The sequence below is a fragment of the Hymenobacter sp. AT01-02 genome, from assembly GCF_000961955.2.
In the GTDB taxonomy this organism is placed as follows: Bacteria; Bacteroidota; Bacteroidia; order Cytophagales; family Hymenobacteraceae; genus Hymenobacter; species Hymenobacter mucosus.
Map to the genome: position 1 here is coordinate 1 of NZ_JZIR02000014.1, position 57234 is coordinate 57234.

Sequence of the window (57234 nt, forward strand, 5' to 3'; positions counted from 1 at the left end):
ATGCTGCTACTCGGGCTGCACTACTTCACCCTCAACCTCACCAACTACCTCTATCCCGATAATGTGCAGCTGTTTTTTGCAATGGCTAGCGCCACTGCCCTCTTACTGGGGCGGCGGAGCAAACCAGCCAAGGCCGCGGCCTGGGGCGGGGGCTTTGCTTTAGCAAACTTTGCAGGCCTGCTCAGCAAGGAAACCATTGTGTACTACTTGCCTTTTTACCTGGTGGTTTTAGCCCGTGACGTAAGGTGTCGCCACCACGGCCGTTTTTGGGGGGCAGCCGTGGCAACGGGGGCCGTAGTACTGGTTGCCTACCTAGGATATTATTCCTGGGTTGCCGATGATGCCCTGTATCCCTTTCACGTAGTAGAGCACACCAACGAAGCCCGCAAGTACCACAGCTACGCTCTGGGCCGCACCGATTTGCTGGCTCGCATTACCTGGCAGCCACTGGCATTGCTAGTAAGCACAGGCCTAGGCACGGTGATGTTGCTAGCTGGGCGGGCCGTAGTACAGTGGCGGCGCCCCACGGACCCAGAAATGCGCTTCTGGTTAGCCCTGGCGGGTAGCTCTCTGGCATTCTACTGGCTGGGCAGCACTTCCCTCACCTATTACAACCCCAATTCCTTGCTACCTCGTATGCTAACGCCATTGCTGCCGCCTTTGTGCTTGGCGGCAGGCTTCGGGTTGGAGCAGTATTGGCGCACGGGCCGCGGCGGCCAGTGGCTAGCAGTGGGGTTCCTGGCGGCAGCAGCGTGGCTTCACAACAGTCTATCTATTGCGTATGCGGTGCCGGGGCTGTTTCTAGCCTTAGCGGCCGGGCTTACCCCAAGAACTGAGCGTCAGGGCAACTGGTGTCAGCCCGGCTCCCAAGTCTTCGCTCGTAGCATGTTGCTGGTGCTAGGACTGAGCTTAGCCTTACGCCCTGCATACTTCATGACCAAGCCCAGCCGCTCAGAGTATACAGCTCAGCACCGGCTCCTACAGCGGGAACTGCGCGGTGCGGCGGGCGGTATAGTATTCGTCGATGGTTTCTTAGTGCGCAACTTCGATTTTTCTTACGGCTTTGCTGTACCCCACGGCCTGCAGTTCCTCCCCTACAACTCCCACGATACAGTGAAGGCAACTCCTGCCCGCCCTGCGTGGCTTTTGCTTAATCGTGCCACTCTACGCAACGATGATTTAGTTCCAAGCATCATCTCTTACTCCGCCGAGCAGGTACTGGCTCCGTTTCCGCAGCGCCAACTCGTTGCCCACGACGGGGCCGTGGAACTATACCGAGTAAAGTAAAAGGTCAGTAGCGAAGAACTGATAGTCTTTTCAACTGCACCGCCAACGGCTCCAACGTGCCAGTAGCTGATCAAGAGCAGAAAGATGGCGGGTTTGAGATAACAGATCCGCCAACTGTACGGCGTGCTGATGGTTACCGTGGCGTACGCACTGGCGCATCTCCCAGCGCAGGCGCACGGCCAGGGCCTCGCACTCAGCAGCAGTTCGACACAATGCCAAGGCTTTACGGCAGGTAGCTAAGGTAGAGTCCAGGTGCGGGTCGCCGGGACGATAGGCGGTGCGCGACATGGCCTGCGGGTGCTTACGCTTCTGCGTGGTTACGGCGTCGAGAAACTGGAAATGCCAGTCGCGCGCGGCCCGCACCCAGAAATCAAAGTCCTCGTAGTACAGCGTTTCATCGTAGCCGCCCAAGGCATCGAGGGTAGCGCGGCGCATGAGCATGGTAGGCGTGCTGATAAAATAGCGCCGCAACACTTCAGCAAACACCTCTCCCGATGCTGGCTGTGGGTGCAACCTGTTCCCTTCGCGCCGAATGTGAAAGCGCAAGTGGCTTCCCTGCTCGTCAATTAGTTCGGCATCGGAGTACAGTACTCCATAGTGCGCAGGCAACTGTTGAAATAGTGCCACCTGCTGGGTCAGGCGTGAGGGTAGCAGCACATCATCAGTGGCGAAATCCACCAAATACTCGCCCGCAGACTGCCGGTAGCCTAAGTTGAAGGCACGACATAAGCCAATATTCTCGGGTAGTAGATGAAGCTGCCAGTGAGGCTGCTGCGCCGCATACTCTTGTAAGATATTGGGGCTACCATCGGTACTACCGTTGTCGATAAGAATGACTTCTACCTGCGGATAGGTTTGAGCCAAGATGGAGTTGAGGGCGTGGCGTAGAAAGGGTGCATGGTTGTGGCAGGTGGCTACAATACTTACTAAAGGCAGGCCAGCGGCCGGAGAAGAGCAGGAACTAGCGGAAGCATTAGCCATGGATTAGCGGCGTAGATAGGTCCGAAAATAGACTACACTCCCTAGTAGCAGCAGCCCAAAGCGGGCAGCATGCGCCAATGAAGCTCCCAGCAGTCCGTAACGCGGCAGCAACCCAGCCAACAACGCTGCATAAAGTACCGCCGAGCCGGCCTGCACAGCTACGTAATGTCCTACCCGGGCCTGCACCATCAGTAGAAACAGTAGCATCCAGGTAAGAAACTTAGCCCAGTCGCCAATCAGTTGGGGGGCCAGAAGGAAGCCAGCCGTGGCAAAATGCTGGTCGAAGAGCAAGGGCAACAGCCAGCCGCGTAGCAACCACAGCAGCCCAAACCCGAGTGCCAGCAAGCCGGCCAATCCTAGTAGCACTGTGCGCACCAGCAGACGCTGTCGCACGGGGTCGGCACTCAGGGCAGCCAGGCGCGGATAGTACACGCTGCTCATCACGGCCGAAAACACCATGGTATAGTTGTCGGAGAGTTTGGCTACGGCCTGCCAAAGGTCGGTTTGCCCGAGTCCAACCTGTCGGATCAGTATTTCGCGCAAACTGAAATCCACACTTTTCCCAAACAGCAGCACGCTCAAGGCCATCAGTAGAAAGCGCCCCAGCGTACGCACAGCTTGGCGGCTAATACGCCCACGCAGCTGAGGCAGCAGCCCTACCCGGCGCGCTACCACCACGGTGGGTGCCAGCGTCAGGCCTTGAGCCAATAGGTAGGCCAGCAGCGCTGTCGGCACCGAACCGTCGAGCAGGAGTACGGCCCCTACTGCGGTTGGCCCTAGCAGGCTGAGCAGTACGGTAAGCCCCACGTAGGCCTGAAGCTGCCCGGCCGCCAGTAGCATCGAAATTAGGAAGGCATGCCCCGTTAATAGCCCTAGCCCCAACCCAAACAGCGCCATCCAGCCAATGCCTACCTGGAACACGCCCACTAACGGAGCCGGCGCAACCAATAAAACTAGCATGCCCAGCACAAGAGCAGCCCCATTTAGTACCACCCCGGCCCCGAGCCACCCCCGGTAACGACTCGATCCGGGCCGCAACGGGGCCAAGTACTTCACCAGGCCCACGTGCACTCCATCATTGGGCAGGGTGGTAAACAGAGACATCAGATTTTGGAAGTGGGCCAGCAACGTAAGCCCTCCTGGCCCGCCGTACACGGCCAGCAGTTTGTTGAGTACCAGCGCGCCACCGGCGCGGGCCAGCACGGCCACTCCCGAGCCCACCGACCCGCGCAGGAAACGCCCGAGCACGGCAGCACGGGTTTCGGGCTGGGTGGCAGGCGTATCGGGGTTAGCAGGCAGCATTAGGAGAACTGTAGCCGGGAAAAGCTGTTGGGAATGAATGGGTAGCACCCAGTGCTAGTTTACTACTTCTCAAACGTCAGCTTCAGGCTCAGCACACCACCCAAGTGGCGCTTAAACTGCAGCAAGGAGTAGTTGGGGCCCTCCGGCAGCATAGAGGTGCCCAAATCGAGCAGGCGCATGCCGCTAGCTTGGCCAAAGGCGTGCAGACCGGCGTTGAGCAGTACTACCGGGCTGAAGCTATTATATGCCAGCGGACTAGCGGGGTAAAAGTTATATAGCACTCCATCATTTACTTGGAGGGCTACCGTCAGAGCGGCCCACTCGCCGTCGGCATCCCGCACCGAGAAAAGAAAGTAGTGCTGTGGAAATAATCGAAACAGCTCCTGCAGGCGCTCTAGCGACAACGACAAGGTCTGGCCTTTCTCCCGGCGGCAACGAGCCAGGAACTCGTAGGCCAAGGGCAGCAGCAGCGGCGTTTCCTGCTCAAAACGGAAGCCGTGCTGCTCGCACTTCCGTAGGCGCCGCCGCTCCGAAGGGTGCAAGTGGGCCCGAAAATCCTGGTGCAGGGGCAGGTGGTTATTAAGTTCGGCGGTTGCAATATGGTAGCCCCGCTGCGTGAAAGCCTGCGTAAGCAGGGCGCTGCCCGCCTCATCGTAGCAACAGGGGTAGTTGCGTACTTGCACCTGCTGCACCCCACGCCGGCTCATCTGCTCGTCTACTAGTGCAATGAAACCATCTACCACGGTAGCAGACAAACCCGGCGCTAGTTGTGCGCTACCAAAGGGTGCTTGCCAAGGACTACGTGCCTGGTGCCCGGCAGCATCCAAAAACACGTGTAGCTGGGCTACAGTGCGCCCTAGGCGTTGGTCCTCCAGGTAAAACGTGAGCCGCTCGCCGGGAGCTGGCTGTAGGGCTAGGTGGGCGGGCGTGAGGTAGAGAAAAGAGCTAAAGGCTGTCGGCAACACGGGTTCTACTGGGCTACCCACGCAGCACCGCACCGCGTAATGACCCTCTTCTAAGGGCAAGGGCAGCAAGGCGGGAGTAGAAGCGGCAGTATCCAATGGAAAATGGAGTAGGTGCAACGGGCAGAGGACGAAAGTACGAGGAAAAGCGCCATTCGGCTTACGCTTTAGCATAAACTAGCGCGCTTCTCACCCCCACAACGAGATGCTATATATTGCACTGGTACGCTCGTTACGCCACTGACTGCTTACGTTTGCAACTCTTCTGGCAAGCACCGATGTGGAGGGGTAGCTAACAACTCGCCGGCATAGCTCCACAACGTTTTGGAAGCCAACACTCGTACATTATACGTATTACCTCTGCTCGCCCTTGCATGCACTCCCCTACTTCTGAGCCGACTTCTCCCCCTGCGCTTCCGTACCTGGCCGAAGACGAATTGACGCAGACACATCCGAACCTGGCTGACCGCGCCGCTACCCGCCAAGCGCACGAACAGGCCGTGGGCTCCCGGCCGGGCACGCTCATTGTGCGCGAGAATGCGCTGAAACCGCGCCTATTTCTGATTTCTTACAACGACCAAATCATTGCGGATCGGGAGTATCACGACTATGGTGCCCTGTTTGCTTTTGTGCAGGAGCACCCCGACCACAAGCACTGGATTGATGTGCGGGGGTACGGCGACCTGGGCTTGATGCAGCGCATTCAGGATGACTTTAAGATTCATCCGCTGATGATGGAGGACGTGCTCAACGACTACCAGCGCGCGAAGGTGGAAGAAACCGACCACGGCTTGTTTTTGGTATCCCGCATGACGGAGTTCACGAACATGCTGGACATTGACGACGATCAGTTGTCCATCTTCACTGGCCCGAACTACGTCCTCTCTTTTCAGGATGACTACGAGGACTGCCTGAATGCCGTGCGCATGCGCCTGCTTTCCACCCGCAGCACCATCCGGCGGCGTACCCCGCTGTACTTAGCCTACGCCCTCACCGACGTAGTGCTGGACCACTACTACCCGACTATGGCGGCCATCGGCGACTATATTGAGACGCTGGAAGACCGCATCCTCACCGGCCGCTCCGACCGACGACTTCTTAACCGCATCCTGCACATTAAGAAGGACATCATCCGCTTTCGACGCCTAGTGTACCCTGAGCGGGAGAAGATTTCCGAAATTCTGCGCATGCCAGAAGAAGTAGTACCAGAGGACATTAAGGCCTACTTCAAGGACTGCTACGACCACGCAATTCAAGCCCTCGACCTAGCCGAAACCTACCGCGAAACGGTGAGCAGCCTCGTGGACCTGTACATGTCGAACCAAAGCAACCGCATGAATGAAGTAATGAAAGTGCTGACCATTATTAGTAGCATTTTCATTCCCCTGAGCTTTGTGGTAGGCTTGTACGGCATGAACTTCCAGCGTGAGGGGCCCGATGGGCGCATCAACTACCTTAACATGCCGGAGCTATACAGTCCGTGGGGTTACCCGGTATTGCTGCTCATCTTATTCCTTATTGTTGTTTTCCAGCTCGTGTACTTCTACCGTAAAGGCTGGCTTACTAATCGGTAAGGCCCAAGCACTCTACCCATCGTCGTACCCCCACAAAAGGCTTTGTCATTCTCCGGAATGGCGGTCTTTTATGGGGATGTAGTGGAAAAACAGATGATAAAACGGTAGGACGCCCTTGCTGTCTTTGGCTTACACCTTGCTTACGCTAGAAGTAATCAGTTCAGCTTAAGATCAGTACGGCGCAAATCGGGCCCTACCACTCGGAATAAGTAGTACGTAGCGGCCGAGGCATCGTACCCGAGGCCAACAGAAGGCGCCGTGTTATCAAAGGGCTGCCCTCCTACCAGGCGGAAACTGGCATCGTAGAGGTAGGATTTGCCGGGGCCTGTTTCAGTGAGTACGTACACCTGCCGCCCCGGCCCAAAATCGAAAAACTGCACCGGCTTGGGGGCCGACGTCACGAAGGTTTGGGCTAGCAACTGTTTGCCCGCTGGGCTAAACAGAGTGAGGCGCCCACCATCTTCCCGGGCTACTACGTATGAGCGGTTTTGCTGGTCGGGAACGAGGCGGAAAGTGCTGGTCCGGCTCCACGTTCCTACCCGGTTGCGGGCTACTACGTCGCCACTCAAGTTGAAGGTCACCCGCTCGCCATGCTGGGTTACTACCGTAACCCGACTCCGGCGTAGCGTGGGGCCCGTTTCTGCGAGGCCCCCGCCTTGTAGGCGCGCGCCCATGCTGATGGGGAAGCCCGGGTATACGCCGCCGGCTTGGTCATACGCATACACGTAGCCATTTTCCAGCAGCACCACAATTACATCGCGCCCGCCCACGCTGAGGTAATGCGGCGGTGCGGCTAGCCGAAACTCTAGCTGCCGGGGCTGCCAGCCGGGGTAGCTGCGGCCCTGAGTATCGTAAAGAAACAAGTTGCCGCTGCCCCCGGCTATTAGCAAGCGCGTCGCCTGCCGGCCCTCCACCGGCGACACCGTGAAAGAGGTTGCCAGCACCGTATCCGGCAGGTTGAGTGGGAAGTTAGGACGGCGCTGGCCTTGCCCGGTGTAGCCAAACACCTGATTGTTGGTGGCCACTAGGTAGCCAGTGCCGCCGGGCAGCCGGTAGGGCGCGCCAACCACTGGCCCCGGTAATGTATCAGACCAGGCCACAGCATTGTCGGGTGTCACGTAGTGCAGTACGAAGGCGGTATCCTGCACTAATACGCCCGGGAGGCGCGTGCCACTCACAGGTACTAAGGTGGGAGCTCCTAGCAGTGGAGTTTTGAAAGCAAGCACCCCACCTGTGCTATTGGGAGTTTGGGGGCTAGCAATGGCAGGGCCCACGGCCGGATGGCGCAGCACCAAATGAGTGAAATACTGCGCGCCTGCTTCACTCTCGTTGGTAGCGGGCACCCATTGCAGGGCAACCTGCGGAAAGCGTTTAAATAGGGTTTCGTTACGCAGCAAACCCGCACGGCGCTCTTCCTGCAAGCCCCGCAGTAGGAGGTTCCAGGCATTGCGAGTATCCAGAAGTACGCTGAGCCGGGCCAAGGGCTGGGTATCTTGCAGGAAGGCTACCTGCGTAGGCGACCGGCTCCATACCTCCCCAGCGGCTACATCCAAAAGGTACTGCCGAAGAGCATTCACATCGGCCCCGAACACCACGTAGTTGCCCACTTGGGCTACCACCGGCTGCGGGAAGCCCCCAAACAACGACCCGAGCAGGCGCTGAGGCAGTTCGGGCGTGCCGGTCTGGTGTAGCTGGTAGGGCCCCACTTTCTCGAAGGACGGGCTGGCGCCGGTGGCACGGCGCAGCTTCCCCAGCAGTATTCCTACGCGCGTAGGGTCGGCGCACCATGCTACGGCTAGCTTGCCGGGCCGCACCCGCGCGGTGGGAGTAGCTAGATAACATAAGGCCACTTCCTGGCGCAGTTGCACGGCGATGCTGTCGATGAGGCCTCCCGTAAGGGCCCCTATTGAGTCGGTAGGGGCCACTGCAGGACGGTTTGCGCGCAAGGCAGTGGCCTGCCCTAGGCCTAAGTGCACCAACAGGGCTGTGCGCAAGGGCAATACCTCAGCCATGTGTAAGCGCTGGCTTGGTTGCCCGCGCAGGCGCTGATGCAGGCTACCCCGGGCTGGCTCGGGGTTGGCAAAGCCATTCAGCACGATTTTGTTGCCGGCCAGCTTCATCTGCACCATCTCCTTACTAGCCAAGCCAGCGGCTTCCGTAAGATCGGCACCCAGCTCAGCCCGGAAGAAGACCCCCAGGAACTGAGGTAGTCGCTGCTGGTTCAGCAGTACGGTGGCATCTACGTCCTTAAGGCGAAAGAAATCAGTGCTTTGGAACTGCGCAATTACTGTCGGCTGCTCAGGATGCTCTAGGCGGCGGGCTACATCTTCTACCAGCTTGGGGCTGGCGCTCAGCAGCAAATGGTTGCGGTAGTTCATCACCGTCAGGCCCTCCCCCGTCTGGCGCACCCGCACCCGCGTAAGCTGCTGGTCGTGGTAGTCGCGGGTGGTTACCAAGTAGCGGGGGTCACGCTCGAAAGCTTCCAGCAAGCCGCGTATTTGCCGGTACTGTCGCACACTGCTGATGGGTACCTGAAACAACACGTCGAAGCGGCCGGGCCCGGTTACGTGCAGGGAGGTAAGCACTTGTTTGCGACCTAAAAACCGAAGTACCACGTTCCGGCCGCCCGCCAAGCTATCTGCCAAAGCCAAGTTGTCTTCTACCTGCTGGAAGTATCGTACCGCCGTGAGGTTATCCCAGAGCTGGGTTTCCTTTAGGTGCCGTACCAGGGTAGGGTGGTCGCGCGTGACGGCTACCAGCACAGCATCGTCGGGCACCAGGGCCCAGGGATCTACGGGCACTCGCGCTACGGTGCGGCGGTAGTACACGTAGGATCCTAGCGCTGTAAAAACCAGTAGAGCCGTGAAAAATACGAGTACGCGTTGCGACATGCAGAACTGCAAAAGGGCGGGCAACAAAGGTAAGCGGCTGTAGGGAATGCGCACAGTCTGGGGCCCACCCCTCCTATAACGCAACCGGCACCTACTTGGCTACATTTCTCGCGTCACTCCCTGATGGTGGTACCAGCCCGTTGCCCAACGCGGGCAAGCCAAGGGTTCCTCAGCTAGCGCCTCACCAGCGTCCTTTCAGGCGGCTTTAGTAGGCGGGAGAGAGTAGCATGCAGGCTCGGTGCTGTGTTTTGCCAGCGTATTCGCTTGACTACAGGCCTGCCTGGGTGCTTTTCTTTTCTATCTTCCGGCCCTGTAACTCCTCTACTTCCCTTTATGTCCGAAAAACAAGGCCATTTTCAACGGGCCATCACGCTGTTCGACGCCGTCATGATTGTGACGGGCAGTATGATTGGCTCCGGTATCTTTATTGTGTCGGCCGACATTGCGCGCCGGGTAGGCTCGGCCGGGTGGCTGCTCGTCGTGTGGCTGGTCACGGGCTTTATTACCTTGGCCGGGGCCATTAGCTACGGTGAGCTATCCTCCATGTTCCCAAAAGTAGGCGGGCAATACGTGTACCTGCGCGAGGCCTACAACCGCCTAGTAGCCTTTCTCTATGGCTGGACGCTGTTCTTAGTTATTCAGACCGGCGTAATTGCAGCCGTGGCCGTGGCCTTTGCCCGCTTCACGGGCGTGCTCTTCCCGAGTTTATCGGAAACCAACGTATTGCTGGAGGTGCGCAACATTCCGGGGCTGGGTACCTTCAAGTTCACCACCGTACAGCTACTAGCCATTCTGCTGCTGGTGGGCCTCACCTACATCAACTCGCGGGGGGTGCGCTCGGGCAAGCTCATTGCCAACATTTTCGGTAGCACCAAGCTGGTAGCCCTAGGCTTGTTGATTCTGCTGGGCCTGGCCCTAGGTATCAATGAGCAGGCCGTCAGCCTCAACTTCCACGATATGTGGCGGGCCGTGAGCTACGATGCCCAGGGCAACGCTTCGCCCCTAACCACGTCGGCCCTGATTACGGCCATCGGCCTGGGTATGACGGGCTCCCTCTTCAGCTCCGATGCCTGGAATAACATTGGCTTCTCGGGCGACGAAATTGTGAAGCCGGAGCGCACCATTGTCATGAGCATGGCCCTGGGAACAGGTATTGTAACCGCCCTTTATATTCTGATCAACGTGGTGTACCTGCTGGTGCTTCCACTTCACGGCGACCCTACCGCTACCGATGTGGCAGGCCGGGGTATTATGTACGCCGCCAACGACCGGGTAGCTACTGCCGTGGTCGAGAGTATTTTGGGTAAAGTAGGCGCCTACTTCATGGCGCTGCTGATTATGATTAGCACGTTCAGCGCCGACAACAGCATTCTGCTTTCGGGCGCCGCGCTTACTACGCCATGGCTGCCGATGGCCTGTTCTTCCCGGGTATGGCGAAGCTCAACAAAGCTGGCGTACCTGGGGTAGCGCTCTGGGCCCAATGTGGCTGGGCCTGCCTGCTCTGCCTCACGGGGTCTTACGGTCAGTTGCTCGACTACGTGATGTTCTCAGTAATTCTGTTTTACGTCATTACGATCATCGGCATTTTCGTGCTGCGCCGCACCCGCCCGGAGGCTCGGCGCCCCTACCGTGCCTGGGGCTACCCCGTGTTGCCCTTGCTCTACGTGGTGCTGGCCCTGGCTTTCTGCGCAATTCTGCTGTTCGACCCAGAAAAAGGACCACAAGCCCAACGCGGTTTGCTGCTGGTAGCCCTTGGTATCCCAGTGTTCTTCCTGTTTGGCAAGCGCTTCGCCCGGGTTGAGCCCCCACAGGAAGATACCCTCTAGCTAGGTTCAACTAGTAATATTGGTAGCAACAGAAAGCCCCGCTGGAATACTCCAGTGGGGCTTTCTGTTGGTGGCGACGGCGCTATACGTAGCGTTTACTTCCGACGGCGCCGACCCATATTCTCGCTCGGCAGCAGCGTTACGGTTAGCGGCTGGGTGCCATGCGGCCGCACCTCGTGGTCTTGATACCCGCCGTAGCCATATACCAGGGTATTATCACCGGCTGGGGCTTCTAGGGTGTAGTTACCGTTGGCATCGGTGCCCGTTGCCTTACGCGAGCCTTTCACCATCACGGTGGCACCAGCCAGGGGGCGGCCATCTTCATCCAGAATACGACCCGAGTACGTCACATTCTCGGGGGTAGCCTCCGCGGCTGGGGCCGCGGCTGGCACGGGCTCTATTTCAATTTCTGAGGTAGCAACCGATGCGGTAACGGGTGCAGCAGGAGTTGCTGCCGTTGCTGGGTGGACAGCCAGCCTGGGCGTTTCCTCCGGCTCATCGGCATCCTCTGCTTCATCCGTTGGCGTTTCGGCCGCGGAGGCGCTTTCGGCAGGGAGGCGGCTGGCCGTTACGGTAGCGTCGCCTAGCTCAATACCGGGCATGGCATTCACAATCTGCCGACTAGCTTGGGCAGGCAACATAATGTAGCCCGCAATTACCAGGGCTAACAACGCGCCTACTATCATTGCTAGGCGGCTGTTGCCCGAGGATAAGTCTTCCTCTTCTGGCAATAGGTTGCCGTTGGCTTCCTTTGACTCTACTGGAGTAGTTTTATTAGCATTCATACTGGGTAAAAAGGATGACAAAGAGGGGAACTTGCAGGTAAGTGTCTGAAGAGAATAATAAAAGCGTAGTATTTCTCTGACTTCGTTATGGATGTGATAGTAATTGCTAAAGATAGTTGAGGTTCCAAGCAAAATCCTAACTCGCTTCTATTTATCATATTAGCAATTAGGCACCTGTCTATGCTGATAAGCGCAAAAAAGCCTCGCTCCTACCGGAGCGAGGCTTTCACAAAGTATTAGGAAGTAACCAGATTGGTTAGTCTTCCACGGGCTTGGCAGGTCCTTTGGTAGTAGACTCACCAAACTCTTGGTCGCGGGTACGCAACTGGTGGTCCAGCTCTACGCTACCTTCTACGCCAAAGCCAGGGCCGCTGCCCTGTTGGGTGTCGTTATGGTCGTTGCCGCCCTGGGGTACGCCTTCGGCGCCACCAATGTGGAGATTTTCTAGCTGGTCCATTTGGCCAGAACGCTGGGTGGTTCCGCCTGGGCCCTGACTACGATGAGCGGAGCGTCGTCTTCCGACTTGCCATTGCTTACCAGTTCCTTAAACTCTTTCTCTTCACGCTGTTGCTCGTCCTGGGAAAAGCCTTCGTTATTGCTAGCCATATGGGCGGGGATTTAGTAGTGGGTATGGTTTGATTTACGCGCTACTGGGCGGGAAGTTGAGTGTCGAGCGTAAAAAAGCTACTTTCTCAGTCCCCGGAAGCGCCACGCTAGCTCATCCAAGCTTGGGTAGTGTACGTATGAAACGCCGGGCCGCTTCCTCGTGGCTTCGAAGGCCGGTCGCAACCTTTTTTCCTTCACCTTTGCAGGGCGGCCGGCCCGGCGGCGGTTCTCACTCGCTTATGCAACTTGTTATCATCGGCAATGGCATCACTGGCGTCAGCTGCGCCATTACAGCTCGCCGCCTGCGCCCAGATGCCCACATTACCTTGGTATCAGACGAAAGTCCCTACCATATTTCGCGACCAGCCCTGATGTATGCGTACCTGGGGCACCTGCGCGCTCAGGACCTAAAACCGTATGCCGACTGGTTTTGGGCCGAGAATGCCCTTGAACTGGTGCACGCCACGGCTATGCGCATTGCGCCGGCCCAGCGGCAGGTAGAACTTAGTACCGGCGCAGTTCTCTCCTACGATAAGCTGGTGGTGGCCGCTGGTTCGGTAAGCCGATTTGCTGCCTGGCCCGGGCAAGACCTGGAAGGCGTGCAAGGCCTTTACAGCTTGCCCGATTTGGAGCGTATGCACCGCAACACGCATGGAGTGCAACAAGCCGTAGTAGTGGGTGGAGGCCTCATCGGTATCGAGCTGGCTGAAATGCTTCACTCCCGTGGTGTTAGCGTTACCATGCTGGTGCGTGATGAGCACTACTGGGGCTCGGTGCTGCCTCCGCAGGAAGCAGCTTTGGTGCAGGGCCAGCTTGATGCTCACCACATTCGCGTGCAGTACAGCACAGAGCTTACCGAGATTCTGGGTGATACCCAGGGCCGCGTGCGGGCCGTAGTCGCCTCCGATGAACAGGAAATTCCCTGTCAGTGGGTAGGCTTGGCTACGGGCGTAACGCCCAACCTTGTACTAGCGCAAGCTTCCGGCTTAGAAACCGACCGGGGCATTTTAGTTGACCGCTACCTGCAAACTAGTCAGCCCCACATTTATGCCGCCGGCGACTGTGCCCAGCACCGGGAGCCAGTGGCCAATGAGGTAGCTATTGAGCAGTTATGGTACACGGGCCGCAACCAGGGCGAAACCATTGCGCATACCGTGTGCGGAGAGCCGAAACCTTACCAGCGGGGACCGTGGTTTAACTCGGCCAAGTTCTTTCAGCTTGAGTACCAAACCTACGGCAGAGTGCCCGCCCGCGCCTTACCCGCCCAGGAGCACTCCTTTTGCTGGCAGCATCCGGCGGGCACGGCCTTGCTCCGCATCAACTTCCGCGCCGATAGCACACTGGCAGTAACGGGAATGAATGCCCTGGGCCTGCGCCAGCGTCACGACACCTGGGACCAGTGGCTACGTGCCGCTACGCCTGTAACCGAGGTGTTGGCTGCGCTGGGGGCCGCTAACTTTGACCCGGAGTTTTTCCGCCAGCACGAGCCGGCCATCGTACAGGAGTTTAATCGGCAATTTCCGCAGTACCCTGTTGCCTTGCGGCGCCGTAAAGGCTTGTTCTCGTTTATGTAATCTCCCGCGGCTCCAATAAGCGCGGGCTGGGGCAGTCCAACTCCATGTTTCGGCTGCTACTTGCTGCCTCGCCTTCTTTCTTGCTCTTTCGCTTACCTACCTACTATGGATCTTTCCAAACTCTACCGCCTCAATGCCCTCAATAGCTTCCAGTACATTGCGCTAGTGGGGGTAGTAATGAGCGCAGGCGCCCAGTTGGTTATTCGGCTGCTGGGCCAGCCCCAACCCAACGGCTACAATTACCTCTACCTCTGCTGGCTTGTGCTGTATATTCTGGGTTCTCTGCTTAACCTGTTTGGTAAGCCCGACGACCATCACCACCACCATCATCACTAACAGAGGCCTCCTCTCACAACTTAAGCAAGCCGGTATATACTGGCTGCTTGCGGTTCCTTTGCTTTCCCACCTATGTCTTCTCCTACCCTATCGGCGGCCCCCACTACCCCGGTTTCTCCTGCCGAAAAGCTCACCCTCACCGTTATTGGGCTAGGGTTGCTGGCCCTACTGCCCGCTACCTTCGATGCCGACCCCTGGCGGGCGCAGCTGTTCTTTTACGTAGCGCTGGGGCTCGTTAGCGCAGGCACGCTGGTGTGGGCAGCGCGCACCTTTGGCCGTCGGCCCGCCGGAGTGCAGCAAGACAACTTGTGGCAGCGGAGTAGTACGGGCCGGGGCGCAGTGGCTTGGCTGACGGCTCTGGTGCTCACCGGCTTTTATGTGATTCTCTACTGGTTTAGCAGCCCCGATGAACACGGTAACTTTGGCGTACTCAACAACTTGGTGCACGCCCTCGACCCGCTCAGCCAGGTCTTGCGCAACCGCCCCGCCGACCAGTGGTTTCTCTACGGCACGTTCTACACCCTAGCCGTACTGGTAATGGGAGGCCGGGCCCTGTGGAAATACCGCCACTCGCCCTACCAGCGTATTCGCACCGTATCAGTGATGTTCTTTCAGTTGGGGTTTGCCTGGCTGCTACCGGGGCTGCTACTGGCCCTGCAAAAACCAGAATACTACTTTAGCTACTTCTGGCCCCTGAAATACGACTACCTGTTTCCGGGCACCGTGAGCTACTTACTCCAGGATGGCGGCCCCGGCTTGGGTGTGTTTCTTATCTTCTGGGGCGTGGTGATGTCATTTGTGGGAACCCCGATCCTCACTTACTTCTTCGGAAAACGCTGGTACTGCTCCTGGGTGTGTGGTTGCGGGGGCCTCGCCGAAACGGCCGGCGACCCTTACCGCCACCTTTCCGACAAAAGCCGCGGCGCCTGGCGCTGGGAGGTTCGCCTCATCTATCCTATTCTAGTTCTAATTGTACTGGTTACGGCCCTGCTGTGGCTGGGGGCAGCGGGCGTGCTCCCAGCGTGGTTTACCACGGCGCGCCCTTCCCAGTTTTCCCTTGTCACCAACCTTAGCCCTGTTGATGGCCTCGGAAAAATCTACGGGTTCTTTATTGGCTCCATATTCTCCGGGGTGATTGGCGTCGGCTTTTACCCCTTGCTGGGCAACCGGGTGTGGTGCCGTTTTGGGTGCCCCATGGCGGCTTACCTGGGCTTGCTCCAGAAACACTTTTCCCGCTTCCGCATTAGCACCAATGGCGCCCAGTGCATTTCCTGCGGCAACTGCTCCAACGTGTGCGAAATGGGCATCGATGTAAAGCAGTACGCTCAGTGTGGCGAGCCCATCATTCGGGCTTCTTGCGTAGGCTGCGGAATGTGTTCTACTGCCTGTCCTCGCGGCGTACTCAACTTGGAAAACGGCCCGCGTGAAGGCCGCTACCAGGCCAGCCCCCTCATTCACGCCGATAGCCTGCGCATCTTGTCTTAATCTGGCTGCTTTGGTATAATAGCCACGAAACAGAGCGGGGCCGCCTAGCTGATGCTAAGCGGCCCCGCTCTGTTTGTGTTTTTAGGAAGCTACTTGATAAATGCCATCAAGGCTGCTAGAAATTTGGGGGTAGCTTCTAGGTGAGGAATGTGACCTACTCCTGCTATGGGTACGAGTTTGGCTCCTTTTATCTGAGTTGCCGTACGCCGCCCAAGCTCCGGGTATTGGCCCATAGTAGCCAGCACGTTGGGGTCCTTAACAAGACCTTTCCCTACCACGGTGCGGTCCTCCTGACCTATGATAAGCAGCGTAGGCACTTGCACGCGACTGAACTCGTAGCTCACGGGTTGCTGGTAGATCATGTCGAAGGTGAGGGCATTGGAACGGGCTACCTGCGGAAAATCGGGGTGGCGGGTTTGGGCCGCCAGCGGCAGAAGCCACTGGTCGTGCGCTTTGGGGTAGCCGTGGGGGTAGTAGGTAGCGTGGTACTTGCGTATGCTTTCTTCCGTGCTCTTCCGCTCGGTAGCCTCGGCCTGGTCCACGGTTTGGAATGGCACTCCCACGCGGTAGTCTTCCAGCCCAATGGGGTTTTCCAGTACTAGCTTCTCCGTGGCGGCCGGGTACATTAGGGCAAAGCGCGTTGCCAGCATCCCGCCCATGCTATGCCCCACCACCACGGCTTTCTGTACCCCAAGAGTATCGAGGATGTGCTTGGTGTTGCGGGCCAACTGGTGGAAGGAGTAATGAATATCGGGCTTGTCAGACTTGCCAAATCCAATTTGGTCGGGCACTATCACCCGGAAGCCTGCCGCCGCCAACGCCTTGATGGTTTCGCGCCAGTAGGCCCCGAAGAAGTTCTTGCCGTGCAGCAACACTACCGTACGTCCATTGGCGCGGGCCGTGGGCGCTACGTTCATGTACGCCATGCGCAGCTTTTGCCCTTCCAAGGTGAGGGGCAGATACGCTACAGGGTACGGATACTCATACCCATCAAGGGTGGCATTAAGAGAATTAGGAACCACCGCCTGAGCAGCGGCTGACCACGTACAGGCCACCGAAATTAGGAGCAAAAACAAACAGCGCAGCATCTAGAAGCTAGAGTAAGTGAGCCGTTTCGTACGCAAATGCCCGCAGAAAGGCTGCAACCGTGCGCGTACCAGCCAATGTAGCACCCAGGTTGCGGGGCATGGGCACGCAGGCTATACTGCTGGCTTAGTCAGGCGTTTCGGGGGTACGCTGGCGAATCAGCAGTTCAATGGTGCGGGTGTCCTCGTCGCTCCAAATTACACTGCGCACGTTTTCAAGGTCAACCACCGTGTGCCCGTCCGGCTCCCCGTACTGGGTGTAGATGGCCAGCAGCAATTCGTCTTCCGTGAGGCGTTCCACGTAGCCGTAGAGGTCGTTGTCGGTCAACATATCCAGGAAGATTAACTGCCGCACTTCCTGGGCCCGCTGCAACAAGGCCGCGATACTGAGGTACTGGTTTTCCAAGCCGTCGGGGGCGGCGGGCAGGCCGTACACAACCTCCGGGTTATGCTCCTTAAACTCAATCAGGCGAACGTATCGGTCGTCGAAGTGTCCTTGCGAAACGGTGTGCAGGCTGATGGTGCGTACTCCCGTCAGCAACCCCTGCCGCGTGATGGTGCGCAGTACCACCAAATCGGGGTTGTGGCTCAGCACATAGCCCAAAAACATGCCGCCGCTGGTTTGCAGGGCTACTACGCGCCGGTTGCGTTGGGCGCGCTGTAGCATATCCAATAATAAAGCTCCCATATAGTACTGATGATGTAAAAATGCCCGGCCGCTACAAACGGCCGGGCATCAAAACTACTCAGAGATTCTTCGAAATAGACGAGCTAGGCGGATTTTGTGGGGGCTGTTTCTGCTGCTACGCTGGCTGCCACCGCTATACTACTACTTACGGAAGCGGCGCAAACACCTTGCGGCAGGTAGCCGGCACCAAAGTCAGTATTACGCCCGCAGGCCTTGCAGTACCTCCTTGGCTTGGGCCACGTGGTCGGTAGCGCGGCTCATAGAGTTGAAGATGTATTGGATACGCCCCTCTGGGTCAATCACAAAGGTTACGCGCCCGGGCAACAGCCCAAGTAGAGCACGGGGTACCTCGTACAGCTTACGCACGCTGCCGCCCGTATCGGCTAACAAGGGAAAGGGCAGCCGGTGCTTCTGAGTAAACTTCTGGTGAGAGGCTTCGCTGTCGGAGCTGATGCCTACTACCTCGGCTCCCAGGTCCTGAAAATCCTGGTACTGGTCGCGGAACGAGCAGGCCTCGGCCGTGCAGCCTGGCGTGTCATCTTTGGGGTAGAAATAGAGCACTAGGCTGCGCCCGCGTTGCTCGCTGAGCCGGAAGGTAGCGCCGGTAGTGGTGGTGAGGGTAAAGTCGGGGGCTTGGTCGCCGATTTGGAGCATGGGAAGAAGCTGGTTAAGGCAGGAATGTAGGGCAGAAAACGCCATCGGGCCCGGAATGTTCAGCTTTGAGCGAGGCGATGCCGGCCCATCACCGCCGACCGTGCATCTTTGTTGCTCCATACACCTCCGGAGTACCCGCCGCTCCCCTCCCACTTCGCCTCCCTGCCGCTACCCATGCCTGCTACCCAGCCCCCGCTTATTGATGTTATCATTCCGGCCTACAACGAGGAGAAGTCCATTGCCAACGTGCTGGCTGAAATTCCGGCTGGCTTGGTGCGGGAGGTGATGGTGGTGGACAACAACTCAACCGACCGCACCGGTGAAGTGGCTGAGGCAGTTGGTGCCACCGTGCTTCGGGAGAACCGCCCTGGGTATGGCTACGCCTGTTTGGCTGGTATGGCGCGCTGCTTTGGGCGCCCTGCCCCCGAGCAACCCGATATTATTGTGTTTCTGGATGGTGACTACTCTGACTACCCCGAGGAAATGACGGCATTGGTGGCGCCCATTCTGCGCGGCGAGGCCGACATGGTGATTGGCTCGCGGGCCCTTGGGCAGCGGGAAGCCGGCTCCATGCTACCCCAGCAGATTTTTGGCAACTGGCTGGCTACTAACCTACTGCGTCGTCTTTACGGTGCCCAGTTCACCGACTTGGGGCCTTTCCGGGCCATCCGCCGCGAGGCCTTACAGCGCATTAATATGCAGGATACTACCTACGGCTGGACGGTAGAAATGCAGCTGAAAGCCGCTCGACTGAAGCTGCGCAGCGTAGAAGTGCCCGTACGCTACCGCCGACGCATTGGCATTTCCAAGGTTTCGGGCACCGTGAAGGGCACGCTGGGCGCAGGCTACAAGATTCTCTGGACCATTTTCCGGTATTTGTAAGTTTGAGTTGCCGCGCTGTCTGCTTCACTGTTTACCTGTTCTTCATGTGCTTTTCTTACCCTGATGCTGATAGTTGAACTTCTGCTCGTGGCGCTTTACGGGCTATGTCTGCTGTTCATCCTCAGCTTCAGCCTCACGCAATTTCACCTCACCCGCTTGGCGCGGCAGGCGTATCAGCAGCCTGCGGCGCCGGCACCGCCCGCGCCGGCCGCGTGGCCCCGCGTGACGGTGCAGCTCCCCATCTATAATGAGTTGTACGTGGTCGAACGCATCATCGACGCCTGCGCCGCCCTCCGCTATCCTACCGACCGCCTGCACCTGCAAGTCCTCGACGATTCTACCGACGAAACGGTAGCCCTGGCAGCCGCGCGCGTGGCACACTACCGAGCCCAGGGCCTGCGCATCGACCATGTGCGGCGCCTACCCGGGAAGGATTTAAGGCGGGTGCGCTACGCCACGGCCTAGAGCAGACCGATGGTGAGTTCATTGCTATTTTCGACGCCGACTTTGTGCCCGAGCCGGACTTCCTGCGTCGCACTATTCCGTATTTTCAGGACGCCCATACGGGTGTGGTACAAACCCGGTGGGGGCATCTCAATGAAGAATATTCTCTACTGACAGAGCTACAAGCCTTTGGCCTGAACGCTCACTTCTACGTGGAGCAAGTAGGGCGCACCGCCGGTGGCCACTTTATCAACTTCAACGGTACCGGCGGCGTGTGGCGACGTACCTGCATTGAAGATGCCGGAGGGTGGCACGCCGACACGCTGACCGAGGATCTGGACCTGAGCTACCGGGCCCAGCTGCGCGGCTGGCGCTTTCGCTACCTCCCCCGCGTGGTGGCCCCCGCCGAGCTGCCCGCCGCCATGGACGCTATCAAGTCGCAGCAGTTCCGCTGGACCAAGGGAGCCGCCGAAACGGCCCGCAAGCACCTAGGGCAAATGTGGCGCTCGGGGCAGCCTCTTAGTACCAAAGTGCACGCCACTTTTCACTTGCTCAACAGCTCCGTGTTCGGGGCCATTTTGCTGATGGCGGTGCTAAGTGTACCCCTCGTATTCGTGCGGGCCGATTTGCCAGCGCTACGCCCCGTGTTCCAACTGGCCTCGGTGTTTCTACTGGGCTTTGTGCCTCTCACGTACTATTACTACACCTCCTGGCAGCTCGCCGCCCACGACCGGAAGCCTACTGGTTGGTTCCTGATGCGGTTTATCCTGTTTTTATCGGTCATGATGGGGTTGTCGTTGCACAATGCCCAGGCCGTGTGGCTGGGCCTGCGCCGGCAGCCCTCGGCCTTCGTCCGCACGCCCAAGCTGGGACTAGTGCGGCGGCAGGGTCCGTGGCAGGGACGGCGCTACCACACCAGCCGTCTCAGCGGCCTTACCTTGCTGGAGGGTGGGCTTACGCTGTATTTCCTGTCTGGACTGGTGGCCGGGCTCTACTACCAAGACTTTGGCCTGTTCCCGTTTCATTTGATGCTTACTGGGGGCTTTGGTATCGTTTTTTACTACTCGGTTCGTCATCGTCGCTAAGCTGCTTGCCTAGCTATTGTATTCGCTTAGCCGAGCACCCCATGGGCCCCACGCCACACTACACCACTCCTGCTAATCAGCCGCGGCCCCACTCAAGCATGCTTTGCTGGCTGCTCGTGCTCCTTGCTGTGGCAGCCTACGGGGGCCTTGCTTACTACACCCCACGCCACCACTTTGGGCAGCTTCTTGGGTTAATGATACTAGCGTTTGGAGCGTATGCTGGGTTGTGGCGGGCTCGGCTTTCCCTGCGGGTAGGTCTAGCAGTAGCGCTAGGTGTGCGCCTACTGTGGCTACCAGCCCTGCCCGCCTTCTCCGATGATTACTACCGTTTCCGTTGGGACGGCCTATTGGTAGCCCACGGCCTAAACCCGTTCCAGTACCGGCCCGACGAGCTTCTTCGCCCGCTTTCTCTCCCAATTTCCCCTTCCGACACCGCGGCCCAACAGTCTGAACTCTCCCCAACGGACCTACGCCCAGTGCTAAGCGTACGGGAGGAATTGGGAGAACTGTACAGCAAGCTCAACTCACCGCATTACTATTCCGTGTATCCGCCAGTGTGCCAGGCTGTTTTTGGGGTGGCGGCCTGGCTTTTTCCCAGCAGTGCCCTGGGGTTTGTGGTGGTACTACGGCTGGTGGTACTAGCCGCCGAAATAGCTACGGCGGTTCTCCTTTTGGCCTTACTGCGCACCTTACGATTGCCTACCCGCCTGGCCCTCCTGTATTTACTCAACCCCTTGGTAGTGGTAGAGCTTACTGGCAATCTGCACTTTGAAGCCGTAGTCATTACTTTCCTGCTCTTGATGTTTTGGCTGCTGGGCAGGAACCGCGTGGGGCTGGCGGGTGGCGCACTGGGCTTGGCCGCCGCCGCCAAGCTCTTGCCCCTACTGGTGGTACCTCTATTGGTACGGCGCCTTGGTTGGAAGCAATTTATAGTATTTGGCAGCGTGGCAGGCGGAGTGTTGCTTCTGCTGTTTGTGCCATTCCTATCCGCCCAACTGCTATCCAACATTGGCCGTAGCCTCAACCTGTATTTCCGCAACTTCGAGTTCAATGCCAGCGTGTACTATCTGCTGCGGCCCATTGGAGAGTGGCTAACTGGTTGGAATCAGATTGCCCGTATTGGGCCTGCGCTGGCTCTTACTACGGCAATAGGTAGTTTAGCATTGGCCGGTTTAGAACGGGTTCCTTCCTGGCGCACACTATTTACAAGCGCGCTGGGCCTGCTCACGCTCTACTTCCTACTGGCCACCACTGTGCACCCGTGGTATCTCACCCCATTAGTGGCGCTGAGTATTTTCACCCGATTTCGCTACCCGCTGGTATGGTCGGGCCTGGCGGTGCTATCGTACGCTACCTACCAAACAGCGGCCTATACCGAAAATCTCTGGCTCGTAGCTTTGGAGTATGCCGGAGTGGGTGCCATGCTACTTTGGGAACTGCGGCGAGGCTCCCTAACTCCTACTGTACGGGCAGTGTAGCAGCGGCATTTTCCCCTACCGAATCAGTGGGCCGAGTGGCAGACGGAGTTTGGGGCCAGTAGCGTAGCGCCGTACTTGCTTCAAGGACAAGGTGCGGCCGTCCCAAGTAGTTTGCCGCAACAGCAGGTTAGGATATTCCTTGGCAAACCAGTATACGTTCTGCTTCTGCGGGGCCAGGGCAACAATTACCCGCCAGGCGGGCTGGGGCGCATCGGTGGTGAGGGCTTCTTCTACCCGTATGCGAGCTTGGTACAGCACGGGCACGTTGGCTTGGCTGGTTTGCTGTAGCTCGTAGATAGGCGATGTGAAGCTAAGGTTGGGAGCAAAACGCAGGCTGCGCAACGTGTAGGGCAGCGCATCTTCAAATAGCACTTCGCGGCGTAGCTGGCGCCGCCCGGCCCCCTGCCCATCCCAATAGGAGTTATAGGCTTGGGTATACTGGAGCCCATCATCGGTAATAGCCTTAAAGGTATTGCCACACCACTCCTGCGACGAGGTGGTGAGTTTGTGCAGCATGGCCGGCTGGTCGCGCCGGAAGAATAAGGAGGTTAGAAAATGGTAGGGGTAGCTGTCGGTTGGGATGGCGCAGAACTGGTTTACTTTCATCACCGGAAAGTTGTCCTTACGCTGGTAGTCGTCGGTCTTGACGTTGTAGTGCTGGTTGAATTCCTCCTTAACCGTAATTTGCGTGTGCTCGAACTGGCGGGGCTCACCATCTACTACCCGAGTGGCGGCATAGGTTGCTACTTCGGCCTTGCCGTCCTCCCACAGCCTATCCATGGCCCACTGCTGCCGAAATACGCCCCCACGGTGCGTCAGCACGTTGTCGGTAGGTACGTATGGTTTTGGCGCTACTTTCTTTTTGCTGTCGGAAGAGCAACCCGCCAGGCACGTAGCTACTACTACACTACCAAGAAGGGCCACATGTGAGGGAAGGTACATACGCAGAATAGACGGCAGTAGGAATACTGCCCCCTAACATACGCGTAAACTGCACCCCAGTGTTGCACCCAACTTACGTACCCGCACCGCGCCAGGCAGCCAAATCAGCGGCCGTGTCCACGTCTCGCAACTCGGGGAGCAAATGAACCTGGAGGTGTAAGCGAGTAGCATCCGCCAGCGTATCATGGAGCACCGAATCGGTACTCCATTGCTTATGCAAGAACAAATCGGGCCACAGCTGCTTCATTCCCAGCAGGTAGTAGCCGCCGTCCGTAGCTGGGCCTAGCACAAAATCGTGGGTGGTAAGGGCCGCGTACGCTTCCGTGAGGTGAGCCGTAGTAAGGCCCGGGCAGTCGGTACCAATGATAACAACTTGGGTGGCACCCTCGGAAAAGGCGTGCGCAAACGCCGTGTGCATACGGTGGCCTAAGTCGCCGGAGGGCTGGGGCCGCGCTTCATACCCCTGCCAGGGGTCGGTGCGGTCGGCGGTGGGACCTGCTTCGGCTAGCCACAGCCATTTGCGGGCAAAAACTGGCGCGGCCACTGTCTGGGTGTGCGCCAGCAATTCCCGGTATACAGCTAGGGCGGCTTCATCTCCAATTCCGGCAGCTAGGCGGGTTTTCACTCGCCCTAGCTCGGGGTAGCGGGCAAACATCAACAGGTGTTTCATATAAACAAAGCCGCCTACTCGTAAGCCGCTGTTCCACTTTTGAGCCAGGGCCGCCACAACACCGAGTACGGATGCACCTTCGTAGTAACGCCCTGACTATTGTAAACCGGAAGACCGTCGTTTACCCACTGAAAGATGCCGCCGTACAAGTTTTGCACGTTCTGAAAACCCAGGGCGCGCAACTGGCTCCTACTTGCTCGCTTCGGGCCCCTACGCTACAGTACACCACCACGGGGCGCGTACGCGGCACGTTCTGAAAGTCGGTGGCTTTAAAGGAATCAAAGTCTACTAGTTGGGCGCCTTGCAAGTGGCTTACCTGGTACTCGGCGGGAGTACGCGTATCCAGTAGCAACACGCTGGTTGGTGCTTGGCGCAGAGTAGTAGCAAGCGAGGCGGGCCGCACGGTGGGCACCGTCTGCTTGTACAACACGCTCAACATTCGGTCGTAAGCCGTCATGGTCAGCTCTTTTCCAGTAGGTTTCTGCCCGCAAGCGCCAGTGCTTAACGCGACTAGCAATAGCATGGCTCCCACCACGCGGGGTCCGGTTCTAGTTCTGTATTTCACGACTTTCGTAGTCAATCGTCTCTATTTGCGCCTCGTGGGCTTCTCCCCACATGCAGGGTCGCTCCGGCCGGGTTACTTACTCCGGCTTACTTCACGAGAACACCACCCATGCTGCGGCAAGTTTCTACTGCGCGTGGCGAGGTGCTATAAAAGGCGGCTAGCTCGCAAGGGCTGGGAGCAGAAGAAATAACTTCATTCCAAGCCAGCGGCGGCGAGCGACGGTGCGCAACAACGTTGTGTGGCGTTGACTGTCACCCGCCGCGCTCTGCTCACATGGTCATTTCTTTGGTCTTATTCATCATCTGTACGCCATGCACTAGTACAGCACCACCTTTGATGGCGGCGGCTACGTGCACTGCCTCCATCATCTGAGCCTCATCGGCGCCTTTTTGTAGGGAGTCCGAGGTGTAGGCATCAATGCAGTAGGGACATTGCACGGCGTGCGCCACGGCCAGGGCAATAAGGGCTTTTTCGCGTTCCGTGAGGGCTCCTTCCTTAAACACTTCCGCGTAGTAAGAGAAGAACTTGTTGCCCATTTCGGCTTGCCACTCGGTGATGTTACCAAATTTAGCTAGGTCGGCGGGGTTATAGTAGGTGCTTTTTTCCATGAGGATAAGGTTATCGAACGCTACGCGGAGTCAGAAATGAATGTGTGAGTGGAAAAGAAAAAGGGTTGGGAAGTCTATACTTGGCCAAGGACTACGCTGGCGTGCGGCGCACCCGAATGCGCACATGGGCCCCATCCTCGCTAGTAGTAGGCTCCACTTCAATCTGGTCGGCTTCGTCGTAGTACTTGGCCACGCCCCGCACAATGCCTACCGCCAACGCGCCCATGCGCCGCTCCGAGACGTAGTCAATTAGCAGTTCGTTCTGCGAGAGGCGCGTTACGTGCAGTACGGGCGGGGAGTTTTCTACGTGCTCGGCACGCACCTGCCGATGCATGGTTCCCTCTGTATGCTCTAGCATATCAAGCGTAGTCCAGTTCGGCTGCAGCAGGCGTTGGTACATGTACATCAGGTCGGGCACGAGGTATTCCCCAAACTTTTCCTGTAGCTCGTGAGCAGGAATGCCCGTCATCTCGGCGGCATGCCCTACCAGCGCATACATGTGCTCATCGGGGTACACATGCTTATGGTCAAACTGTTCCGCAGTTAGGCCTGCCCGTTCTACTAGCCGTACCCATGTACTGTGGTCGTACTGGGTTTGAACGTAGCGCTTTAGAAGAGAAAATATGGTTCCGTGCACGGCAGAGCAAGCAATTGTGATGGTACGGCAAGCACCTCATCCTGACCAAAAATAAGAAGAGCGGACCATTCCACGTGGTCCGCTCTTCTCCTTACTCAACAGTAGGCTTAGATGTTGCCTACCACCGTCATGGTGCTCAGCGTGGGTGTGGGGCTACCACCCGCGTCTTCCACCGTTACAGCAAAGGCCTGCGCGCTGGCAATGTCCTTCATCTGCTGAATAGTGTCGCCAGCGGTTGTGTTAGCGGCCAGCACACCGGCATCCACCGGCTTGCCATTGTCGAGGGCCCAGAGCTGATACTGCTTGCCGGCAGGCAGAGCAGGCAGGTTGCGCACATCCATGTACACGGCTTTGGTCCGCGCGTTGTAGTATACTCGGGCCAGCGCATCAGGGGCTTTGGGCGTACCCTTCAGTTCTACTGGCTGGAACTGCTCGTCGCGCAGAATGGAGAGCTGACGAGCCCGCTCATCGCTTTCTCGTAGCGTAGCCTGTTGGGTAGCGGCGTAGCGAGACTGCTCCGTTTGGGCTACTTCCAAGTTGGCTTCGGTTTCACGAAGGCGGTTGTACAATAAGAAATTTCCCAGAGCACTCAGCACCAGTAGGGCCACGGAGGCCGCTACCAACCACCGAGTACGCCCGGCCGCAGAAGTGTCGGCCACAGGCATCTGGCGGACTACAGCCTCGTCGCTCGCGGCAGGTGCTGGCGCGGCGGCGGGGGCTGACGTCACCGTCATAGGCGAAACAGGAGCCTCCTGCTTCTGAATGGCTTGTTGCCACCCGGTGAGCACCCGTTCCCGCATTCCGGACGGCGGGGTTACGGCGTGCGCCTGGGCATAGGCATCAAGGCCATGCATGATTTCGTCCAGTTCCTGCCGAATTTCGGGATGCTGGGCGGCCAGCCGCTCCACATCTGTGCGGCCAGCGTCATCGAGTACACCCAAGGCATACTCCTCAAGGATACCCGATTCGATATATTCCTGAATGTTCACGATTACCGAATCAGTTTAGAAAGTACTTTAATAGCCGCCCGGGCACGGGTTTTCACCGTTCCCAGGGGAAGATTGAGTTCTTCTGCCACTTCGCTTTGGGTAAAACCACCAAAATAAAGCAGGTCAACAATTTGCCGCTGCTCCGGATTCAGCTGGCGCGTCATTTCCTGCAGACCAATGTGCTCAGGCCGAAACGTGGGTTCGGCGGCCTGGCGCAGCGCTGCACTTTCCTCTATTGGCTGCGTACGACTACCTACGCGGTACTGTCGAGACCGGATTTTGTCGATGGCTAAATTTCGACACACATTCATTACCCACGTAAACAAACGCCCTTTTCCGGCGTCGTAGGAGGGAAATGCATGCCATATTTTTACCATGGCTTCCTGCAACACATCCTCGGCTAGCTCCTCCTTCTTGACGATTCGCAGAATCACACCGTAGAGGGCCGAAGAGTACTTGTCGTAGAAGATGGTCATGGCTCCCTCATCCCGGTCGCGCAGGCGTTGCACGAGCAGGTCTTCGGTGGCAGGAGCAGTAGACTCGGGAGTAGTAGCAGACACAGGCAGCAACTAAGAGAAACAAGGTGCGTAGAAAAAAATGCCTTGCGGATGGGACGAAAGTACACTATTCGCCTTTATTCCGGCGCACGGCAAACCAAAATGTACTACCACAGAATGCGGCCCTTGTGCTACGAACTGCACTAATACGATGTTGCACGTAGCATTGCCGGGCTAGTGCTGCCCGTAGCCAACTAGCCGTAGCACGTGCTACCTACCCGGCAAGTCCTGCCGCCTTCTTCCTTCCCCGATTTACTTTATGGCAATTGAATCCTTCAACCCTCACACAGGACGCGTAGAGCGCCGCTTCCGGGCATTTAGTTGGTCGAAAACAGAACAAGTGCTTGCTCAGGCTCACCGGGCGTTCAGCACCTGGCGCACTACCTCCTTTGCTCATCGAGCCGAGCGTATGCACCGCGCTGCCGACTTACTGCGGGAGCGTCAGCAAGAACTGGCACACCTCATGGCCGTGGAAATGGGCAAGCCCGTAGTGGACGGTCGCGCAGAAATAGAAAAGTGTGCCCTGTGCTGCGACTATTACGCCGACCATGCTGAGCAGTTCTTGGCCGATGAGGAAATAAAAACGGAAGCCCAGCACAGTTTTATCGCCCACGAGCCCATTGGGGTAGTGCTGGCCGTGATGCCTTGGAACTTCCCCTTCTGGCAAGTAGTCCGGTTTGCGGCTCCGGCCCTCATGGCGGGCAACGTGGGCTTGCTAAAGCACGCCTCCAACGTACCACAGTGCGCCCTGGCGCTTGAGAAGATTTTCCATGATGCAGGCTTTCCGCCCGCTACCTTCCGAACCCTACTTATCGGCTCCGACTTGGTAAGTAAACTTATTGAGGATGACCGAGTGCGGGCCGTAACCCTTACCGGCTCGGAACCGGCCGGCGCGCAAGTGGCTGCCACGGCAGGCCGGGAAATCAAGAAAACAGTGCTGGAGCTAGGTGGCTCCGATGCCTTTATTGTGCTGGCCGATGCAGACCTAGAACTGGCCGCCAAAACGGCAGCTCAGGCCCGCATGATTAACTCCGGCCAAAGCTGCATTGCCGCTAAGCGGTTCATCGTCGAGAAATCTATCCTAAAAGAGTTCGTTGCCAAGATGAAAGCCCACTTGTTGGCTTTTCGCCCCGGTGACCCCCTCGACGAAGCTACCCAATATGGCCCCCTTGCCCGCCCCGACTTAGCCGATGAGCTAACCCAGCAAGTGGAGGACTCCGTGAAGCAAGGCGCCAAAGTAGAACTACCCGGCGGCCAAAGTGAGCCGGGCACCGCCCTGTTCCGCCCCATGATACTAAGCCGGGTGAAGCCGGGGCAGCGCGCCTACGTGGAGGAGTTCTTCGGGCCAGTGGCTATCATTCTAGAAGCCAAAGACGCCGACGATGCCATCCGTCTCGCCAACGACTCGCGCTTCGGCCTGGGGGGCTCTGTTTGGACCCGCGACGCAAAGCGCGGGCAAGAGCTGGCGCGCCGCGTAGAAGCCGGGGCTGTTTTTGTAAACAGCATGGTAAAGTCGGCGCCGGAGATGCCGTTTGGAGGCGTCAAGAAGTCAGGCTATGGGCGTGAGCTTTCCCACTTAGGTATCCGGGAGTTTGTCAACCAGAAGTCTATTTGGGTGGCGAAGGAAGAGAAGCCCGAAGCCAAGAAAAAAGTGGAGTAGCCCTTCCCAAAGACGAGTGCCACAACAGCCGCCTAGTTTTCTGCCTCCATTGAGGGCGGAAGACTAGGCGGCTGTCTTTTGCTTTTCCCCACTAGGCCTTCCAACCCCACTCCCGCCAAGATACCTACCCCGTAACACGCCAGATCGGACCACAGAAAGCCGTGCCCGAGAACTAAGGCGCCCAGCCTAGTAGCCCGCAACTGCATAAGCCAGGGGGTATGGCAAAGCTGGCTTAGCTCAATGGCTAATGCAAACCCAGCCGCTACCCCTACCACTCGCCAACTAGACCAGCGCGGCCACCCTAAGCCTACCAACCAAAACACCAGCAAGGCCCACAGCGCGTCGCCGGCGTAGGCACCGGTAAGGCCACAGCATACCGGCGCGAAGCCAGACCGAGCCCCATTGTAAGCAATAGCAGCAGGACGTAGACAAACCTATTTCTTTGCAGCACGCAAGTAAAGTTGGTGGATTTGGGATTACCCGTTTACTTTGTAATTCAAAGTTATTTGAAAACATATTAAAACAAGTTACAAGCAGGCACCTACCCGCGGCTTACGCTGTTGCTGGGCTACCTAATCGCATACCTGCATGGAATACTTCGTAGCAAAACAGTCAGTCGTTCGTACTATTTGGGGTAAGGCAGATACCGTGCTGTTCATCTTTGCCGGGGCAGCGGCCGAGTTTGCCGTAAATAAGGCAGTAGATTGGCTATACTTCACCGGCCGCTTACCAGCCGACCCATTGGCCCGCTTGTTCTCTACCGTGGAATACGCACGCCAAATTGTGTTTGCCGACCGCATAGGGGCCGAACGGGCCATTGATACTATTGCGGCCATTCACGGGGCAGTGGAGGCCAAGCGTGGCCAGAGCATTCCAGCCTGGGCCTACCGCGACGTTCTGTACATGCTCATTGATTATTCTATCCGAGCGTTTGAGCTACTGGACCGGCCGCTTACTGAGCCAGAGCGCACGGAAGTATTTGAGGTATTCTGCCGGGTAGGGCAGCGCATGGGTATTCCCGAACTACCTACTACCTACCCCGCCTGGCTAGCCGACCGGGAGCATCATCTAGCCCAGGACTTAGTGCACAGCCGCTTTACTACCGACTTGTACCACCAGTACCGTAAGCACCTAGGTCCGGTGCGCTATCAACTGCTGCTACAGGGCCAGCGACTGGTAGCGCCCCCGCTGGTACTTAACCTCTTGCAACTACGCGGGCCGTCCTGGCTACAGTCGGTAGTGCCCCTCTACCGCCACACCCAGCACTTGGCCCTCAGTAAGTGGGTAAAGACCAGCTTGCTGCCACCTACCTACCGGGCCCAAATTCAGGCACTGGACCTGGAGCCTGCGCCCGTCAGAGCACGGGCAGCGTAAGCCCGCCAAGGCTAAGCATCGACTGTGCTGGCACCTATTAGCGGCCACCTCAGAACCCAAAAAAATACGGGCAAAATCGCATGTTTTTTAAGCGCTACCGAGCGCTACGGCAACCCCGCTACCCCGCTTCTGTGAGCCGAGGTAGCGGGGTTGCTGGCGTGTGCAGTAAGCGTATAGGACTGGGCAAAGAAGGTAAATTGGGGCCGAAAAAGGCCAAAACAGGGCTTGGAATTGCGTGCACAAGGGCAATACATTAGCAGTATTCGCCGCCACCTAAGTGGCTGAGGGTATGATAAGATACCCGCCTCTACCCTGCCAGGTCAGCTCTACTAGCTGCGGGGTACCCTCCCCTGTTTCGCTCTGATTCGATAGCTGACCGTCGGGGGTCTATTGCTCTTTTGTCCTACCATTTTTCCGTCCCACATCCCACCCGTATGAAAAGAACGCTCTACAAGTATGCCCAACGAGTCCGTATCCGCAGCTTTGCCCTGCTTTGCGGACTCTTTTTTATGACCCAATTTTCTGCCCGAGCCCAGCAGCAGCTCGTGTGGGAGGAAAACTTCGATGGCACCACCATCAACCCCGGCACCTGGACCTTCGACCAGGGCGACGGCTGCGCCCAGGGGGTGTGCGGTTGGGGCAATAGTGAGTTGGAAACCTATACTAACCGGCCCGAAAATGCCCGCGTGGAAAATGGCAACTTAGTACTAGAAGCCCGCCGGGAGAACTACCAAGGCAAGGCATTCACCTCGGCCCGCCTAAAAACACTGGGCCGCGTGCAATTCAAGTACGGCACGTTGGAAGCTCGTATCAAGGCACCAAACTTGCAAAACGGGCTCTGGCCGGCCTTTTGGCTGCTGGGTGCCAGTGGCACTTGGCCCGCCAGCGGAGAAACCGATATTATGGAAATGGGCTCGGCGGCGGCCATTCAGGCAGGGCTGACCAACCGCCGCCTAGGGGGAGCTACCCACTGGGAAAACGGAGGCACGCACGCCGCCTACGATACGCACTACGACAGCCCCACCGACCTGACTGCCGACTACCACGTGTACCGCATGACCTGGGATAGTCAGTTCATTCGCATGTTCATCGACGGCACCGAGTACTACGCCATCGACATCTCGCGGGCCGATGCAGCCGACCTAGAGGAATTTCATAAGGCACAGTACATTCTGCTAAACTTGGCCGTGGGGGGGCAGTACACCGGCATTTATGCCCCCAGTGATATAACAGCTCCCCTACCCGGCCAAATGCTGGTAGACTACATCCGCCTCTACCAAAGCCCCGGCGACGAACTGTACCTGGGCACCAACAATAGCATTGCCGGCGACTTTGGCATTTACACCGAAAGCTCAACCATTACCAACCGGTTGGTATACGGCTCCGATGCCAACCTCTACATCTGGAACAACCTAACCCCCATTGCCGGCGCGGCGCCCTTCGAGGGCCAGGAAGGCCTGGCCTTGCGTGCCAATGCGGGCGGTTGGTTTGGCTTCGGCATCGACAATCAGGTGAAAAACCTAGTGGCCTTTGCCAACGGCTCCTTGAAGTTCCAGTTTAAAACGTCGTACGCGGGGCAGTTCAAATTCGGCATTAAGTCGGGAGCGGGGGAAAGCTGGGTGGATTTCCCGGCCGGCGTTAGCCGCTACGGGCTAGTGCGCGATGGGCAGTGGCATGAGGTAGTCATTCCCCTGTCGGCGTTTGGCAATGGCGACCTTGCTTCCGTGACCCAGACGTTCATGTTTGCCGGCGACGCCGCCAGCACGCAGGCCGATTTTTACCTGGACAATATCTACTATAGCGGTGGCGTGGCCACCAACCCGGCACCCACCGTCAGCCTAACTTCTCCCGCTACGGAGGCGCTGATTACAACTCCCGCTACCGTTACGCTGAGCGCCAACGCCGCCGATGCCAACGGGTCGGTAACGAAGGTGGAGTTTTACAGTGGCTTCACGCTAATTGGAACGGCTACTACGGCTCCCTACTCGGCTACCTGGGCGGGCGTGGCGCCGGGCGTTTACACCATCACCGCCAAGGCTACCGACAACCAAGGAGTCGTAACAACCTCGGCTCCGATTACGGTATTTGTGGCCGCCCCTAACAACACCCCACCCACGGCTACTCTCACGGCTCCCACCGCCAGCGGCAGCTTTACCACGCCCGCTACCATTACCCTGGCGGCCGATGCAGCCGATGCTGATGGCACCGTGTACAAGGTGGACTTTTACAACGGCACTACGCTTCTCGGCACCGATTTCACTAGCCCATATACCTATATTTGGAGCGGGGTAGCGGCCGGAACCTACTCGCTCACGGCTAGAGTAACGGACAACGGCAAGCTGACCGCCACCTCGGCCCCAGTCAGCGTCACGGTGAAAAGCAATGTGATGGCCGGGCCCAACTTTGGCGTGTACACCGACAATGCGCAGATAAGTGACCGGTTGGTAATAGGTCAGGATGCGAACCTGTACTTGTGGAATAACCTGGCGCCCATCGCATCGCCTACCCCCTACGAGGGCACTAATGTGCTGGCCCTGCGCGCTAATGCGGGCGGCTGGTTTGGCTTTGGTATTGCCAACGACCTAAAGAACCTGGCAGCCTTTGCTAACGGCTCCCTGAAGTTCCACTTCAAAACCTCCTACGCGGGACAGTTTAAGGTAGGCGTGAGCAGCGGCGGCAAAGAAGGATGGGTAGAGTTTCCGGCGGGTAGCACCCAGTATGGCCTCGCTCGCGACGGGCAGTGGCACGAAGTCATCATTCCTCTTCAAGCCTTTGGCACCCTCGACTGGTCGAAGCTGGAACAGGCCTTCATGTTTGCGGGTGATGCCCCCAGTAACCAGACCGATTTCTACATTGACAACATCTACTACAACACCCAGCCCGTGGTGCTGCCCGAGGTAACCTACTGCGCCACCGCCGCCAGTGGCGACTACAGCTATGCTGCTACCACTACCGGCCCCAACGTTACCTTCACATTTCACCCGTTGGGCGCCGTGGCCGGCGGCAACCTAGCCATTCTGTACGTGAACGGCGGGGGCTATACCATGACGAAGAATGGGCTGGGCGACTTCACGTATACCTTGCCCAACCAAACCAGCGGCCAAGTACTGCGGGTATACTTCACTTACCAAGTAGGAGCCGGCGGGGGCGAAAAGAATTCTGCCGCCGCACCGCATACCTACACCGTGGGTACTACATGCGGGGAAGCACCAACGCCTACGCCCCCCGTTGTTACCCTGACTTCTCCCGCCACGGGTGCCAGCTACGCTGCCCCCGCCACCATTACCCTCACTGCCGACGCTACGGATGCAGATGGCGCCATTGGCCAAGTAGCTTTTTACCAAGGCACTACATTACTAGGCACCAGCACCACCACCCCCTATACCTATACCTGGACGGGCGCGCCAGCCGGCACCTACTCGCTCACGGCCAAGGCCACCGACAACGCCGGCCTTACTACCACCTCGGCGGCAATATCCGTGACGGTGGGCGCTACTACCCCCGGCGATGCGGGCGGTTACTGCGGCACGGCCAGCAATGGCGACTACAGTTGGCAGGCCGTGACAAGTGGCTCCAACGTCACGTTCACGTTCCACCCTTTGGGCACGGTAGCCGGCGGTAATCTAGCTATCCTCTATGTAAACGGCCCAGGCTATGGCATGACCAAAAACGCGGCCGGCGACTTCACCTTCACCGTGCCTAACCAAACTAGTGGCGCTACCTTATCCATCTACTTCACCTACCAGGTGGGGCCCGGCGGCCTGGAGCGCAACACAGCGGCCTCTCCACACACGTACACAGTTGGTACCTCCTGCGCTCCTGTCACCGCCAATGCAGCGCCCACAGTTAACCTGACGACGCTACCCCCAATGCGGTAGTTGCGCCAGGTTCTGTAACGCTAACTGCTAGCGCCGCCGATACCGATGGCTCCATTAGCAGCGTAGCGTTTTACGAGGGCACCACGCTGCTAGGCACCGTGCTACTGCCCCCTACAGCTTCACCTGGACGAACGCAAAGGCTGGCACGTATTCAATCACGGCCAAAGCCACCGACAACCAAGGCCTCACTACTACGTCGGCCGCCGTTGCTCTTACAGTAGCGGTACCCGATGCCGACAATGACGGCTACCCCGCCGACCAGGACTGCGACGACAACAACGCGGCGGTGCATCCCGGCACCGTGTTCTACGCAGATGCTGATGGTGATGGATTCGGTAATGCGGTAGCGCCCACGGTTACGGCTTGCCTAGCCCCGGCCGGCTACTCTGCCCAAGCCGGCGACTGCAACGACCAGAATGCAGCCATCAACCCAACAGCAAAAGATGTGTGCGGTGAGGACCGGAACTGCGACGGTAAATTAGACTTACCGGCTCAGGCAGCACCTACTGTAGCCGCGCAGCCTAGCTCTACGGAATACACCGGCGCCGATGCGTACACTTTGTACTTAGGGTACGGGCCGCAAAGCATCCGCCTGACGGCCTCGGCTTCTGTGGCCGCTACCTTCACGTGGAGCGCAAACTTAGCACTGAATGCTACTAGCAGAGCCAGCGTAGTGTTCGCGCCCACCCAGCCCGGCAGCTACCCCCTGACCGTTACGGCCCGCAATGAAGCCGGCTGCACGGCCAGCACCACCGTTACGATTACCGTGCTGGATGCGCGGGGCATCAAGAATACCGACAAAGTGCTGGTCTGCCACGAGGGCAACACGTTGGAAATAGCCTCCCAGGCTGTACCCGCCCACCTCAGCCACGGCGATAAGTTGGGCGGCTGTGGTAGCGTGGCTGCCCGGCCAGCCACGGCGCCCACCCGTACTTCGGCTATACAGCACGCAGCCGTTGAATTCACTACTGCGCCTAACCCAACCCAGGGCCTCACCAGCGTAGAGGCAACTCTTCCCCAGGGCAACTACAGCCTGGCAGTGTACGACCTGAAAGGCTCCCTAGTAAAGCTGCTTAGCACCGGGCAAGCCACCGACCGCCAGCACCTGCGCTTTGAGTGGAATGCCCAAGACTACGCCAATGGCATCTATCTTATTCGGCTTGTTACCAGCCAGGAGGTGCAAACTAAGCGCTTGGTAGTGCAGCACTAAGTAGCTCTCTTCATTTCAACAAAAAGAGTCCCGACCACATGGCCGGGGCTCTTTTTTGTTTCGATATACCAGGTGTCTACTCTAGTATGATGGGGTAGAGCCTACCAACCTACTCTGCGCTAACTAGGCTTCGGCGCGGGCCAGTTCGGGAGTGGTTTGGATTTTCCCCTTCAACTCGGCTAAGATTTCGTACGAGCGGAGGCGGGCGGCGTGGTCATAGATGTGGGCAACAACCATCAGTTCATCAATTTTGGTTTGAGCAACGAAAGCATCCAGCTTGCGGGCAATGGTTTCGGGGCCGCCAATGAACACGTAGGTCATCATCTGCCGCACGGCAGCTTCCTCGTATTCTGTCCAGTACCCTTCCATGGTGGCAATGGGAGCCTGCAAGGGGTGGGTAGTACCCCGAATGATACCCAGCGCAAACATGTAAAACGACGTTGCCAAGCGTTCGGCCTCCTCGTCAGTATCGGCGGCAATAACGTTGACGCAGGCTACGGCGTGGGGCGTGGCCTGCTGGGCCGAGGGTCGGAAGTTTTGCCGGTAGAGCCCCAGCGCTTCGTACAGGTAGGTAGGGGCAAAGTGGCTGGCAAAAGCGAATGGCAAGCCTAGCATGCCTGCCAGCTGAGCACTGTAGGTGCTAGAGCCTAGTAGCCACATGGGAATATCGAGGCCCTCGCCGGGCACGGCACGCACCCGGGCCGTGCGGTTTTCGGCCGAGAGGTAGGTTTGCAGTTCCTGCACATTTTCGGGGAAGTCGTTGGCCGCGCTACGGGCGTCTCGGCGCAGAGCCAGGGCCGTGAGCTGGTCGGTGCCGGGGGCGCGGCCGAGGCCCAGGTCGATGCGGCCGGGGTACAGGGTAGCCAGCGTGCCGAACTGCTCAGCCACTACCAGCGGGGCATGGTTGGGCAGCATAATACCGCCCGAGCCTACCCGGATGGTGGAAGTATGACCTGCTACGTGGCCAATGAGAATAGATGTGGCCGAGCTGGCAATGCTGGCCATGTTATGGTGCTCGGCCAGCCAGTAGCGCTGGTAGCCCCATTGCTCGGCGTGCTGGGCCAGATCTACGGTGTTGCGGAACGTATCGGCTGGGGTGTGGCCCGCCAATATTGCAGCCAAATCCAGCACGGACAAGGGCAGGGTGGCAAGTGATGAACCAGACATGAGGATATGAGTTACGAGGAGGAACTGCTGCCACGGCCGCCGCCCAAACGGTCATTGGGTAGTGCTAGTGGCTCATTGAAAGCAGAAGTCTTAAAAACCGGTGGGGCCCAGGAAAGGTTTATGGCTTGCGGGGTGCGCGGCCCATCCCGTAAGGCTTTGTCACTGGCCGCGCACCTGCTCCTAACTGCTGCACTGCCGATGTGCTGACACCTGCTGGCAAACGGCCCTGGTCCGTCCGCACTTTTCCTGCTCTCAGTTCCGCAGCTTATCTTTCTTCGGTTCTACCCTTTCTTCTATGCAGAATCCGTTCTTCAACCGTGGTTTTCAGCGCAAGCGGCCCGCTCCCACTGGGCATGTGCTCCCTCCTGGCCAGTACGAAACCCAAGATTTTCCTGTGCTCAGTGCTGGCCCTACCCCCCGCATTGCTACAGCCAAGTGGTCGTTTGCCTTGGATGGCTTGGTAGAGACTCCGCAGAAATGGAGCTGGGCCGAGTTCAACGCCCTGCCCCACCAAGACCTAACCGTGGACATCCACTGCGTCACCCAGTGGTCGAAGTTTGGGACTACCTGGCAAGGTGTGAGCCTAGATACCCTTCTGGCCCTGGCTGGCCCCAAACCAGAGGCGCGCTATGTAATGGCCCACTGCTACGGGGGCTACACGACCAACCTTCCCCTGGCCGACCTCACCGGCGGTAAGGCCTTCATTGGGTTGCTCTACGATGGCAAGCCCTTGGCCCCGGAGCACGGCGGCCCGGCCCGCCTGGTAGTACCTCACCTCTACTTCTGGAAAAGTGCCAAGTGGATTCAGCGCCTAGAACTGCTGGCCGACGATGCGCCCGGCTTTTGGGAGCGGGCAGGCTACAGCATGTACGGCGACCCGTGGAAGGAGCAGCGCTACCGCGACGATGATGAGGACCAGGCCGCCGCGGGTCTATGAGTGCCCTACAGTGGCAGCTGGCTACCGTGACGGCGTTGCGCCCAGAAACACCCCGGGTGAAAACCTTCGTGCTGCACCTACCCTACTGGACGCCCCATCGGGCGGGCCAGCACTACACGGTGCGCCTCACCGCCCCCGACGGCTACCAGGCCCAGCGTAGCTATTCGGTGGCATCTCCACCCGAGCAAACCAGCCAAATAGAGCTAACCGTGGAGCTTATTGAGGAAGGAGAAGTATCGGGCTACCTGTTTGAGGGCGTAACAGTGGGCGACCAGCTAGAGGTGCGCGGCCCCATTGGCGGCTACTTTGTGTGGGAAGCCACACCACTAGCTGGACCGCTGCTGCTAGTGGCGGGTGGTTCTGGGGTGGTGCCTCTCATGGCAATGCTGCGCCACCGCCACCGCTCCGGCATTCACAACGCTACCGTGCTGCTGTACAGTGTCCGCACGCCCGATGACGTCATCTTTTATGAGGAGCTAGCTCGCATGGCTGCCGCAGATGCTACGTTCACGCTGCTACTCACCTACACCCGCCACTCCCCCGCCAACTGGTCCGGCTACCAGCGGCGCATTGACGCGGCAATGCTGGCAGAAGCCGTAAAGTTGGCGGGTAGTTCGCCGCAGTGCTTCATTTGTGGCCCCACCAGCTTAGTGGAAACTGCCGCTAGTAGCTTGCAGGCTCAAGGCATACCTCCCGTCAGCATCCGCACGGAGCGGTTTGGGCCTTCCGGCACCTAGGCAGTAAATGTTCGGCAGGGGCTTCCCCTGGGCCGGTGCCCAATTTTGACGACGCTAGCTAGTGACGGACAGATTCCGGAGCGTTTGGGTGCCAGTTCCTGACTATTCCAGGTAGCCCCGTACCCAATAGGCTGCGTAGCCTACCATTTCGTGCACCAAAACACCCCACAGCCGAGGGGCTTCGTCGCTAGGCAGTAGCCAATACGCCAGGGAAAGTTCTCGATCCGTAGAATAAAAGGATGCGGGAAACACGGCCGGCTGCAAACCTACTTTGCGGAAGCACCCCAGGGCCCGCCGCTCATGAAACGCCGACGTGACCAGCACAATGGACTTAATTTCTGGATGCTGAGCTAGCAGGTCTTTGGTGTTGAGGGCGTTTTCGCGCGTGTTGCGGCTACGGGTTTCCAGCAGAATATCCCCCTGGGGCACGCCAGCCAGCCGCAGCAGCTACTTAGCTCCTGGGCCTCAGTGCGGTGCTTAGTACCTCCCAAAGCCCCCGAGCCGCCTGACACGATGATTTTACGGATGTAGCCGGCCCGGTAAAGCCATAGAGTGTGCAGAAGCCGGTCGGCACCCTGTTCTACGTACACCCGGTCGTGGGGCGACTTGTGCCCCTTGGTGATGCCCGTGAGCAAAATGCCGGCATCGTGACGGCCAAGGGCCTGCAACCGTACCGGCGGCATCTCCCAGGCTAGCAGAGCCTCGTTTACCAGGGCCCCATTGGTAAGCACTAGCCCTAGCCCCGCGGCTGACGCCAGCAGCCATTTGCTCCAGCGCGTATGGCGCAGCAAAATAGCCAGCAGTAGCAGCCCCATCAGCCACAGCGTAGGCGACAATACAAAGTCGAGCAGCTTTGATAAAATAAAGAACATAGCCGCGAAACTACGCCACGATTCAGCAAGCGGCCACCCAAAATCGCGAAAAACAGGCCAAGCAGAACACTAACGAAGTTTCTCTCTACGCGAAGCAGCCGCGGGCAGCGGTGCCCCCAACCTGCTGGTGTAGGGAAGCACTGCCGCCCGCGGCTGCCTTGCATTCTGCCTGGGTACGGGGCCTGGTTACTAGGCCGGAACAGGGACCGAATCGGTGCAGGTTTGCAGAGAATCCAGCATGGCTTGCACTTCTTCTTCGGTGTTCAACGTGTTGCATTCCATCAATCGGCCCCGGCAGTAGGTTACGAAGAATGGGGCCACTTTGGTGTCCATGAGCTTGCGAGCTACGGGGTTTTCGTCGGCATCTAAGCGCAGGAAAGCCGTGGTTTGGTACCGCGCATCGGCGGAAAACTTCTCGAAGGGCGGGGCCAGCAACTCGCAAATGGCACAGTTGGCGGAGGTAAACTTGGCGACAACACGGGGGTAATCATGAATCAGGGTGCGCAGTCCCGTGTCGTTGGTATCAATAACTCTCATGTGGTAAGTACTAGGTGGAAAATAGCCGGCTACTCCGCAACCCCGGCTTTCAACTTCTCCGGCAGACAAAAAATCCGCTGCGGAAGATTCCTTCCCACAACGGATTTTTATGTCCTAAAACGGCAAAATACCTTGGTTAGTTATTTTTCAGCATCATCTGCCGAATGTATTTCACGGGTGCACTGCCGTAGCTCAAGAACTGCTCGTGGAAGGTTTTGAGGTCGAATTTGCTGCCCTGTTCCTTCTTCAACTCCTCCCGCAAATCATAGATTTCGGTGGAGCCAGTGAAGTAGCTACTGAGCTGCACTTGGCTGAGCGTGGCGCGGCGCCACTTGTTGCGGGCCTCGGCTTCTTCTTGAAAACCATCACGTTGGAGCATGGCTACTGCCTCCGCCTCCGTAATGGTGCCGGTTTGCACGTCATGGTCGAGGATGGCATTCAGGGTTACGCGCATATTCCACTTATCCCACATCAGCCAGATTTCGTCGGTGTTGCCACCGTAGCCACTTTCCAGCATCATGCGCTCCGTGTACACGGCCCAGCCCTCAATCATCGCGCCGTTGCCAAAAATGGATTTCACCAGCGAAGGGCTCCGGTTGGCGTACACTAACTGAGTGTAGTGGCCGGGAATGGCTTCGTGAATGTTGAGAATCTGTAAGGTATACTGGTTGTACTCCCGCAGGTAGCTTTCCGCCTGAGCCGCCGATTGTCCAGTTAGGGGCTCCACATTATAATAAGTGTTAGCGGCCTTGTCGTACGGGCCGGGAGCCGAAATGCTGGCTCCGGCGCCACTGCCGCGCATGTACAAGGGCGTTTCGCGCACTACTAAGGGCTTGGTAGGGTCCTGCATTAGCAGCTTGTGGTCATCAACCCACTTTACCAGGGTAGGCATTTGGTCTTTTACCGCCTGCACAAAGCCGGCGGGCGTGGCATGTTTTTCCGACAACTTACTGATAACCTGCTTAATCAGGGCTACCGAATCGGCGGGCGGCGTTTGACCGGGAAAATACTTGGGCCAGAGGCGCGCGGCCCGGCGGCCCATGTCGCGGAGCAGTTCCTGCCGGTGCTGCTGTGCTTTGCGGTATACCTCGTCGGCGGAGTAGCTAGACTGAATATCCAAAGCAAATTTGCGGTTGAACAGGGGCTTGCCAATGCGGAAGGAACGGAACTTGCCCGCGGGCAGCACCTCCTGCTGCAGGAAGCGCACGTACCCTTCCATTACCAAGCGAGTAGTGGCAATACGGTCCGTTAGGTCTTTCTTCTCCCGCTCCGTGAGGCCCGATTTTGCCACCGAATCTTGCAGGGCCTTACCAAATACGGCCAGCCCGCCCTGGCTCTGCAGAATAGCCAGGTTGGTATGCTCGCGGGTAGGCTGCGCAATATTCTGCTTGGCGGCCTCATAATAGTCAGCGGCGCGGCTTATTTTGGTGCTAATGGCGCGCAAACGCCGGTCGAGGGGCCAGTAGCGGCCGTTGAGGATTTCTGCTACCGAGGAGCCTAGGTTATAGTTTGCCGGGTTCCACTGCCAGTCGCGCAGGGTATCGGCGTAGAAGCGCGCTGATTCCAGGTAGTTTTGCAGCAGGCGGAAGTCGGTCTGGTTGTTCACCGACAGGTCTTCTACCTTGAAAATTTCCATTTCCTTGCGGCGCCGCGCCAGGGCGGCAGCTTCCGTTTGGCGCCGGCCGGCCGTAGGAATCACCAGCAGCGAATCGTAGCGGTGGTAGCCCTGGGAGGAAGCCCACTCGGGGTTGTAGTACCACAACGAATCGATAAAGCGCTGCTTGTACCGGTCGAAGTCGGCATCTACGGTTTCGGGCGTACCAGAGGTAGGCTTGTTGTTGGAATTGCAGGCGCTAAACGTAGCGAGGCCAACTGCGGCGGCCGCCAGCACCAGCCGAAGCGGGTAGGGATTTGTCATACAAGAATGAATAAATTGCAATTGCCAAGGTAGCGGACAAGGACGCAGCTTGGGACGAAGCGTTGCGGCGCAAGGTACGCTTCCTCAGACCGAGCCCTGCTATTTCGCGGCAGGCTACAGTGGCGCTTGCACGGCTGAACGAGCACCCAGTGCTACGCGGGAGCAAGCCGGCGCTAGGCTCGAAGTGTACTGCATGCGGCAACCTTTATAACCCAGTTTGTACGTTCCGTGGCGGGGGTCTGTATTTATATCCTCATTTTTAGGCAACCAATTGTTGCCTGCTTACGCCTTCTTTTCCCCACTACCCATCCCGCCCCGTGACTCAGCCTACCCTCAGCCGCCGCCATTTCCTCCAAACGCTTAGCATTGGCCTTGCCGGCACTGCCCTACTTGGCTCCTGTGTTCGTACCGGCTTGCCTGGCGATGCCCAGTCATTTTTGGTATATGTGGGCTCGTACGGCCCCGCCGACCAGGATAATATTGTGCTTTACCGCCTAACGCCCAGCACAGGGGCACTTATCCGGGTGGCCGGGGCCAAGGGTGGGGCCAGCCCCTCCTACCTTACAGTAGATGCCCAGCATCGGCACCTGTATGCTGTAAATGAGGTCGACAACTTTCAAGGCACACCCAATGGAGGCGTCAGCGCCTTTGCCATCGACCAGCAAAGCGGGGGGCTCACGCTGTTAAACCAGCAAGCATCGGCCGGCACTATTCCTTGCTTTATCAGCCTCGATAAATCCGGCCGGCATGCCTTGGTGGCTAACTACGGTAATGGTACGGTGGGCGCCTTGCCTATTCGGCCCGATGGGCAGCTCCTCCCCGCCTCGTCCGCTGACCAGCACACGGGCCGCGGGCCTCATAAAAACCAGGCGAATGCCCGCGCCCATTGCATGCTGGCCGACCCCGCGGGCAAGTACTTTTTCGCCGTAGATTTGGGTACCGATACGGTGTACGGCTACACCCTCGACGCTACCTCGGGCAGCTTGCAGCGCCAACCTACCCCAGCTTTTCAAGCCAAGCCCGGGGCAGGCCCGCGTATTCTTACGTTTCATCCAACCAAGCCGCTAGCCTACCTCATCAACGAGCTAAACTCGACCATGACGGCGCTGGCCTACGATGCCGGCAAGGGCCGCTTCACCGAAATCCAAACGCTGACCACCTTGCCCGCTGACTTTAGCGAGTGGAATGCCTGCGCCGATGTGCACGTATCTCCCAACGGGAAGTTTCTCTACGGCTCCAACCGGGGCCACAACAGCCTGGTCGTGTATGCTATTGACGGGAGCAGCGGCCGCCTGACACTGGTGGAGCACGTGAAGCTACCCGGCAAAACGCCACGCAGCTTTGCCTTCGACCCCACGGGCCGGGTAGTGTTGGTAGCGCATCAGCAGTCCAATACCATTGTTACGTACTTCGCCGATGCGCGCACTGGCCGCCTCACGCCCACTAGCCACAGCGTGGAGTTGACCGCGCCAGTATGCGTGCAGGTTTACTCCGATTTTCTGCGCCGCTGAGCCGTAGCCACGTGCCCAACGGTACTGTTTCGGCTGGCCCGGCGTTTGCTACCTAGCGCGCACCCCGAGGCTAGCACCGGCGTTGGCGCGGAGACATTAGCTCCTTATTTAGTATGAAACGCTTTCGTGGCTTAGCCGTGCTAGCCCTACTCCCCTTTTCTCTCCACGCCCAGCAGTCGGGCTCGGTGCGCCGCCTTGATGAAAGCAACGGGTTCCGGGGCTTACACTTTGGCGCGCCCCTAACCGAAGCCCTGCATCTAAAGCTCATTCAGGACCGCGGCGACGAGAAGATTTACGAGCGCACCGACGAGAACCTGCAGCTAGGCGCTTTCGTGGCAACCCGCATTCACTACAAGTTTTTCCGGGGGCAATTTGCGGCCGTTACAATCATTGTGAAGGGCACTGAGCACGCTCAGCAGGTGCTCCCTACCTTCCAGAACGTGTACGGTCCTGGCAAAATGGAAGGCTTCAGCTGTAAGTGGCAAGGCCAGCAGGTAGCCTTGTCCTGCGCATCCTGGAGCGACGACAACGCCATTCTGGCCATGACGAGTGTAGCGCTGGCTGCCCAAATGAAGCAGGCCCAAGCGACTACAAAGCCCGCCAGCAAGTAAAAACTTTATCTGGGCTACCGGCGGTAGCCTTGCATAGGAAATGCGGGGTCCTCATACGGCGAGAGTACAGGCTCTACTTGGCTGTTTGCCTTGAAGATCATCACTTCCTTGCGCGCTGGGGTGTAGGCCGGCCAGGTTGGGCCAGGCTGGCCGGTTTTGATGAAGTGAGCCCAATAGGCGTGCATGGTGGCGGCCAAGGCCGGGCTAGATGCTTTGGAACGGAGTGGAACCGCGAAGGTAGTGGTAGTGGTGGACGAACTGCCCACCGGTGCATTCCACACGAAGGATAGCTCTTGGGCGTGCATGGGCTGCGTGGTAGCATCGGCGTAGTCGAACCGGTAGAGCCAGGTGGGAATTCCTTGCGCGGCGAGCTGGTTGGCCAAGCGGTAGCTGGCTAGGCGATAGAGGTAGTCCGTAAGCACGGTGTTCCAGGCAACCAGCTCAGGTTGGGTGCGGCGCACCTGCTGATAGGCGGCCCACACGAAGGGGCTGTTGCCGGGGCCGAATACCGCCTGCAGCGCTGCTTCGTTGGGCTCGTGGATGCTTGAGCCGGGCCCACTGAATAGCCGGGCTTCTTCCAGGTTGGTTCCTAGTAACACACGTATTGCTGGTCGAGCTTGGCGCAAGTACTCCAGGGGCGGCATCTTAATTGTCTTACCATCGAGCACCGGCCCAAACACTTGCAAGCCTCCGGCTCCACTGGCAAACCGCGCCTGCGCCCGCACCAGCGAATCGGCGGGGAGTGTGAGCAGGGCGTGAGCATCTGGCTGGTGCAACTCGCGTAGCAATTGCCGCGCAACGGCTCCGGCAGTGGCCGTATCGCGCACGGCCTGCACGGAGCCACTTTCCAAGATAGCTTGCTGAAATAACCCGCGCGCGGCCGGCGCCACGAGCAACCCGCCGACCATCTTTGCCCCCGCCGACTCGCCCATAATGGTTACCCGACTTGGGTCGCCCCCGAAGGCAGCTATGTTCTGGTGCACCCAGCGCAGTGCCGCTACCGCATCCAGCAGGCCACTGTTGCCAGCCTGTGCATACTTGGGCCCCAACTTGCTACCCAGTTCCAAGAATCCAAGGCTACCCAAGCGGTAGTTAATGGTCACGGCCACGAGGGTATCCTGCGCTGCGAAGGTCCAGGCATCATTGTCCTGCCCCGAGCCGCCCGTAAAGGCGCCGCCATGCACCCATACCACCACTGGGCGGGGTCGTTTGGCCGGCGCATTAGGGGCCCACACATTGAGGTATAAGCAGTCCTCCGAGCCTTGCACGCCCGTATCTCCGCCCGTTTGCACAGCTTTTGCCCCAAACTGCACAGTTTGCAAGGTAGCTTTATGACGCTTCAGGGGCTGGGGCGGCTTGAAACGCAGCTTCCCTACCGGCGGCTGCGCGTATGGAACGCCCCGAAACACCTGCAACTGCCCCTCCCAAACGCCCTGAATACGCCCTTGTCGCGTTTTCACCACAGGTGGGGAGCCTTTGGCCTCGCTTTGCGCCATTACCGACGATAGGTGTCCTGCCAGCAACAACAGTAGGATGGGCTTTATCAGGTAACTAGCTGGTTGGGCCATATGAAGAGGGTAGAAAAGCAGCGGCAGAATGTTCTTAGTCGCGAGTGTTCTGAATGATACAGTGGTTGCGCACCGGGCCTAGCGTGCTAGCAATGTGGCACATTGGCTGGCAATTTCTAGCTCCTCGTTGGTTGGCACTACTAGTACTTTCACGCGGGCATTCGGCTGGCTGATTTCGCGGATACCGGGGCGGCGCTGCTTGTTTTCTTCCTCGTTTAGCTCAATGCCTAAAAAGCCCAGCCCTTCGCAGGCTTTACTGCGTACTAGGACGTCGTTTTCTCCTACTCCCGCCGTAAATACTACCGCATCTAGCCCACCTAGTACAGCCGCGTAGGCCCCAATGTATTTGCGAATGCGGTAGGCGTATAAGTCGTAAGCTAGGGCGGCGCTGGCATTTCCCTGCTCTATTGCCTTGGTAATGTCGCGCATGTCGCTAAGGCCGGTTAGCCCGAGCATGCCGCTTTCCTTGTTTACCAGAGCACTAATTTGCTCGGCAGAGTACCCTAGTTGCCCCATGAGGTGCAACACCACGGAGGGGTCAAGGTCGCCGGTGCGGGTGCCCATCACTAGGCCACTCAAGGGTCCAAAGCCCATGCTGGTATCCAGGCAGCGGCCATTGTGGACGGCTGCGGCGCTGCAGCCATTGCCCAAGTGCAGCGTAATCAGGCGCGTTTCGGGCTGGCCCAAGTAGGCGGTTGCCTGGGCGGCTACGTACTGGTGGCTTGTGCCGTGAAAACCATACACACGAATGCGTTCTTCCGTGTACAGCTTCTCCGGCAAAGCGTAGCGAAAGGCTTTTTCGGGTAGGGTTTGGTGAAAGGCCGTGTCGAACACAGCAATCTGTCGGGCCTGGGGGAAAATGCGTTCAGCCACCTCTATCCCCAGCAGGTTGGCCGGGTTGTGTAAGGGTGCCAGCGCAAACAGCCGGCGAATTTCCGCCTTCACTTCATCGTTTACTTCGGTAGTAGCGGCAAAGCTTTCCCCGCCGTGCACTACCCGGTGTCCTACTACCTGCACTTCTGCGGGGTCTTGCAGCACTCCCTGTTCGGCGTCCGTCAGCAGGGCTACTACTTCCCGCAAGCCGGCTTCATGGTCGGGTAGCGCCAGGGTTCGTTGAATTTCTTGAGGCGTGCCCGTAGTGAATACCTTGTGGGTGATAGTAGCATTTGAATACCCAATGCGTTCTACCAAACCACTGCATACGGGCTGCTGATTGGGCCACCGGAAAAGCTGGTATTTGATGGAGCTACTACCTGAGTTGACAACGAAAATATTCATGTGGTGCGGGTACCGAAGAAGAAATTAAATTGAAGGAAAAGCAGAATTACCCTTCCAAATAAGAAAGATGAGAAACAGACATCAGGCAGCTAGCTGTTTGCTGCCTGATGTCTGTTTCCCTTCCCAGTCAGACCTACTGACTCTGGATGGCGGTGATGATAACAGTGTTGTACACGTCCTCGACGGTGCAGCCACGGCTGAGGTCATTTACGGGCTTGTTCAGGCCTTGCAGCACCGGGCCGATAGCTAGAGCGCCGGTTTCGCGCTGCACGGCTTTATAGGTGTTGTTGCCCGTGTTCAAATCGGGAAAAATGAGGACGCTGGCCTGACCGGCTACTTCCGAATCGGGCAATTTCTGGCGTCCCACAATGGGGTCTACAGCCGCGTCGTACTGAATGGGACCATCTACCTTCAAATCGGGGCGCAACTGCCGAACCAGCTCCGTGGCTTGGCGCACCTTCTCCACATCAGCCCCCGCCCCCGACGTGCCGGAGGAGTACGAGAGCATGGCAATGCGCGGCTCAATGCCAAAAGCTTGGCTGCTTTCAGCCGAGGAAATGGCAATTTCGGCGAGCTGCTCGGCCGTGGGGTTGGGGTTCACGGCGCAGTCGCCGAACACGGCCACCCGGTCGGGCAGGCACATGAAGAACACCGACGACACTACCGATACACCAGGCTTGGTTTTGATGAACTGCAAGGCCGGCCGGATGGTGTGCTGGGTGGTGTGCACCGCCCCCGACACCATCCCATCGGCGTGGCCCTGTTGCACCATCATACTACCAAAGTACGACACGTCGCGCATCATGTCGCGGGCCATATCCTCGTTCACGCCCTTGCTTTTGCGCAGCTCGTAGAAGGCCTGCACGTAGTCGGGGTAGTAATTAGAATGCACGGGGTCAATCACTTGCAGATGCTTGCCAATGGGCAGGTGCAAACCCAGGCGCTTGGCAGAAGCGGCCACCTCCTGGGGGTTGCCCAGAATAGTTAGGTCTACAATATCTTGATGCAGCAGCAAGTCGGCGGCCCGCAGAATACGGTCGTCGTTGCCTTCGGGAAGCACAATGTGCTTGCGTTTGCGCTTAGCCCATTGCAGCAGCCGGTACTGAAACATGTGGGGCGTAATACCTTCGGGTTGGTAGCTCACCATGCGTTCCTGCAAGGCCCGCACATCCACGTAGCGCTCAAACGTTTGGATGGCCAGCTGAATCCGCTGCGGATTATCGGGCGAAATGCGCGACTTAATGGCGCCTACCCGGGTACTGGTCTCGAAGGTGCCGGTGGGCACCGCCAAGATGGGTACTACCGTTTGCAGGCCTTCGATGAGGCGCCGTACGGGTTCTTCCGGCTCGGAGCCGGCCGTGAGAACAATGCCAGCCACGCGGGGGTAGCTGGCCGAAAGGTTAGCTTGCAAGGCGCCAATAATAATGTCGCCCCGGTCGCCGGGAGTTACAATAAGAACGTTTTCCTTGAGATAATTCAGGAAGTTGGGCAGTTGCATGGCCCCGATAACGTAGTTATCAACTTGGTTACCCAGTTCTGCTTCGCCGAGCAGTAGCTTGCCGCCCAAGGCTTCGTGGATTTCGCGCATGGTGGGTTGCAGCAGGTTGATATCCTCCGGAATAACGGCCAGCAGTACTTCCTCCGGCAGTTGGGTTCGGAGCAGTTCTCGTACGTCCTGCACCTGGGCGGCCGGAATGCGGTTGGCTACTGCCGCCAGCACTTGCACCTCCCGGGCCTCAAAACTGCGCAACACCGTGAGTACGGTGCTTACAATCTGGGCTGTGGTTTTTCCTTCCCCCGTTACCACCATCAGCACGGGCACACCCAAGTTTTTGGCGATGGATACATTGGCGTCGAATTCAAAGGCGGCACCAGGCCCTACAAAGTCGCTACCTTCTACTACGGTAAAATCGTAGCGCTCTTCCAGTTGCTTATACTTGTGAATGACGGTGTCAATCAGCTCGCCCTGGGCATCAGCCTCTAGCAGGCGCAGGGCTTCGGGGCGAGTGTAGGCATAGGTATCTTCGTAGGCCAGCGGGAGCTTAAAGTGACTTAGGATAGTGGTGATATGCGGGTCCCGCGGCTGGTCGCCGGCAATGATGGGCTTGAAATAGCCCACTTTCTGCGCTTGGCCGAGGAGCAGATTCACTAGCCCCAGGGCCAGCACTGATTTGCCGCTATACGGCTCGGCGGAAGCAATGAAAACAGTTTTGGTCATACCGAAGCGGAGTAAAAAGCCTGGCTACAAGCAGTAGCTGGCACTTTCGGGGTGGAGTGGTGCTAGTGCCTACGCAGCCAGCCCCTGCAAGGATAGGGCTCTTTCGTGAAGGAGGCGCCACCACAGGCTTACTTAGCGGCCATTCCTGACAAGAATCAGCTAATGCCCGGTTGGTCGGGCCAGCGGCAAGCTTGGGCCAGGGCACACTCGCGTCCAACTAGGTAAGGTTCTTGCCTACGTTGCTTCTACTACCTTCGTCGTGGATAAAAAGTATCTCCTATCGTATGCGCCGCCTCTCTCCCTTACTCTTCCCCGGTCTGCTACTCAGCCTCACTACACTGGGCTGCTCGCAAAACCAGCCCGAAACTACTCGATCCCCAGCCCCCGCCCACGATAGCCCACCGGCAATTCCAGTAACGACAAGTGGGGTAGTGGCGCAAACTGCCGGCCGCTTCCCCGAAACATTTGAAGCGGCCGAAAAAGGCGCCTACGCTACCGCCGACGAAACGCTAGGCTCAGGTTCTTGGCATTTTGAGGATGCCCTCATTGGGTCGGCCGACCAGGACCACAAGAACGGGCAGCACGCGGCCCGCCTGCGTGGGCAGGGCCGACTGCGCATGAATTTCGACGCCCCGGCTGGCGTGCAGACCATTCGTATTTCAAGTGCCGTGTATGGCACCGACCCCGCTAGTACCTGGGAGCTATGGGGCAGCCTTGACGCGGGGCGCACGTTCCGGCGAATTGGGCAGCCCGTGCGGGCCCAGGGTCCCCGCCTAGTGGTTACTACCTTCCAAGGAGGCTCCCCCGGCCCCATTCGCCTCGAAATCCGCAAGACCGACGGCGGGAAAGGCCGCCTAAACATCGACGATATTATCCTGGAAACAACCCGCGGCAGCGCAGTAGCGGGTGGTAGCCGAGTAAGTGGCTCCAGCGCTGGATCTGCCCCGGCAACTAGCCTCCCGCCCGCCACCACGGCCCAAGCGGAAGCGGTAGTTACGGGCCGCGACGACAACATGGCCCTGGGCAACCCAAGTGGGGCGACTGCAACGTAGCAACTCCCACGAACTACTTGCTGGTAAAGCCTCAGTTCACCATTGGCTACAATGCCCAGCGCGGCACTCCTACCTGGGTGAGCTGGCACCTAAACCGCGCCTGGATGGGCACGGCCCCGCGCCAGGACGACTTCCGCCCCGACCCCGCGTTGCCCCGCCAGTTTTACCAGGTTACGCGCAACTCTTACTCGGGCTCGGGCTTCGACAAAGGACACAATTGCCCCTCCGCCGACCGTACCACTGACCTCGACGATAACTCGGCCACGTTCCTGATGACGAACATGATTCCGCAGGCGGGCAATAATAACCAGCGCACCTGGAGCGGCTTAGAAGAATGGACCGTGACCAAGTGCGGCAAGGCAAGGAGGTATACGTCATCATGGGCAGCTATGGCAAGGGCGGCACTGGCCAAAACGGCCGCTTCACTACCATCGACCAGGGCCGCGTAACGGTGCCAGCCCGCGTTTGGAAAGTGCTAGTAATTCTTCCCGAAGGCTCCAATGATCTGCAACGAATTGCCACCGGTCAGGCCCGCATCCTCGCCGTTGATACTCCCAACGACCAATCGGTAAGCCCCGACTGGAGCCAATACCGGGTGAGCGTAGATGCTATTGAAGCCGCCTCCGGTCTGGATTTGCTGAGCAAAATTCCGCTGGCAGCGCAAGACCGCCTAGAGGCCCAGGTAGACACTGGCTCCACTCGGTAGAGTACACAGGCTACCTAACCGCTGGCTGCTGGCATGCTCCCAAGTAAGTTTGCTTAGTCTTGTGCGGGCGCAAAACAGAGGGCCTGCTTGCTGCTGAGCATAACGGGGTTTGGTTAGCCTTATCACACCAGCCACGCAACTGCCTACCGCATAGAACCTCGTCATAACACCAGACCAATAGACGCGTACATACGCGGCGTTGGTAGCTTTAGCATCCCAAATTTTACCGACCTTTGCGGAGCGCATTCCCACTGCGCCTCTTGCTAGTTTTCTCACGTTACCTCCCACCCATCATGCCCTAGCCGGGGTATGATGGGTCTTTTTTTGACCTTACTCGTTTAGTCGTGCTTTCTATGCTGACCTCAACCCTTTCTTCTCCCCTATTGCGACCTCGGCGCACCTACCGCATTGCCGTGAGTGCCACATTTCTGCTACAGGGCTTATGCTTTTCTACCTGGGCGGCGCGCATTCCTACTATGCAGCAGCAACTTGGCCTTTCCGATACCGAATTAGGCGGCGTGCTGCTCGCGGTGCCCGTGGGCTCTATGGCCTCGCTGCCGCTATCGGGGTGGTTGGTGGCCCGCTACGGTAGTCGGCAGCTTACGGTGCTGGGTCTGCTCTTATACGCAGCTTTTCTTCCGCTGCTGGGCTTAGCTACCACTACTCCGCAGCTTATGGGGGCCTTGGTGCTGTTTGGACTGGCTAGCAACATGGCTAACATCAGCGTGAATACTCAGGCAGTGGGCGTAGAAGCCATTTATGGCAAATCCATTATGGCTAGCTTTCATGGGCTATGGAGCCTAGCTGGCTTTGCGGGAGCGGCCATTGGCACGTTTATGATTGCTCACTCTATTGCGCCGCTGCCTCACTTCTTGCTGATGGCTGCGGTGGTTATTACGGGCGTGCTGCTAGCCCGCCCTTACCTGCTGCCGGCCGATGCCCCGCGCGAGGCTGATGCCCCCATCTTTGTATTACCAGACAAGTCCTTGCTTCTGCTGGGGGTGCTGGCGTTCTGCTCCCTGCTCTGCGAGGTACTATGTTCGATTGGAGCGGGGTATACTTCCGCAAGGTTATTCAGGCCGATCAGGACTTCGTAGGAGTTGGGTTTTCTGCTTTCATGAGTACCATGGCAGCGGGTCGCTTTGTAGCCGACTGGTTCACGGAGCGTTTCGGGCGGAAACGCACGCTAGTATATAGTGGGCTACTGGAAGCAACGGGCCTGCTACTGGCCGTCCTGCTTCCAACTCTGGTGCCAGCTACCGTTGGCTTCATGCTCGTGGGTATTGGCGTATCGTCGGTGGTGCCGCTGGTGTACGGAGCCGCCGGGCGCTCGAAAACTATGTCGCCGGGGGTGGCATTGGCGGCGGTATCAACGGTAGGGTTTGCCGGTTTCTTACTGGGGCCGCCCGTTATTGGGCTCGTGGCAGGCGCTACTAGCCTGCGGGTTTCCTTTGCCCTGATAGCCCTGATGGGCCTGGCCGTAGCGGCCTTGGCCCGCCGTTCGGGCGTGGAATAAGCTAGGGTAGCAAGCAACGCGGGGATGCTGAACCACGGTTCGGCATCCCCGTTTATATTCTCATAGCTCTATGTTTGTACTGTGCTGCCGGTTTATCTGTGCTCAGTCCCACGATGTAGTTTCCTAATCCGCCGCCTATGCCTACTCCAGCCCAAGACATCGAGAATATTTACACTCCGCGCCAGCAATACATACTGCTGATAACGTGTCTAGTAGGGCTGGCCGTACTCATTTTTGTGGGGTTGGGCGGCTACATTACGGCCTTTCTGGGAGCCGGAATCTTGTTTGTAGTTTTCCGGCCGTGGTTTGTAGGGCTTGTGCACCAGCGGGGCTGGAACCGTCAGGTAGTAACGATTGGACTGCTGGTATTTGCGTTTGTGGTCATCATCCTGCCGTTCACAGCTCTTAGCTTGATGTTGGTAGACCGCATTAGAATATACGGGCAGGACACCACCCAGATTATGGCCGTGCTGCACAAAATAGAGCAAAAAACCGGCTACACCTTCACCAATGAGCAAAGCGTACGCACGTTGCTCCAGCAGGCCGTGGGTTGGCTCAGTCAACGTTTGCCCTCCCTGGCTACTGGTCTGCTGCATTTCACCGTCATCATTGGCCTAATGCTGTTCACCCTGTACTTCATGTTCACGCAGGAAGAGGGGTTTCTGCGCGGCTTGCGGCGCTACCTACCGTTCCGCCCTAGCACTTTGCACGAGCTAGGCGACTCGCTAAAAAACAACGTGAATGCCAATGTGCTAGGCCAGGTACTCATTGCGCTGGTGCAGGCCGTCCTCACGGGTATTACTCTCCACATCTTTGGCGTGCCTGACTCTACTTTTTGGGGTGTAGTGGCCTTCTTTATGGCCTTCATACCGGTACTGGGCACCCCATTGGTCTGGGGGCCGGCCGCCATTCTAAAACTGGCACAAAATCACACCGGTCAGGGCATTGGTATTCTTGTGGTAGGTTTGGTCGTTATCATGAATATCGATAACCTGTTGCGCATTTTGCTGGCGAGACGGTTGGGCAACATCCACCCTCTTATCACGCTAGCGGGAGTAGTGTTGGGCGTGAATATCTTCGGTATTTTAGGCCTGGTGCTGGGGCCACTGCTGCTCTCCTACTTTATCGTGCTCATCAAAGTATTTGAGCGGGAGAACCGGATTCGTCAACGCTCCCGGCTACATAAATCCAGCGCAGGTGGCCTATTCCCTCCTGCTACTTAGCCGCGCCCGGGTAGTGCTTAGCTGTGCATGTGATCCTACAAGCCCCAGGCCCCACCTTGCATGCCAAGGTGGCTGCTTGTAGGCTATTAGAACCACTATTGCTTAGGTTTCCGTCAACACGGTTTTGAAGCCGGCTAGCTTACCGCCCTCGCCTTCGCCCAACACTAGTACAGGAACCTGGGGGCCGGTACCTAGTCGGTACACCTGCACTCCGTTTAGCTCCTGCTTCAAATACATTTGCAGCGCCTTAAATCGGTTGGCTAGGGCAGGGTCACCCAGCACACCGTTGTCGGCGGTATGGTTGCGCAGGAAGTAAGTAAGCTCTTGTTTTTCAACGGCAGTACCAGCCGGCACACCAGCTAGTTCCGCTATTGTGGCATCGGTGAGGCCAGTGCCCGGAGCGGAGTAGCTCACGGCTTGCAGCGGCGCATCCGACTCACTCAAGTAGTGTAGTCCGCTGGTGAGTTCCTGCAGTTGTTGCAACGTGGCATCAGCCGCCCCACTGCTGGCGGTTACGTTGTTGGCTTCCGTAGTTTCCCGCCCCCCTTTCGTATCCTCGGCAGCTCTACCAGCAGCTGGCTGATCTGAGCCAGCGGGCACTTGGGCCCCAATGGCTGCAGCTAGCTGGTTCATACGCTGCTCAGCTACCTTGATCTTCGGGTTGGCAAAGTTCATGTCCGACACGTGATTCATCGGAATAAGATGAATGTGCGCGTGGGGCACTTCTAAGCCAATAACGGCTACTCCAATGCGCTTACACGTTACGGCTGCTTTCACCCCCTTTGCCACACGCTGAGCAAACTGGTGCAAGGCGGCCAGCTCGGCTGGTGGCAGGTCGAAGATATAGTCAACTTCCTTTTTGGGAATCACGAGTGTGTGGCCTTCCACAAGCGGCGTGATGTCCAGAAAAGCCAGGTGGTGCTCATCTTCGGCAACTTTATAGGCGGGCAACTCGCCAGCTACTATTCGGGAAAAAATAGAAGGCATTGGGCTGTGAAAAAAGGTAGTGGGTGAGGTAGAGAACTAGGACACGACGACGCACCGTTCGTCGGCGTCCCAAAGTACGTGGCAAAACGGAAAAGGGCGAAGCCCCTGGCTTCGCCCTTTTAAAAGCGCCTTAATATGCACTTCGCGAGAATGGTACTACCGGCTGATTTCCAGAATCTGAAACTGCAGCTTTCCGGCGGGCACGGTAATTTCGGCCGTGTCGCCGGCCGACTTACCCAGTAGCCCCTTACCGATGGGCGACTTCACCGAGATTTTACCGGCGGCCAGGTTAGCTTCTTCCTCCGCTACCAAGGTGTAGTCGAGCACCATGTTATTTTTCAGGTTCTTCAGCTTCACTTTGCTCATGATGAGCACTTTGCTGGTGTCCAGGTTCGACTCGTCGAGCAGACGGGCGTTGCCTACAATTTCTTCCAGCTTAGAGATTTTCAATTCCAGCAGACCCTGCGCTTCCTTGGCCGCGTCGTACTCGGCGTTTTCGCTCAGGTCGCCTTTGTCGCGGGCTTCGCGTAAGTCATCGGCAGCTTTGGCACGGCCCCGGATTTTGAGGTCCTGCAGCTCGTCCTTCAGCTTCTGAAGACCTTCCGGAGTATAATAGTTGATGGTAGCCATGGTAGGGTGATGTAAGCTCAAAAAACAAGGAGAACGGCCAGCATGGCTGGCCGTTCTCCCCGAACAGGTTTAGGCAAATATACGAAATACAAAGAAATAATGCGCGGACCAGGCCCGACGAGGTGCCGCTGTTGACTTACCCTTACCGGGCTAAAAACTCCCGTATCTTACGCGCCAGCACTTCATTAATACGCGCGTAACTCTGGAAGCTCCACCCGCCCACGTGAGGAGTGAGCACCACATTGGGCGCCGCCCGCAGGTAATCGAAACGAGCCTGCTGCTCAGGAAGTAGCGTGGCCAGTTTTTCGTTTTCAAGCACATCGAGGGCGGCCCCGCGCACCTGCCCGTTTTGTAAGCCTTCCACCAAAGCGGCGTGGTTGAGAACTTCGCCCCGGGCCGTATTTAAGAGCCACAATGGATTACGAAAACCCGTCAGAAACTCGTGGTTGACGAAGTGGTGGTTGGCAGGCGAATACGGAATATGAATACTCAGCACCTCAGCCCGTGCTTGCAGCTCCGGTAAGCTCACTAGGGTAGCATGGTGGTTGCTCTCCACCCCCGAATCATGGTCGTAGGCTAGCACCGTGCAGTCAAATGCTTGTAGGCGCTTGGCAAAAGCCTTGCCCATGTGCCCATACCCTAACAACCCAATGGTTTTACCGCCAATTTCCTCGCCCCGATTGGCTTCACGGTGCCATGCTTCGGCGCGTACTTCCCCATCGGCGCGCACGATGTTACGGAACAAGGCTAGGAGCAAGCCCACGGCAAACTCCCCTACCGCGTCGCGGTTGCCTTCGGGGGCGTTAAGTAGCGTCACCCCAGCCGCAGCCAAGGCTTCTTCGTCGATGTTATCAACGCCCGCGCCTGCCCGGCCCACATAGCGCAAGTGCGGTCCGTGGGCAAGCAGTTGGGTCGTAATCCGGAGTTTAGAACGCACAAGCAACCCCTCGTACGGATGGGCGGCCAAGGCGGCGGGCACTTCGGCCGCTTTCAGGTCGGGGCGGTAGTGAAGTTCGATTCCTAGCGGCTGCAAGTACTCCGGCAGGCTAGGGTGCATGTCGTCGATGACGAGGCAGAGGGACATTTTGCGGTTGATCGATGGAGGTTAGGTGAAAGGTTGAATCACCAAAGGACCGATAAAGTTTTCTATTGAGTTCTTGTCGGGTCAGAGGGTTACTAGTTGCTGCTTGCACTACGGCATTCTTTTGGGTCGCGCAGTCAAGTAGAAAATAACTACCCAGCTCGGCCTTCTGTACTAAGAGGCATCCCTTGCGTACTGTGAAAGAATCAACGGAAGCGAGTACAGGCTGGGGTGAGCAAAGCCAGCACTCCTTGACTCCTAGCGTAGTGCAGCCTTCGTAATCCGTTCTGACGTAGTAGTTCTCTGCGTCAGCGAGTGGCTTCCACGAACCATCGTCAATGGTGCTGTACTCGATTAACACATAGTAGCTACCAAAGGCAACTAACAAAACAAGCAGGACAGTCAGTGCCGGACGCATCACAAGTGCTAGGCTTTTGCCTCCTGCACTCGGTTTGTCAAGCCCACAAAATCTTCCACGCTGAGCTGCTCGGCCCGTTTGTCGAAAATGGGGTCGGTGGTAGCTTCCGCTGGCATTCCGAAGGGCTTGAGGGCGTTGCGCAGGGTTTTGCGGCGGGTTTGGAAACCTTGCTTCACTACTTGGAAGAATAGTTTCTCGTCGCAGGCCAGCTGCTCGGTTGTGTTGCGAGTGAGGCGAATGACAGCCGACTGTACCTTGGGCGGCGGGCTGAACACGTGCGGAGGCACCGTGAACAGGTAGTCAATAGTATAGAAAGCTTGCAACAGCACGCTCAGGATGCCATACGTCTTGGTGCCCGGACCTTCGGCTAGGCGATCAGCTACTTCCTTCTGAATCATACCCACGCACTCCCGTACCTGCTGGCGGTGGGCAAGCACCTGAAAGTATATCTGGCTGCTAATATTATAGGGAAAGTTGCCGATGATGCTCAGCGGCTGTCCGTCGTAGAGCTTGCCCAGATCCATCTTCAAAAAGTCCTGGGAATAGATGCGTCCGTTCAGAGCTGGGAAGTGCTTTTCCAGATACTCCACCGACTCCCGGTCAATTTCTACTACCGATGTGCGGTACCCAGGGTGCTGAAGAAGCGTTTGGGTGAGTACTCCCATGCCCGGACCAATTTCCAGCACTTCCTGCACCCCATCGGGTAGGCGCAGGGCCTCCACAATGTTGCGGGCAATGTTGGGGTCGGTGAGAAAGTGCTGCCCGAGGTGTTTTTTGGCTTTGACGGAATCCATGTTGGCGAAGTAAGTGCGCGAGGTGAAAGCACGGCGTGAGGTGGCAGATACCGGCAGCTTGGCTAGAAAACTGAAAAGCCGGACCTCCTTCGTGAAGCATTTGAACGTAGCTAAGAAGCGCTATCGGAAGAACATCCGTGGCGTTTCTCTGTACTCACTTCTTCAAAAGGCCTACCTTCACGCCCAAAGATACACCGGCGGCAGCCGTTTCCTCGCGCTTCCAGCCCGGAGCAAGGTTGCCATCCGCTTCAACCCGACGTTGCCCCATGCCTCTATCTCTTGCCTACGCCACGGATTTCCCATCCTTTGCGGATACTGTGTTCATCTTACCCGCCGGCACTACCGAGTTGCCCATTAGCGCCGCGGCCGACCTACCCGAGCCCGCCCGCCAGTACGTAACGGATCAGCTGGCCGCGGGTGAAAAGCTCTTTGGCATCAACCAATACACCCACCGCCAC

General features: G+C 58.0%; 52 protein-coding genes and 3 pseudogenes (1 of these 55 only partly in view). 25 read left to right on the plus strand and 30 right to left on the minus strand.

Annotation, left to right across the window (positions count from 1 at the left end):
- The coding region (locus tag VI25_RS25020; RefSeq protein WP_045687099.1) for a hypothetical protein at window positions 1-1287 on the plus strand (1287 nt) is incomplete at its 5' end.
- A 30-nt stretch (window positions 1288-1317) separates the two neighbouring features.
- On the opposite strand, the gene VI25_RS04930 is transcribed toward VI25_RS25020, so the two are convergent.
- The 3 genes from VI25_RS04930 to VI25_RS04940 all read right to left on the minus strand — a co-directional run bounded on the left by VI25_RS04930 (window position 1318) and on the right by VI25_RS04940 (window position 4631).
- Window positions 1318-2268 carry a glycosyltransferase family 2 protein gene (locus VI25_RS04930; protein ID WP_045687100.1) on the minus strand — a complete coding sequence of 317 codons (951 nt, stop codon included), beginning with the start codon at window positions 2266-2268 and terminating at the stop codon, window positions 1318-1320.
- A 3-nt stretch (window positions 2269-2271) separates the two neighbouring features.
- Window positions 2272-3570 carry a hypothetical protein gene (locus VI25_RS04935; protein WP_055562322.1) on the minus strand — a complete coding sequence of 433 codons (1299 nt, stop codon included), beginning with the start codon at window positions 3568-3570 and terminating at the stop codon, window positions 2272-2274.
- Window positions 3571-3632: 62 nt separating this feature from the next.
- On the minus strand, window positions 3633-4631 hold the full coding sequence (locus VI25_RS04940) for a GNAT family N-acetyltransferase (RefSeq protein WP_052694917.1): 999 nt from the start codon (window positions 4629-4631) through the stop codon (window positions 3633-3635).
- Between the two features lie 275 nt (window positions 4632-4906).
- Between VI25_RS04940 and corA the strand changes: the two genes are divergently transcribed.
- The gene (gene corA / locus VI25_RS04945; RefSeq protein WP_052694918.1) at window positions 4907-6106 is read left to right on the plus strand and encodes a magnesium/cobalt transporter CorA; all 1200 of its coding nucleotides are present in this window, start codon (window positions 4907-4909) and stop codon (window positions 6104-6106) included.
- Between the two features lie 155 nt (window positions 6107-6261).
- On the opposite strand, the gene VI25_RS04950 is transcribed toward corA, so the two are convergent.
- Window positions 6262-8997 (minus strand): PQQ-binding-like beta-propeller repeat protein, encoded by a 2736-nt coding sequence (locus VI25_RS04950; RefSeq protein ID WP_055562323.1) that lies wholly within the window; start codon window positions 8995-8997, stop codon window positions 6262-6264.
- 405 nt (window positions 8998-9402) lie between these two features.
- On the opposite strand from VI25_RS04950, the pseudogene VI25_RS04955 reads away from it, so the two are divergent.
- A pseudogene (locus tag VI25_RS04955) lies at window positions 9403-10823 on the plus strand (APC family permease).
- Window positions 10824-10918: 95 nt separating this feature from the next.
- On the opposite strand, the gene VI25_RS04960 reads toward VI25_RS04955, so the two are convergent.
- The 3 genes from VI25_RS04960 to VI25_RS25025 all read right to left on the minus strand — a co-directional run bounded on the left by VI25_RS04960 (window position 10919) and on the right by VI25_RS25025 (window position 12214).
- Window positions 10919-11608, minus strand: coding sequence for a carboxypeptidase-like regulatory domain-containing protein (locus tag VI25_RS04960; RefSeq protein WP_045688564.1), 690 nt, complete (start codon window positions 11606-11608; stop codon window positions 10919-10921).
- Between the two features lie 256 nt (window positions 11609-11864).
- Complete coding sequence (locus VI25_RS04965) at window positions 11865-12065, minus strand: hypothetical protein (protein WP_045688563.1); 201 nt, start codon at window positions 12063-12065, stop codon at window positions 11865-11867.
- Window positions 12053-12214, minus strand: coding sequence for a hypothetical protein (locus VI25_RS25025; RefSeq protein WP_161806876.1), 162 nt, complete (start codon window positions 12212-12214; stop codon window positions 12053-12055). The genes VI25_RS04965 and VI25_RS25025 overlap by 13 nt, the downstream gene beginning before the upstream one ends.
- Before the next feature lie 200 nt (window positions 12215-12414).
- Here VI25_RS25025 and VI25_RS04970 point away from each other — a divergent pair, with 200 nt between their 5' ends.
- The 3 genes from VI25_RS04970 to VI25_RS04980 all read left to right on the plus strand — a co-directional run bounded on the left by VI25_RS04970 (window position 12415) and on the right by VI25_RS04980 (window position 15609).
- The gene (locus tag VI25_RS04970; RefSeq protein WP_052695207.1) at window positions 12415-13788 is read left to right on the plus strand and encodes an NAD(P)/FAD-dependent oxidoreductase; all 1374 of its coding nucleotides are present in this window, start codon (window positions 12415-12417) and stop codon (window positions 13786-13788) included.
- Window positions 13789-13893: 105 nt separating this feature from the next.
- Entirely contained in the window at window positions 13894-14124 is a 231-nt protein-coding gene (locus tag VI25_RS04975) for a hypothetical protein (protein ID WP_045688562.1), read from the plus strand.
- Window positions 14125-14196: 72 nt separating this feature from the next.
- Window positions 14197-15609 (plus strand): 4Fe-4S binding protein, encoded by a 1413-nt coding sequence (locus VI25_RS04980; protein ID WP_045688561.1) that lies wholly within the window; start codon window positions 14197-14199, stop codon window positions 15607-15609.
- An 89-nt stretch (window positions 15610-15698) separates the two neighbouring features.
- On the opposite strand, the gene VI25_RS04985 is transcribed toward VI25_RS04980, so the two are convergent.
- The 3 genes from VI25_RS04985 to VI25_RS04995 all read right to left on the minus strand — a co-directional run bounded on the left by VI25_RS04985 (window position 15699) and on the right by VI25_RS04995 (window position 18036).
- Window positions 15699-16697, minus strand: coding sequence for an alpha/beta fold hydrolase (locus tag VI25_RS04985; protein WP_045688560.1), 999 nt, complete (start codon window positions 16695-16697; stop codon window positions 15699-15701).
- A gap of 124 nt (window positions 16698-16821) precedes the next feature.
- Entirely contained in the window at window positions 16822-17382 is a 561-nt protein-coding gene (locus tag VI25_RS04990) for a hypothetical protein (RefSeq protein WP_055562324.1), read from the minus strand.
- Between the two features lie 198 nt (window positions 17383-17580).
- Window positions 17581-18036: a peroxiredoxin gene (locus VI25_RS04995; RefSeq protein WP_045688558.1), complete on the minus strand. Its 456-nt coding sequence runs from the start codon at window positions 18034-18036 to the stop codon at window positions 17581-17583.
- Between the two features lie 174 nt (window positions 18037-18210).
- Between VI25_RS04995 and VI25_RS05000 the strand changes: the two genes are divergently transcribed.
- The 4 genes from VI25_RS05000 to VI25_RS05010 all read left to right on the plus strand — a co-directional run bounded on the left by VI25_RS05000 (window position 18211) and on the right by VI25_RS05010 (window position 21925).
- Entirely contained in the window at window positions 18211-18918 is a 708-nt protein-coding gene (locus VI25_RS05000) for a glycosyltransferase family 2 protein (protein ID WP_045688557.1), read from the plus strand.
- Between the two features lie 63 nt (window positions 18919-18981).
- Window positions 18982-19383 carry a hypothetical protein gene (locus VI25_RS28295; RefSeq protein WP_316934259.1) on the plus strand — a complete coding sequence of 134 codons (402 nt, stop codon included), beginning with the start codon at window positions 18982-18984 and terminating at the stop codon, window positions 19381-19383.
- Between the two features lie 20 nt (window positions 19384-19403).
- Window positions 19404-20447, plus strand: coding sequence for a glycosyltransferase (locus VI25_RS05005; protein WP_316934264.1), 1044 nt, complete (start codon window positions 19404-19406; stop codon window positions 20445-20447).
- Window positions 20448-20488: 41 nt separating this feature from the next.
- A complete protein-coding gene (locus tag VI25_RS05010) occupies window positions 20489-21925 on the plus strand; it encodes a glycosyltransferase 87 family protein (protein WP_152981494.1) in 1437 nt (478 codons plus the stop codon).
- 15 nt (window positions 21926-21940) lie between these two features.
- On the opposite strand, the gene VI25_RS05015 is transcribed toward VI25_RS05010, so the two are convergent.
- The 7 genes from VI25_RS05015 to VI25_RS05045 all read right to left on the minus strand — a co-directional run bounded on the left by VI25_RS05015 (window position 21941) and on the right by VI25_RS05045 (window position 26896).
- Entirely contained in the window at window positions 21941-22867 is a 927-nt protein-coding gene (locus VI25_RS05015) for a hypothetical protein (RefSeq protein ID WP_055562326.1), read from the minus strand.
- A gap of 73 nt (window positions 22868-22940) precedes the next feature.
- Window positions 22941-23537: a TIGR04282 family arsenosugar biosynthesis glycosyltransferase gene (locus tag VI25_RS05020; RefSeq protein ID WP_045688575.1), complete on the minus strand. Its 597-nt coding sequence runs from the start codon at window positions 23535-23537 to the stop codon at window positions 22941-22943.
- 121 nt (window positions 23538-23658) lie between these two features.
- On the minus strand, window positions 23659-24102 hold the full coding sequence (locus VI25_RS05025) for a rhodanese-like domain-containing protein (protein WP_236704891.1): 444 nt from the start codon (window positions 24100-24102) through the stop codon (window positions 23659-23661).
- A 269-nt stretch (window positions 24103-24371) separates the two neighbouring features.
- On the minus strand, window positions 24372-24710 hold the full coding sequence (locus VI25_RS05030) for an arsenosugar biosynthesis-associated peroxidase-like protein (RefSeq protein WP_045688555.1): 339 nt from the start codon (window positions 24708-24710) through the stop codon (window positions 24372-24374).
- A 91-nt stretch (window positions 24711-24801) separates the two neighbouring features.
- Window positions 24802-25347 (minus strand): heme NO-binding domain-containing protein, encoded by a 546-nt coding sequence (locus VI25_RS05035; protein ID WP_045688554.1) that lies wholly within the window; start codon window positions 25345-25347, stop codon window positions 24802-24804.
- A gap of 107 nt (window positions 25348-25454) precedes the next feature.
- On the minus strand, window positions 25455-26336 hold the full coding sequence (locus VI25_RS05040) for an anti-sigma factor domain-containing protein (RefSeq protein WP_045688553.1): 882 nt from the start codon (window positions 26334-26336) through the stop codon (window positions 25455-25457).
- Between the two features lie 2 nt (window positions 26337-26338).
- Complete coding sequence (locus tag VI25_RS05045; RefSeq protein WP_089331744.1) at window positions 26339-26896, minus strand: RNA polymerase sigma factor; 558 nt, start codon at window positions 26894-26896, stop codon at window positions 26339-26341.
- Between the two features lie 256 nt (window positions 26897-27152).
- Here VI25_RS05045 and VI25_RS05050 point away from each other — a divergent pair, with 256 nt between their 5' ends.
- The gene (locus tag VI25_RS05050) at window positions 27153-28553 is read left to right on the plus strand and encodes an NAD-dependent succinate-semialdehyde dehydrogenase (RefSeq protein ID WP_055562327.1); all 1401 of its coding nucleotides are present in this window, start codon (window positions 27153-27155) and stop codon (window positions 28551-28553) included.
- A 32-nt stretch (window positions 28554-28585) separates the two neighbouring features.
- Here VI25_RS05050 and VI25_RS28805 read toward each other — a convergent pair whose 3' ends face one another.
- Entirely contained in the window at window positions 28586-28876 is a 291-nt protein-coding gene (locus VI25_RS28805) for a DUF2809 domain-containing protein (protein ID WP_410503428.1), read from the minus strand.
- 265 nt (window positions 28877-29141) lie between these two features.
- Between VI25_RS28805 and VI25_RS05060 the strand changes: the two genes are divergently transcribed.
- The 4 genes and pseudogenes from VI25_RS05060 to VI25_RS05070 all read left to right on the plus strand — a co-directional run bounded on the left by VI25_RS05060 (window position 29142) and on the right by VI25_RS05070 (window position 35015).
- Window positions 29142-29927, plus strand: coding sequence for an oxygenase MpaB family protein (locus tag VI25_RS05060; protein WP_045688551.1), 786 nt, complete (start codon window positions 29142-29144; stop codon window positions 29925-29927).
- 509 nt (window positions 29928-30436) lie between these two features.
- Window positions 30437-33805 (plus strand): Ig-like domain-containing protein, encoded by a 3369-nt coding sequence (locus VI25_RS28300; RefSeq protein WP_072144753.1) that lies wholly within the window; start codon window positions 30437-30439, stop codon window positions 33803-33805.
- A gap of 41 nt (window positions 33806-33846) precedes the next feature.
- A pseudogene (locus VI25_RS28810) lies at window positions 33847-34026 on the plus strand (hypothetical protein); the annotation flags it as partial.
- Window positions 33960-35015 carry a T9SS type A sorting domain-containing protein gene (locus tag VI25_RS05070; RefSeq protein ID WP_262489922.1) on the plus strand — a complete coding sequence of 352 codons (1056 nt, stop codon included), beginning with the start codon at window positions 33960-33962 and terminating at the stop codon, window positions 35013-35015. The pseudogene VI25_RS28810 and the gene VI25_RS05070, both read left to right, overlap by 67 nt.
- 123 nt (window positions 35016-35138) lie before the next feature.
- Here the strand turns inward: VI25_RS05070 and VI25_RS05075 are convergent, their stop codons facing one another.
- Window positions 35139-36182, minus strand: a complete 1044-nt coding sequence (locus VI25_RS05075) for an LLM class flavin-dependent oxidoreductase (protein ID WP_045688549.1) — start codon at window positions 36180-36182, stop codon at window positions 35139-35141.
- Between the two features lie 295 nt (window positions 36183-36477).
- On the opposite strand from VI25_RS05075, the gene VI25_RS05080 reads away from it, so the two are divergent.
- Window positions 36478-37119 (plus strand): sulfite oxidase-like oxidoreductase, encoded by a 642-nt coding sequence (locus tag VI25_RS05080; protein ID WP_045688548.1) that lies wholly within the window; start codon window positions 36478-36480, stop codon window positions 37117-37119.
- Window positions 37116-37856 (plus strand): ferredoxin reductase, encoded by a 741-nt coding sequence (locus tag VI25_RS05085; RefSeq protein ID WP_045688547.1) that lies wholly within the window; start codon window positions 37116-37118, stop codon window positions 37854-37856. The genes VI25_RS05080 and VI25_RS05085 overlap by 4 nt, the downstream gene beginning before the upstream one ends.
- A gap of 102 nt (window positions 37857-37958) precedes the next feature.
- Here VI25_RS05085 and VI25_RS23930 read toward each other — a convergent pair whose 3' ends face one another.
- From VI25_RS23930 to VI25_RS05105, 4 genes are all read right to left on the minus strand, one after another.
- Window positions 37959-38285 (minus strand): YdcF family protein, encoded by a 327-nt coding sequence (locus VI25_RS23930; RefSeq protein WP_161806877.1) that lies wholly within the window; start codon window positions 38283-38285, stop codon window positions 37959-37961.
- The gene (locus tag VI25_RS05095) at window positions 38207-38728 is read right to left on the minus strand and encodes a hypothetical protein (protein ID WP_052695203.1); all 522 of its coding nucleotides are present in this window, start codon (window positions 38726-38728) and stop codon (window positions 38207-38209) included. Before VI25_RS05095 ends, VI25_RS23930 begins: the two co-directional genes overlap by 79 nt.
- A gap of 189 nt (window positions 38729-38917) precedes the next feature.
- Window positions 38918-39265 (minus strand): thioredoxin family protein, encoded by a 348-nt coding sequence (locus VI25_RS05100; protein ID WP_045688546.1) that lies wholly within the window; start codon window positions 39263-39265, stop codon window positions 38918-38920.
- A gap of 136 nt (window positions 39266-39401) precedes the next feature.
- Window positions 39402-41183 (minus strand): DUF885 domain-containing protein, encoded by a 1782-nt coding sequence (locus VI25_RS05105; protein ID WP_082455400.1) that lies wholly within the window; start codon window positions 41181-41183, stop codon window positions 39402-39404.
- A 317-nt stretch (window positions 41184-41500) separates the two neighbouring features.
- Here VI25_RS05105 and VI25_RS05110 point away from each other — a divergent pair, with 317 nt between their 5' ends.
- The gene (locus VI25_RS05110) at window positions 41501-42694 is read left to right on the plus strand and encodes a lactonase family protein (protein ID WP_045688545.1); all 1194 of its coding nucleotides are present in this window, start codon (window positions 41501-41503) and stop codon (window positions 42692-42694) included.
- 113 nt (window positions 42695-42807) lie between these two features.
- Entirely contained in the window at window positions 42808-43305 is a 498-nt protein-coding gene (locus VI25_RS05115) for a hypothetical protein (protein ID WP_045688544.1), read from the plus strand.
- A gap of 14 nt (window positions 43306-43319) precedes the next feature.
- Here VI25_RS05115 and VI25_RS05120 read toward each other — a convergent pair whose 3' ends face one another.
- The 3 genes from VI25_RS05120 to pta form a co-directional block, all read right to left on the minus strand.
- Complete coding sequence (locus VI25_RS05120; RefSeq protein WP_052695202.1) at window positions 43320-44873, minus strand: carboxylesterase/lipase family protein; 1554 nt, start codon at window positions 44871-44873, stop codon at window positions 43320-43322.
- Between the two features lie 78 nt (window positions 44874-44951).
- Entirely contained in the window at window positions 44952-46151 is a 1200-nt protein-coding gene (locus VI25_RS05125) for an acetate/propionate family kinase (protein ID WP_045688543.1), read from the minus strand.
- Window positions 46152-46284: 133 nt separating this feature from the next.
- A complete protein-coding gene (gene pta, locus VI25_RS05130) occupies window positions 46285-48369 on the minus strand; it encodes a phosphate acetyltransferase (protein ID WP_045688542.1) in 2085 nt (694 codons plus the stop codon).
- Between the two features lie 284 nt (window positions 48370-48653).
- Between pta and VI25_RS26510 the strand changes: the two genes are divergently transcribed.
- The 5 genes and pseudogenes from VI25_RS26510 (at window position 48654) to VI25_RS05150 (ending at window position 52866) form a co-directional block, all read left to right on the plus strand.
- Window positions 48654-49421: a hypothetical protein gene (locus VI25_RS26510; RefSeq protein ID WP_052695201.1), complete on the plus strand. Its 768-nt coding sequence runs from the start codon at window positions 48654-48656 to the stop codon at window positions 49419-49421.
- Window positions 49422-49438: 17 nt separating this feature from the next.
- A pseudogene (locus VI25_RS23935) lies at window positions 49439-50127 on the plus strand (DNA/RNA non-specific endonuclease).
- Between the two features lie 353 nt (window positions 50128-50480).
- The gene (locus VI25_RS26515) at window positions 50481-51224 is read left to right on the plus strand and encodes an MFS transporter (protein WP_236704892.1); all 744 of its coding nucleotides are present in this window, start codon (window positions 50481-50483) and stop codon (window positions 51222-51224) included.
- Window positions 51164-51643, plus strand: a complete 480-nt coding sequence (locus VI25_RS26520; RefSeq protein WP_236704893.1) for an MFS transporter — start codon at window positions 51164-51166, stop codon at window positions 51641-51643. The genes VI25_RS26515 and VI25_RS26520 overlap by 61 nt, the downstream gene beginning before the upstream one ends.
- A 137-nt stretch (window positions 51644-51780) precedes the next feature.
- Window positions 51781-52866 carry an AI-2E family transporter gene (locus tag VI25_RS05150; protein WP_082455402.1) on the plus strand — a complete coding sequence of 362 codons (1086 nt, stop codon included), beginning with the start codon at window positions 51781-51783 and terminating at the stop codon, window positions 52864-52866.
- A gap of 102 nt (window positions 52867-52968) precedes the next feature.
- Here VI25_RS05150 and VI25_RS28305 read toward each other — a convergent pair whose 3' ends face one another.
- From VI25_RS28305 to rsmA, 4 genes are all read right to left on the minus strand, one after another.
- Window positions 52969-53853, minus strand: a complete 885-nt coding sequence (locus tag VI25_RS28305) for a nuclease A inhibitor family protein (protein WP_072144755.1) — start codon at window positions 53851-53853, stop codon at window positions 52969-52971.
- A gap of 156 nt (window positions 53854-54009) precedes the next feature.
- Window positions 54010-54483, minus strand: a complete 474-nt coding sequence (gene greA / locus VI25_RS05160) for a transcription elongation factor GreA (RefSeq protein ID WP_045688540.1) — start codon at window positions 54481-54483, stop codon at window positions 54010-54012.
- 142 nt (window positions 54484-54625) lie between these two features.
- Entirely contained in the window at window positions 54626-55567 is a 942-nt protein-coding gene (locus VI25_RS05165; protein ID WP_045688539.1) for an NAD(P)-dependent oxidoreductase, read from the minus strand.
- Window positions 55568-55990: 423 nt separating this feature from the next.
- Entirely contained in the window at window positions 55991-56776 is a 786-nt protein-coding gene (rsmA, locus tag VI25_RS05170) for a 16S rRNA (adenine(1518)-N(6)/adenine(1519)-N(6))-dimethyltransferase RsmA (protein WP_045688538.1), read from the minus strand.
- A gap of 266 nt (window positions 56777-57042) precedes the next feature.
- Here rsmA and VI25_RS05175 point away from each other — a divergent pair, with 266 nt between their 5' ends.
- Window positions 57043-57234 carry the 5' end (the start) of a leucyl aminopeptidase family protein gene (locus VI25_RS05175; RefSeq protein ID WP_045688537.1) on the plus strand. Its footprint extends 1257 nt past the window's final position, so 192 of the gene's 1449 nt are visible here — the first part of the coding sequence; the start codon lies at window positions 57043-57045; the stop codon falls past the right edge of the window.

Coding starts and splice junctions, on each gene's coding strand:
- VI25_RS05010 (WP_152981494.1), top strand. CDS start 20,489: ATGGGCCCCACGCCACACTACACCACTCCTGCTAATCAGCCGCGGCCC.
- VI25_RS04975 (WP_045688562.1), top strand. CDS start 13,894: ATGGATCTTTCCAAACTCTACCGCCTCAATGCCCTCAATAGCTTCCAG.
- VI25_RS28305 (WP_072144755.1), bottom strand. CDS start 53,853: ATGCCTTCTATTTTTTCCCGAATAGTAGCTGGCGAGTTGCCCGCCTAT.
- corA (WP_052694918.1), top strand. CDS start 4,907: ATGCACTCCCCTACTTCTGAGCCGACTTCTCCCCCTGCGCTTCCGTAC.
- VI25_RS04995 (WP_045688558.1), bottom strand. CDS start 18,036: ATGCTCCAAATCGGCGACCAAGCCCCCGACTTTACCCTCACCACCACT.
- VI25_RS05060 (WP_045688551.1), top strand. CDS start 29,142: ATGGAATACTTCGTAGCAAAACAGTCAGTCGTTCGTACTATTTGGGGT.
- VI25_RS28300 (WP_072144753.1), top strand. CDS start 30,437: ATGACCCAATTTTCTGCCCGAGCCCAGCAGCAGCTCGTGTGGGAGGAA.
- VI25_RS05120 (WP_052695202.1), bottom strand. CDS start 44,873: ATGGCCCAACCAGCTAGTTACCTGATAAAGCCCATCCTACTGTTGTTG.
- VI25_RS05085 (WP_045688547.1), top strand. CDS start 37,116: ATGAGTGCCCTACAGTGGCAGCTGGCTACCGTGACGGCGTTGCGCCCA.
- VI25_RS04980 (WP_045688561.1), top strand. CDS start 14,197: ATGTCTTCTCCTACCCTATCGGCGGCCCCCACTACCCCGGTTTCTCCT.
- rsmA (WP_045688538.1), bottom strand. CDS start 56,776: ATGGATTCCGTCAAAGCCAAAAAACACCTCGGGCAGCACTTTCTCACC.
- VI25_RS05095 (WP_052695203.1), bottom strand. CDS start 38,728: ATGTTCTTTATTTTATCAAAGCTGCTCGACTTTGTATTGTCGCCTACG.
- VI25_RS05015 (WP_055562326.1), bottom strand. CDS start 22,867: ATGTACCTTCCCTCACATGTGGCCCTTCTTGGTAGTGTAGTAGTAGCT.
- VI25_RS26515 (WP_236704892.1), top strand. CDS start 50,481: ATGCTGACCTCAACCCTTTCTTCTCCCCTATTGCGACCTCGGCGCACC.
- VI25_RS04930 (WP_045687100.1), bottom strand. CDS start 2,268: ATGGCTAATGCTTCCGCTAGTTCCTGCTCTTCTCCGGCCGCTGGCCTG.
- VI25_RS26510 (WP_052695201.1), top strand. CDS start 48,654: ATGCGCCGCCTCTCTCCCTTACTCTTCCCCGGTCTGCTACTCAGCCTC.
- VI25_RS04965 (WP_045688563.1), bottom strand. CDS start 12,065: ATGGACCAGCTAGAAAATCTCCACATTGGTGGCGCCGAAGGCGTACCC.
- VI25_RS04985 (WP_045688560.1), bottom strand. CDS start 16,697: ATGCTGCGCTGTTTGTTTTTGCTCCTAATTTCGGTGGCCTGTACGTGG.
- VI25_RS05105 (WP_082455400.1), bottom strand. CDS start 41,183: ATGACAAATCCCTACCCGCTTCGGCTGGTGCTGGCGGCCGCCGCAGTT.
- VI25_RS25025 (WP_161806876.1), bottom strand. CDS start 12,214: ATGGCTAGCAATAACGAAGGCTTTTCCCAGGACGAGCAACAGCGTGAA.
- VI25_RS04960 (WP_045688564.1), bottom strand. CDS start 11,608: ATGAATGCTAATAAAACTACTCCAGTAGAGTCAAAGGAAGCCAACGGC.
- VI25_RS05050 (WP_055562327.1), top strand. CDS start 27,153: ATGGCAATTGAATCCTTCAACCCTCACACAGGACGCGTAGAGCGCCGC.
- VI25_RS04990 (WP_055562324.1), bottom strand. CDS start 17,382: ATGGGAGCTTTATTATTGGATATGCTACAGCGCGCCCAACGCAACCGG.
- VI25_RS05115 (WP_045688544.1), top strand. CDS start 42,808: ATGAAACGCTTTCGTGGCTTAGCCGTGCTAGCCCTACTCCCCTTTTCT.
- VI25_RS05165 (WP_045688539.1), bottom strand. CDS start 55,567: ATGTCCCTCTGCCTCGTCATCGACGACATGCACCCTAGCCTGCCGGAG.
- VI25_RS05150 (WP_082455402.1), top strand. CDS start 51,781: ATGCCTACTCCAGCCCAAGACATCGAGAATATTTACACTCCGCGCCAG.
- greA (WP_045688540.1), bottom strand. CDS start 54,483: ATGGCTACCATCAACTATTATACTCCGGAAGGTCTTCAGAAGCTGAAG.
- VI25_RS05100 (WP_045688546.1), bottom strand. CDS start 39,265: ATGAGAGTTATTGATACCAACGACACGGGACTGCGCACCCTGATTCAT.
- VI25_RS05020 (WP_045688575.1), bottom strand. CDS start 23,537: ATGAAACACCTGTTGATGTTTGCCCGCTACCCCGAGCTAGGGCGAGTG.
- VI25_RS05080 (WP_045688548.1), top strand. CDS start 36,478: ATGCAGAATCCGTTCTTCAACCGTGGTTTTCAGCGCAAGCGGCCCGCT.
- VI25_RS04935 (WP_055562322.1), bottom strand. CDS start 3,570: ATGCTGCCTGCTAACCCCGATACGCCTGCCACCCAGCCCGAAACCCGT.
- VI25_RS05125 (WP_045688543.1), bottom strand. CDS start 46,151: ATGAATATTTTCGTTGTCAACTCAGGTAGTAGCTCCATCAAATACCAG.
- VI25_RS26520 (WP_236704893.1), top strand. CDS start 51,164: ATGTTCGATTGGAGCGGGGTATACTTCCGCAAGGTTATTCAGGCCGAT.
- VI25_RS28295 (WP_316934259.1), top strand. CDS start 18,982: ATGCTGATAGTTGAACTTCTGCTCGTGGCGCTTTACGGGCTATGTCTG.
- VI25_RS05030 (WP_045688555.1), bottom strand. CDS start 24,710: ATGGAAAAAAGCACCTACTATAACCCCGCCGACCTAGCTAAATTTGGT.
- VI25_RS04950 (WP_055562323.1), bottom strand. CDS start 8,997: ATGTCGCAACGCGTACTCGTATTTTTCACGGCTCTACTGGTTTTTACA.
- VI25_RS05000 (WP_045688557.1), top strand. CDS start 18,211: ATGCCTGCTACCCAGCCCCCGCTTATTGATGTTATCATTCCGGCCTAC.
- pta (WP_045688542.1), bottom strand. CDS start 48,369: ATGACCAAAACTGTTTTCATTGCTTCCGCCGAGCCGTATAGCGGCAAA.
- VI25_RS05075 (WP_045688549.1), bottom strand. CDS start 36,182: ATGTCTGGTTCATCACTTGCCACCCTGCCCTTGTCCGTGCTGGATTTG.